General features: G+C 47.8%; 68 protein-coding genes, 1 rRNA gene and 2 other annotated features. All 69 genes read right to left on the reverse strand.

What is annotated here, in order from left to right:
* Window positions 1-367: 367 nt before the first annotated feature.
* Entirely contained in the window at window positions 368-1,015 is a 648-nt protein-coding gene (locus tag KNP00_RS12140) for a KinB-signaling pathway activation protein (RefSeq protein ID WP_215145667.1), read from the reverse strand.
* Window positions 1,016-1,026: 11 nt separating this feature from the next.
* On the reverse strand, window positions 1,027-2,058 hold the full coding sequence (locus KNP00_RS12145) for a P-loop NTPase (RefSeq protein WP_215145668.1): 1,032 nt from the start codon (window positions 2,056-2,058) through the stop codon (window positions 1,027-1,029).
* A 135-nt stretch (window positions 2,059-2,193) separates the two neighbouring features.
* Window positions 2,194-2,586, reverse strand: a complete 393-nt coding sequence (gene rpsI / locus KNP00_RS12150; RefSeq protein ID WP_012727644.1) for a 30S ribosomal protein S9 — start codon at window positions 2,584-2,586, stop codon at window positions 2,194-2,196.
* A 25-nt stretch (window positions 2,587-2,611) separates the two neighbouring features.
* Entirely contained in the window at window positions 2,612-3,049 is a 438-nt protein-coding gene (gene rplM, locus KNP00_RS12155) for a 50S ribosomal protein L13 (protein WP_012727645.1), read from the reverse strand.
* Window positions 3,050-3,192: 143 nt separating this feature from the next.
* Window positions 3,193-3,933 carry a tRNA pseudouridine(38-40) synthase TruA gene (truA, locus tag KNP00_RS12160; RefSeq protein WP_215145670.1) on the reverse strand — a complete coding sequence of 247 codons (741 nt, stop codon included), beginning with the start codon at window positions 3,931-3,933 and terminating at the stop codon, window positions 3,193-3,195.
* Window positions 3,930-4,721, reverse strand: coding sequence for an energy-coupling factor transporter transmembrane component T family protein (locus KNP00_RS12165; RefSeq protein ID WP_215145672.1), 792 nt, complete (start codon window positions 4,719-4,721; stop codon window positions 3,930-3,932). The genes truA and KNP00_RS12165 overlap by 4 nt, the downstream gene beginning before the upstream one ends.
* Window positions 4,718-5,596: an energy-coupling factor transporter ATPase gene (locus KNP00_RS12170; protein ID WP_215145674.1), complete on the reverse strand. Its 879-nt coding sequence runs from the start codon at window positions 5,594-5,596 to the stop codon at window positions 4,718-4,720. The genes KNP00_RS12165 and KNP00_RS12170 overlap by 4 nt, the downstream gene beginning before the upstream one ends.
* Window positions 5,572-6,408, reverse strand: a complete 837-nt coding sequence (locus tag KNP00_RS12175) for an energy-coupling factor transporter ATPase (RefSeq protein WP_215145676.1) — start codon at window positions 6,406-6,408, stop codon at window positions 5,572-5,574. Before KNP00_RS12175 ends, KNP00_RS12170 begins: the two co-directional genes overlap by 25 nt.
* Before the next feature lie 69 nt (window positions 6,409-6,477).
* Window positions 6,478-6,831, reverse strand: a complete 354-nt coding sequence (gene rplQ, locus KNP00_RS12180) for a 50S ribosomal protein L17 (RefSeq protein ID WP_012727650.1) — start codon at window positions 6,829-6,831, stop codon at window positions 6,478-6,480.
* A 24-nt stretch (window positions 6,832-6,855) separates the two neighbouring features.
* The gene (locus KNP00_RS12185) at window positions 6,856-7,800 is read right to left on the reverse strand and encodes a DNA-directed RNA polymerase subunit alpha (protein WP_012727651.1); all 945 of its coding nucleotides are present in this window, start codon (window positions 7,798-7,800) and stop codon (window positions 6,856-6,858) included.
* 92 nt (window positions 7,801-7,892) lie between these two features.
* A complete protein-coding gene (rpsK, locus tag KNP00_RS12190; RefSeq protein WP_012727652.1) occupies window positions 7,893-8,288 on the reverse strand; it encodes a 30S ribosomal protein S11 in 396 nt (131 codons plus the stop codon).
* A 16-nt stretch (window positions 8,289-8,304) separates the two neighbouring features.
* Window positions 8,305-8,670, reverse strand: coding sequence for a 30S ribosomal protein S13 (rpsM, locus tag KNP00_RS12195; RefSeq protein ID WP_012727653.1), 366 nt, complete (start codon window positions 8,668-8,670; stop codon window positions 8,305-8,307).
* Window positions 8,671-8,689: 19 nt separating this feature from the next.
* The gene (gene rpmJ / locus KNP00_RS12200; RefSeq protein WP_003156543.1) at window positions 8,690-8,803 is read right to left on the reverse strand and encodes a 50S ribosomal protein L36; all 114 of its coding nucleotides are present in this window, start codon (window positions 8,801-8,803) and stop codon (window positions 8,690-8,692) included.
* 30 nt (window positions 8,804-8,833) lie between these two features.
* Window positions 8,834-9,052, reverse strand: a complete 219-nt coding sequence (gene infA, locus KNP00_RS12205; RefSeq protein WP_021066622.1) for a translation initiation factor IF-1 — start codon at window positions 9,050-9,052, stop codon at window positions 8,834-8,836.
* Window positions 9,053-9,157: 105 nt separating this feature from the next.
* Window positions 9,158-9,916 (reverse strand): type I methionyl aminopeptidase, encoded by a 759-nt coding sequence (gene map / locus KNP00_RS12210; RefSeq protein ID WP_215145678.1) that lies wholly within the window; start codon window positions 9,914-9,916, stop codon window positions 9,158-9,160.
* Window positions 9,913-10,563, reverse strand: coding sequence for an adenylate kinase (locus tag KNP00_RS12215; protein ID WP_012727656.1), 651 nt, complete (start codon window positions 10,561-10,563; stop codon window positions 9,913-9,915). Before KNP00_RS12215 ends, map begins: the two co-directional genes overlap by 4 nt.
* A 79-nt stretch (window positions 10,564-10,642) precedes the next feature.
* Window positions 10,643-11,932 (reverse strand): preprotein translocase subunit SecY, encoded by a 1,290-nt coding sequence (gene secY / locus KNP00_RS12220; RefSeq protein WP_215145680.1) that lies wholly within the window; start codon window positions 11,930-11,932, stop codon window positions 10,643-10,645.
* Complete coding sequence (gene rplO / locus KNP00_RS12225) at window positions 11,932-12,372, reverse strand: 50S ribosomal protein L15 (protein ID WP_012727658.1); 441 nt, start codon at window positions 12,370-12,372, stop codon at window positions 11,932-11,934. The genes secY and rplO overlap by 1 nt, the downstream gene beginning before the upstream one ends.
* A gap of 31 nt (window positions 12,373-12,403) precedes the next feature.
* Window positions 12,404-12,589 carry a 50S ribosomal protein L30 gene (gene rpmD / locus KNP00_RS12230; protein ID WP_012727659.1) on the reverse strand — a complete coding sequence of 62 codons (186 nt, stop codon included), beginning with the start codon at window positions 12,587-12,589 and terminating at the stop codon, window positions 12,404-12,406.
* A gap of 15 nt (window positions 12,590-12,604) precedes the next feature.
* Complete coding sequence (gene rpsE, locus KNP00_RS12235) at window positions 12,605-13,105, reverse strand: 30S ribosomal protein S5 (RefSeq protein WP_012727660.1); 501 nt, start codon at window positions 13,103-13,105, stop codon at window positions 12,605-12,607.
* Window positions 13,106-13,125: 20 nt separating this feature from the next.
* The gene (rplR, locus tag KNP00_RS12240; protein WP_215145682.1) at window positions 13,126-13,488 is read right to left on the reverse strand and encodes a 50S ribosomal protein L18; all 363 of its coding nucleotides are present in this window, start codon (window positions 13,486-13,488) and stop codon (window positions 13,126-13,128) included.
* Window positions 13,489-13,522: 34 nt separating this feature from the next.
* Complete coding sequence (gene rplF, locus KNP00_RS12245; protein ID WP_026824843.1) at window positions 13,523-14,062, reverse strand: 50S ribosomal protein L6; 540 nt, start codon at window positions 14,060-14,062, stop codon at window positions 13,523-13,525.
* 33 nt (window positions 14,063-14,095) lie between these two features.
* Complete coding sequence (gene rpsH, locus KNP00_RS12250; protein WP_026824842.1) at window positions 14,096-14,494, reverse strand: 30S ribosomal protein S8; 399 nt, start codon at window positions 14,492-14,494, stop codon at window positions 14,096-14,098.
* A gap of 31 nt (window positions 14,495-14,525) precedes the next feature.
* Complete coding sequence (gene rpsN / locus KNP00_RS12255) at window positions 14,526-14,795, reverse strand: 30S ribosomal protein S14 (protein WP_012727664.1); 270 nt, start codon at window positions 14,793-14,795, stop codon at window positions 14,526-14,528.
* Between the two features lie 20 nt (window positions 14,796-14,815).
* The gene (gene rplE, locus KNP00_RS12260) at window positions 14,816-15,355 is read right to left on the reverse strand and encodes a 50S ribosomal protein L5 (protein ID WP_012727665.1); all 540 of its coding nucleotides are present in this window, start codon (window positions 15,353-15,355) and stop codon (window positions 14,816-14,818) included.
* Window positions 15,356-15,387: 32 nt separating this feature from the next.
* Window positions 15,388-15,696 carry a 50S ribosomal protein L24 gene (rplX, locus tag KNP00_RS12265; RefSeq protein ID WP_012727666.1) on the reverse strand — a complete coding sequence of 103 codons (309 nt, stop codon included), beginning with the start codon at window positions 15,694-15,696 and terminating at the stop codon, window positions 15,388-15,390.
* A 36-nt stretch (window positions 15,697-15,732) separates the two neighbouring features.
* Window positions 15,733-16,101, reverse strand: a complete 369-nt coding sequence (gene rplN, locus KNP00_RS12270) for a 50S ribosomal protein L14 (RefSeq protein ID WP_012727667.1) — start codon at window positions 16,099-16,101, stop codon at window positions 15,733-15,735.
* A 44-nt stretch (window positions 16,102-16,145) separates the two neighbouring features.
* On the reverse strand, window positions 16,146-16,406 hold the full coding sequence (rpsQ, locus tag KNP00_RS12275; RefSeq protein WP_012727668.1) for a 30S ribosomal protein S17: 261 nt from the start codon (window positions 16,404-16,406) through the stop codon (window positions 16,146-16,148).
* Window positions 16,407-16,438: 32 nt separating this feature from the next.
* Window positions 16,439-16,642 (reverse strand): 50S ribosomal protein L29, encoded by a 204-nt coding sequence (gene rpmC, locus KNP00_RS12280; protein WP_012727669.1) that lies wholly within the window; start codon window positions 16,640-16,642, stop codon window positions 16,439-16,441.
* Window positions 16,629-17,066 carry a 50S ribosomal protein L16 gene (gene rplP, locus KNP00_RS12285; protein ID WP_012727670.1) on the reverse strand — a complete coding sequence of 146 codons (438 nt, stop codon included), beginning with the start codon at window positions 17,064-17,066 and terminating at the stop codon, window positions 16,629-16,631. Before rplP ends, rpmC begins: the two co-directional genes overlap by 14 nt.
* A 32-nt stretch (window positions 17,067-17,098) precedes the next feature.
* On the reverse strand, window positions 17,099-17,758 hold the full coding sequence (rpsC, locus tag KNP00_RS12290) for a 30S ribosomal protein S3 (protein WP_012727671.1): 660 nt from the start codon (window positions 17,756-17,758) through the stop codon (window positions 17,099-17,101).
* 13 nt (window positions 17,759-17,771) lie between these two features.
* On the reverse strand, window positions 17,772-18,104 hold the full coding sequence (rplV, locus tag KNP00_RS12295; protein ID WP_215145684.1) for a 50S ribosomal protein L22: 333 nt from the start codon (window positions 18,102-18,104) through the stop codon (window positions 17,772-17,774).
* Window positions 18,105-18,124: 20 nt separating this feature from the next.
* Entirely contained in the window at window positions 18,125-18,400 is a 276-nt protein-coding gene (gene rpsS, locus KNP00_RS12300) for a 30S ribosomal protein S19 (RefSeq protein WP_012727673.1), read from the reverse strand.
* A 66-nt stretch (window positions 18,401-18,466) separates the two neighbouring features.
* The gene (gene rplB / locus KNP00_RS12305) at window positions 18,467-19,297 is read right to left on the reverse strand and encodes a 50S ribosomal protein L2 (protein WP_012727674.1); all 831 of its coding nucleotides are present in this window, start codon (window positions 19,295-19,297) and stop codon (window positions 18,467-18,469) included.
* Between the two features lie 34 nt (window positions 19,298-19,331).
* Complete coding sequence (gene rplW, locus KNP00_RS12310) at window positions 19,332-19,613, reverse strand: 50S ribosomal protein L23 (protein WP_012727675.1); 282 nt, start codon at window positions 19,611-19,613, stop codon at window positions 19,332-19,334.
* A complete protein-coding gene (rplD, locus tag KNP00_RS12315; protein WP_012727676.1) occupies window positions 19,613-20,236 on the reverse strand; it encodes a 50S ribosomal protein L4 in 624 nt (207 codons plus the stop codon). The genes rplW and rplD overlap by 1 nt, the downstream gene beginning before the upstream one ends.
* Window positions 20,237-20,264: 28 nt before the next feature.
* Window positions 20,265-20,891, reverse strand: coding sequence for a 50S ribosomal protein L3 (rplC, locus tag KNP00_RS12320; protein WP_012727677.1), 627 nt, complete (start codon window positions 20,889-20,891; stop codon window positions 20,265-20,267).
* A gap of 61 nt (window positions 20,892-20,952) precedes the next feature.
* Window positions 20,953-21,261, reverse strand: a complete 309-nt coding sequence (gene rpsJ / locus KNP00_RS12325; RefSeq protein ID WP_074032438.1) for a 30S ribosomal protein S10 — start codon at window positions 21,259-21,261, stop codon at window positions 20,953-20,955.
* A 378-nt stretch (window positions 21,262-21,639) separates the two neighbouring features.
* A complete protein-coding gene (locus tag KNP00_RS12330; RefSeq protein ID WP_215145686.1) occupies window positions 21,640-22,149 on the reverse strand; it encodes a nucleotidyltransferase family protein in 510 nt (169 codons plus the stop codon).
* 109 nt (window positions 22,150-22,258) lie between these two features.
* A complete protein-coding gene (gene tuf, locus KNP00_RS12335; RefSeq protein ID WP_215145688.1) occupies window positions 22,259-23,446 on the reverse strand; it encodes an elongation factor Tu in 1,188 nt (395 codons plus the stop codon).
* A gap of 113 nt (window positions 23,447-23,559) precedes the next feature.
* Entirely contained in the window at window positions 23,560-25,638 is a 2,079-nt protein-coding gene (fusA, locus tag KNP00_RS12340; RefSeq protein ID WP_215145690.1) for an elongation factor G, read from the reverse strand.
* Window positions 25,639-25,750: 112 nt separating this feature from the next.
* Window positions 25,751-26,218 carry a 30S ribosomal protein S7 gene (gene rpsG, locus KNP00_RS12345; protein WP_215145692.1) on the reverse strand — a complete coding sequence of 156 codons (468 nt, stop codon included), beginning with the start codon at window positions 26,216-26,218 and terminating at the stop codon, window positions 25,751-25,753.
* Between the two features lie 48 nt (window positions 26,219-26,266).
* Entirely contained in the window at window positions 26,267-26,689 is a 423-nt protein-coding gene (rpsL, locus tag KNP00_RS12350; RefSeq protein WP_012727683.1) for a 30S ribosomal protein S12, read from the reverse strand.
* A 290-nt stretch (window positions 26,690-26,979) separates the two neighbouring features.
* On the reverse strand, window positions 26,980-30,579 hold the full coding sequence (gene rpoC / locus KNP00_RS12355; RefSeq protein ID WP_215145694.1) for a DNA-directed RNA polymerase subunit beta': 3,600 nt from the start codon (window positions 30,577-30,579) through the stop codon (window positions 26,980-26,982).
* Window positions 30,580-30,601: 22 nt separating this feature from the next.
* Window positions 30,602-34,150 (reverse strand): DNA-directed RNA polymerase subunit beta, encoded by a 3,549-nt coding sequence (rpoB, locus tag KNP00_RS12360; RefSeq protein WP_215145738.1) that lies wholly within the window; start codon window positions 34,148-34,150, stop codon window positions 30,602-30,604.
* 193 nt (window positions 34,151-34,343) lie between these two features.
* Window positions 34,344-34,940 (reverse strand): class I SAM-dependent methyltransferase, encoded by a 597-nt coding sequence (locus KNP00_RS12365; RefSeq protein WP_215145696.1) that lies wholly within the window; start codon window positions 34,938-34,940, stop codon window positions 34,344-34,346.
* 79 nt (window positions 34,941-35,019) lie between these two features.
* Window positions 35,020-35,388: a 50S ribosomal protein L7/L12 gene (gene rplL / locus KNP00_RS12370; protein ID WP_215145698.1), complete on the reverse strand. Its 369-nt coding sequence runs from the start codon at window positions 35,386-35,388 to the stop codon at window positions 35,020-35,022.
* A 58-nt stretch (window positions 35,389-35,446) separates the two neighbouring features.
* Window positions 35,447-35,953 (reverse strand): 50S ribosomal protein L10, encoded by a 507-nt coding sequence (rplJ, locus tag KNP00_RS12375; protein ID WP_215145700.1) that lies wholly within the window; start codon window positions 35,951-35,953, stop codon window positions 35,447-35,449.
* A gap of 44 nt (window positions 35,954-35,997) precedes the next feature.
* Window positions 35,998-36,151, reverse strand: a sequence feature (ribosomal protein L10 leader region).
* Between the two features lie 59 nt (window positions 36,152-36,210).
* Entirely contained in the window at window positions 36,211-36,897 is a 687-nt protein-coding gene (rplA, locus tag KNP00_RS12380) for a 50S ribosomal protein L1 (protein ID WP_012727689.1), read from the reverse strand.
* Between the two features lie 94 nt (window positions 36,898-36,991).
* Window positions 36,992-37,417 carry a 50S ribosomal protein L11 gene (rplK, locus tag KNP00_RS12385; RefSeq protein WP_012727690.1) on the reverse strand — a complete coding sequence of 142 codons (426 nt, stop codon included), beginning with the start codon at window positions 37,415-37,417 and terminating at the stop codon, window positions 36,992-36,994.
* Window positions 37,418-37,564: 147 nt separating this feature from the next.
* Window positions 37,565-38,116: a transcription termination/antitermination protein NusG gene (gene nusG / locus KNP00_RS12390; protein ID WP_215145708.1), complete on the reverse strand. Its 552-nt coding sequence runs from the start codon at window positions 38,114-38,116 to the stop codon at window positions 37,565-37,567.
* A gap of 16 nt (window positions 38,117-38,132) precedes the next feature.
* Window positions 38,133-38,303 (reverse strand): preprotein translocase subunit SecE, encoded by a 171-nt coding sequence (gene secE / locus KNP00_RS12395; RefSeq protein WP_214743074.1) that lies wholly within the window; start codon window positions 38,301-38,303, stop codon window positions 38,133-38,135.
* 34 nt (window positions 38,304-38,337) lie between these two features.
* Entirely contained in the window at window positions 38,338-38,484 is a 147-nt protein-coding gene (gene rpmG, locus KNP00_RS12400; protein WP_026824819.1) for a 50S ribosomal protein L33, read from the reverse strand.
* 128 nt (window positions 38,485-38,612) lie between these two features.
* On the reverse strand, window positions 38,613-39,254 hold the full coding sequence (gene sigH / locus KNP00_RS12405; RefSeq protein WP_215145710.1) for an RNA polymerase sporulation sigma factor SigH: 642 nt from the start codon (window positions 39,252-39,254) through the stop codon (window positions 38,613-38,615).
* 209 nt (window positions 39,255-39,463) lie between these two features.
* On the reverse strand, window positions 39,464-40,003 hold the full coding sequence (locus KNP00_RS12410) for a YacP-like NYN domain-containing protein (protein WP_215145712.1): 540 nt from the start codon (window positions 40,001-40,003) through the stop codon (window positions 39,464-39,466).
* Complete coding sequence (gene rlmB, locus KNP00_RS12415) at window positions 40,000-40,749, reverse strand: 23S rRNA (guanosine(2251)-2'-O)-methyltransferase RlmB (RefSeq protein WP_215145740.1); 750 nt, start codon at window positions 40,747-40,749, stop codon at window positions 40,000-40,002. The genes KNP00_RS12410 and rlmB overlap by 4 nt, the downstream gene beginning before the upstream one ends.
* A gap of 109 nt (window positions 40,750-40,858) precedes the next feature.
* On the reverse strand, window positions 40,859-41,263 hold the full coding sequence (locus KNP00_RS12420; RefSeq protein WP_215145714.1) for a Mini-ribonuclease 3: 405 nt from the start codon (window positions 41,261-41,263) through the stop codon (window positions 40,859-40,861).
* Window positions 41,260-42,657, reverse strand: coding sequence for a cysteine--tRNA ligase (gene cysS, locus KNP00_RS12425; protein ID WP_215145716.1), 1,398 nt, complete (start codon window positions 42,655-42,657; stop codon window positions 41,260-41,262). The genes KNP00_RS12420 and cysS overlap by 4 nt, the downstream gene beginning before the upstream one ends.
* On the reverse strand, window positions 42,626-43,315 hold the full coding sequence (gene cysE, locus KNP00_RS12430; RefSeq protein ID WP_215145718.1) for a serine O-acetyltransferase: 690 nt from the start codon (window positions 43,313-43,315) through the stop codon (window positions 42,626-42,628). The genes cysS and cysE overlap by 32 nt, the downstream gene beginning before the upstream one ends.
* Before the next feature lie 51 nt (window positions 43,316-43,366).
* Window positions 43,367-43,573: a binding site (T-box leader), on the reverse strand.
* Window positions 43,570-45,024, reverse strand: a complete 1,455-nt coding sequence (gene gltX, locus KNP00_RS12435) for a glutamate--tRNA ligase (protein ID WP_215145720.1) — start codon at window positions 45,022-45,024, stop codon at window positions 43,570-43,572. (Overlaps the previous feature by 4 nt.)
* Window positions 45,025-45,072: 48 nt before the next feature.
* Window positions 45,073-45,546: a 2-C-methyl-D-erythritol 2,4-cyclodiphosphate synthase gene (gene ispF / locus KNP00_RS12440; RefSeq protein ID WP_215145722.1), complete on the reverse strand. Its 474-nt coding sequence runs from the start codon at window positions 45,544-45,546 to the stop codon at window positions 45,073-45,075.
* Entirely contained in the window at window positions 45,543-46,223 is a 681-nt protein-coding gene (ispD, locus tag KNP00_RS12445) for a 2-C-methyl-D-erythritol 4-phosphate cytidylyltransferase (RefSeq protein WP_215145724.1), read from the reverse strand. The genes ispF and ispD overlap by 4 nt, the downstream gene beginning before the upstream one ends.
* A 56-nt stretch (window positions 46,224-46,279) precedes the next feature.
* Entirely contained in the window at window positions 46,280-47,344 is a 1,065-nt protein-coding gene (locus KNP00_RS12450; protein WP_215145726.1) for a PIN/TRAM domain-containing protein, read from the reverse strand.
* Window positions 47,345-47,457: 113 nt separating this feature from the next.
* Window positions 47,458-48,834, reverse strand: coding sequence for a DNA repair protein RadA (gene radA / locus KNP00_RS12455; protein WP_215145728.1), 1,377 nt, complete (start codon window positions 48,832-48,834; stop codon window positions 47,458-47,460).
* 56 nt (window positions 48,835-48,890) lie between these two features.
* Window positions 48,891-51,326 carry an ATP-dependent protease ATP-binding subunit ClpC gene (gene clpC / locus KNP00_RS12460; RefSeq protein WP_215145730.1) on the reverse strand — a complete coding sequence of 812 codons (2,436 nt, stop codon included), beginning with the start codon at window positions 51,324-51,326 and terminating at the stop codon, window positions 48,891-48,893.
* Between the two features lie 24 nt (window positions 51,327-51,350).
* Window positions 51,351-52,394, reverse strand: coding sequence for a protein arginine kinase (locus KNP00_RS12465; protein WP_215145732.1), 1,044 nt, complete (start codon window positions 52,392-52,394; stop codon window positions 51,351-51,353).
* On the reverse strand, window positions 52,394-52,828 hold the full coding sequence (locus KNP00_RS12470) for a UvrB/UvrC motif-containing protein (RefSeq protein WP_215145734.1): 435 nt from the start codon (window positions 52,826-52,828) through the stop codon (window positions 52,394-52,396). The genes KNP00_RS12465 and KNP00_RS12470 overlap by 1 nt, the downstream gene beginning before the upstream one ends.
* Before the next feature lie 6 nt (window positions 52,829-52,834).
* Complete coding sequence (locus KNP00_RS12475; RefSeq protein WP_215145736.1) at window positions 52,835-53,311, reverse strand: CtsR family transcriptional regulator; 477 nt, start codon at window positions 53,309-53,311, stop codon at window positions 52,835-52,837.
* 146 nt (window positions 53,312-53,457) lie between these two features.
* Window positions 53,458-53,543, reverse strand: a 5S ribosomal RNA gene (gene rrf / locus KNP00_RS12480); the annotation flags it as partial.

Below are 53,543 nucleotides of genomic sequence, written 5' to 3' on the forward strand. Positions count from 1 at the left end.
CGTCCTGAGCCAGGATCAAACTCTCCAAAGAATTTGATATAGCTCTTAGATTGACGAAGCTTGCGCTTCATTCAAAAATTGTAAAACTTTTTTTGCCTCATCGTTCAGTTTTCAAAGACCAATCGTTGTCGTGTTAGCGACTTTTTAATAATAGCGATTTGACTTATGAAAGTCAACCACTTTTTATTATTTTTTTCACTTTCTGATTATTGTTTCGTGAACAACATCAGCGACGTTTATTAATATATCAGCATCCTAAAAAACCGTCAACTGTTTTTCTAAAAAAACTTTATTTTTTCTTGGATTAGTACATAAGATCAAAAACCGGCTGTGTGATTCTTTTACGATTCACACAGCCGGTTGCACATTATGATGATTTAGTAGACGACATTTGTTTCTTAGATTTTTTCTGCACCTCTTCGGATGGAGCAGACTCAACGACTCGTCCTGTCTGTTGAAAACGATGGAGCATCAATACTTGGTAGGCATTTGCAAACACGAGCGTTGCAAGGGCCGGCCAAAGTAATGGTACTTCGTCTGTTGTTTGAAGAGCCGGAATCCATTCAATTAACGTAATGACAGTCATTAGAAAAAGTGTCGGGATGAAAGCACTCTTGTTCGTTTGTTTCACCTTACTCGCGGCAACGACCCAAGCGACAATGAGTAACACGAGCATCTCACCGATATAACGCCACATGTGATCATTCCCAAATGCGAGCATCCGTAAATAGACAGCGTCAAAGATCGCAAAGGCGATTAGTAACACTTGGACGCGATTCCATAGGCGTGGCCCTCTGAATAAATCGAGTCCGACCCGATGGACAATCAAATAAGCGAAAAAGCCCATCATACTGATTCCGGTCCATGTGCTCGAGTAACTAAGTGCTGTGACAATGGCCTCCCAGGACTGACTGACCAAATAACCCGGGTTCGCCAATAAATTCATCAGGAACCCGAACAACGTCCCGAACACGAGCGTTGTCCAAAACAAACGTAAAAAACCTTGTACTTTCATCTCTCACCGATTCACCCTTCTATTTGTTGAATGACTGCTTGCGCTAACTCATCATACGTATGCTCGAACGGATGCCCATCCCGATAGACAGAAGGTGCAAAATCTTCTTCATTGTCATACGGTTGGCCAAGCGGGATTTGAGCAAGTAACTTACTCTTCAGTGCTTCTGACAGTTTTTCTCCACCACCATAGCCGAATACGTATTCCTTTTCACCCGTCAGCTTACTTTCGAAATAAGCCATGTTTTCAATGATGCCTAATAGTTTATGGTTCGTTTTGATTGCCATCGCTCCGGCACGGGCGGCAACGAAAGCCGCTGTCGCGTGAGGTGTCGTCACAATCAATTCCTGACATGATGGGAGCATCGAATGGATATCGAGCGCGACATCCCCCGTTCCTGGTGGTAAGTCGAGTAATAGATAGTCCAAGTCTCCCCACTCGACGTCATTGAAGAAATTATTGAGCATCTTCCCAAGCATCGGTCCACGCCAGATGACCGGTGCATTGTCTTCAACGAAGAATCCCATCGAAATGACTTTCACACCAAAACGCTCGACTGGAATGATCTTCTCACCGCGAACAACCGGTCGCTCTTCAATCCCAAGCATATCTGGAACACTGAAGCCGTAAATATCCGCATCGATCAATCCGACCTTCTTGCCCGCTCGCGCAAGCGCAACGGCTAAGTTGACGGATACCGTCGATTTTCCTACGCCGCCTTTCCCAGAAGCAATCGCAATAAACGTCGTCCCTGAATTCTCACGAAGGATCGCCGGCTTTGTCGCTTCCTTTAAACTTTCGTCGTTCAATGCTTCAAAGCGAAGTCCGACCGTCTTAAAACCTTTCCCCTTGAGCAACGTGACGATTTCTTGCTGTAACTGAAGCTGTTCCCCGCTCCCTGTCTGTCCGAGTGCGACTTTCACACTGACATAGTCTTCTTTAATACGGATGTCCTTTACCCCTGCTGTATCTCCAAGCGTTCGGTTGATCGTCGGATCAACGAGCCCCGCCAACTCTTCGCGTACTTGCTCTACTGTAAGCATATCGCTTCCCCCTTCTACCTGTTTCGATATCAGTATATCAAAAAAAGCGTTTTCTTGACGGATTCGGAATCGACTATTTCGAACAAAAAAACTCTCCACCCAAAAGGATGGAGAGTTCGAACCACATCGCGAAGATTAACGCTTCGAGAATTGTGGTGCGCGACGTGCTGCTTTAAGACCGTATTTTTTACGTTCTTTCATACGAGCGTCACGAGTTAAGAAGCCTTTTTCTTTGAGGCTTGGACGGAATTCTGGGTCCGCTTGAAGAAGCGCACGTGATACACCGTGGCGAATCGCTCCAGCTTGTCCAGTATATCCACCACCGTTAACGTTAACGATTACATCGTATTTACCTTCTGTTTCAGTCAATACGAGTGGTGATTTAGCCATCATGATCAAAGTCTCATGACCGAAGTATTCTGAGATATCGCGGCCATTTACAACAACTTTACCGTCACCTGCAACGAGGTGAACGCGAGCCACCGAGTGTTTGCGGCGGCCTGTTCCGTAGTAACGTACATCTGCCATCGTTTAGTTCCTCCCTGTGTCTCGATTAACCGCGAAGTTCGTAAACTTCTGGTTTTTGTGCTTCGTGCTTGTGTTCAGCTCCAGCGTAAACGTGGAGTTTGTTGAATTGTTGACGACCGAGTGATCCTTTTGGAAGCATCCCTTTGATCGCGAGTTCAAGCATACGCTCTGGACGTTTTGCGAGAAGCTCTTTTGCAGTTTGTGATTTCAAGCCGCCTGGGTGACCTGAATGACGGTAGTAGATCTTGTCATTCAATTTGTTACCAGTCAATTTGATTTTCTCAGCGTTGATGATGATGACGTGGTCTCCGCAATCAACGTGTGGTGTGAATGTCGGCTTGTGCTTACCGCGAAGAAGTGAAGCTACTTCACTAGTCAAACGACCAAGTGTTTTGCCTTCTGCGTCGATAAGGAGCCATTTGCGTTCTACTTCAGATGCTTTAGCCATGAATGTTGTGCGCATGTGGAATACCTCCTAGAAATGTCTGTTCACTTAATTTTTTGATGCTTTATCATAATCCTAGTTTACGGGGCTAAGATTGTGGTTCATCTCTAAATTTGAAAATGAAATGCCAATGAATATAATACGATTTTATAGAAGGAATGTCAATCTACTTTTTCATAATTCACATTCCACAAATACAAACCGTGTGGAGGGGCGGTAATCCCCGCCACACGGCGATCCTTCGCCTCCAACATTTGTGTAATATCTGCGGGCTCATATTTCCCTCTTCCGACCTCGATGACCGTCCCTACCATGATGCGGACTTGGTTATATAAAAAGCCCGACCCGACGAACCGGAATATGATCTCATCCCCCAACTCGAACACTTCTGCTTCATAGATGGTACGGACTCGATCTTCGACTTCCGCTTTTGTCACAGAGAACGACGTAAAGTCGTGGGTCCCAATCAATCGCTCCATCGCCTCCCGCATCGCCTCGAGGCTCAGCGTATACGTCACGGTCGCAGCATAGTGCCGACGAAACGGATCCTCTGTCTGCCGGATATGATAGCGATACTCTTTTCGCTTCGCACCGTAACGTGCGTGGAACGTATCATCCGTTTCTTCCGCCTGTTTGACAAGGATGTCATCCGGTAGCATGGCGTTCAGTGCTTTTACGAACCGCTCGGCAGGCATCTCTAGCGAGGTGTCAAAGTGAATCACTTGCCCTAAGGCATGAACACGGGCGTCTGTGCGACCGGAGGCGACGATTTTCACCGGATGACGATGCATACGTGCCAAGACGGATTCAATCTCTGCTTGAACGGTATTGCCATTCGGCTGTACCTGATATCCCGCATAGTGTGTCCCGTCATAGGCGACAATCAGTTTGATTCGTCTCATCCAATCCCTCTCAATCCAAACAAAGTGAGTGTCAACGCAACAAAAATGAGCAATACGGCTGTGTCTCGCGTTTGCCACTCCATCTCACGCAACCTCGTCCGCCCTTCTCCCCCACGGTAACCGCGGGCCTCCATGGCCGTAGCAAGGTCTTCAGCACGCTTAAACGCGGAGATGAACAATGGAATCAAGAGGGGGATGACCCCTTTTAACCGAGATTTCCAAGGCCCGCTCATCAAATCGACGCCTCGAGCCTGCTGGGCTTTCATGATCCGGTCCGTCTCGTCCGCAAGCGTCGGTAGGAAACGAAGTGAAATCGAGAGCATCAACGCAATCTCGTGGGCCGGGACACGAATGCGTTCGAACGGTCGTAGCCCCGCTTCAATCGAATCGGTCAATTCCATCGGTGTCGTCGTCAACGTCACGAGTGTCGTCAACATGACGAGATAAAAGAATCGAAGGGAAACAATCAGTCCCATCCGTACTCCTTCCGAATAAATCGCAATCGGTCCTAATTCAAATAGAAGTGTGCCGTCTCGATTGAATAACAGTTGTAAGACCAGCGTGAAGACAATCAAAAATAAGATCATGCGTAAGCCGTTCCATAAATAACGCCATGACAACTGTGACAGCTTGACCACGAACAGCGTAAACGCTAGTAAAAACAAGTTCGTCCATACGTTATCTGCTAAAAACACGACCGGGATGAATCCTAAAATAAAGAGCGTCTTCGCACGCGCATCGAGCGAGTGGAGCCACGAATGTCCCGGTATATATTGACCGATAATCATGTCGCTCCCCCTTTCAACCGTTCCGCCACCCAATCCGCCAGTTCGCTCTCGGTGCGGACGAGTGGCATTACAGTTTCTCCAAAAGCCGGCGCCAAATCACGGGCGAATCGTAAAACGTGCGGGATGTCGAGCTGGAGACGTCGCACGAGCGTCTCGTCTTGGAACAGGTCAAACGGATCTCCGTCAAACGCCACCTCGCCGCGCTCCATCACGATGACGCGTTCCGCATAGGCGAGTACGTCATCCATGTCGTGCGAGACGAGAATCAAGGTGAGGTGTAACTCTTCCCGTAAGCGTTTGAATAAGGCGAGCATATCCCGTCTTCCGATTGGGTCGAGTCCTGCCGTCGGTTCATCGACGATGAGCACATCAGGTCGGCTCGCTAAGACACCGGCAATCGCAACACGGCGCATTTGCCCACCGGAGAGTTCAAACGGAGAGCGATCCCAAAGCGATTCATCCAATCCGACGAGACGAAGGGCCTCATGGGCGCGCTCTTTCGCTTCGGCATCTGTCGCGCCAAAATTGCGCGGACCGAACATGACGTCGCGTTCGACCGTCTCTTCAAACAACTGGTGCTCAGGATACTGAAAGACGAGCCCAACGCGACGCCGAAGCGGTAAGAGATTCTGTTTTTTATCACGACGCGAACGAATCGGGGTGACGGTGATGTCATCGACCACCACACGCCCGTCAGTCGGACGTAACAAGCCGTTCATGTGTTGAACGAGTGTTGATTTTCCCGAACCAGTATGCCCAAGAAACGCAACAAGCGCTCCCGACGGAATGGTCACATTCACATCGCGCAGCGCGGTTCGTTCAAACGGAGTATTCATTTGATATTGATACGTTACTTCTTCAATGCGTATCGGCATAGATGGTTCACCAACTCCGAATGTTGTAGCATCAGACGATCGAGTGGAATGCCACGCGCCTTCAGTTCGAGTTGCATCCGGACGACAAACGGGACATCTAATTGTATGTCGCGAAGCTGATCTGGATGTTGAAACACGTCCTCAGGTGTACCGGTCATCGCAATCTTGCCTTTCGACATTGCAATGATACGGTCGGCAAACAACACTTCGTCGAGCTCGTGTGTAATGGCGACAACGGTCATCCCTTCTGAGACGAGTTGTTGTACCGTTTGTAATACCTCTTGTCGCCCAATCGGGTCGAGCATCGAGGTCGCTTCATCGAGCACGAGGACACGCGGGCGCATTGCGAGAGCCGCAGCTATCGCAACGCGCTGCTTTTGTCCACCGGATAACTGATGCGGTTCACGGTCCGCAAGTTCCGATAATCCAACGCGCGCTAGACTGTCATCAATTCGACGAACCATTTCTTGACGTGGAAGTCCCATGTTTTCGAGAGAAAATGCCACATCATCGCGCACGGTCGCCCCGACAAATTGATTGTCAGGATTTTGAAAGACGACCCCAATCCGCGTTCGAACATCCCACACGTCTGTGGCGTTCGACGGATCGAGTGTCTCGACGCGGACTTCCCCCTGTTCAGGAATGAGAAGTCCGTTCCACAACTTCGTCAGTGTCGACTTGCCAGAACCATTATGGCCGACAATCGCAAGCCATTCCCCTTTATATACATCGAGCGACAGGCTGTTAAGCGCCGGCTCAGATTGTCCAGGGTAATGAAATACGACATCTCGTACCATAATTTGTGATTCCATGGGTCGACTCCTTTCTGATGTGGAAACAGGGCAATACGTCACCGCATGCCCTGTTGACTGCCTAATGAATTAGACGAGTTCGATGATTACAACTTCTGCACCATCACCGCGGCGTGGGCCGACTTTCATGATGCGCGTGTATCCACCTTGACGTTCAGCGTAGCGTGGTGCCACGTCTTCGAACAATTTTTGGATTGCGTCTTTTTCTCCAGCGTTCTCCTTACGAACGAATGAAGCTACTTGACGACGGGCATGAAGATCGCCACGTTTCCCAAGAGTGATCAATTTTTCAACGACTGGGCGAAGTTCTTTCGCTTTTTGTTCAGTTGTTTGAATGCGCTCGTTGATGATTAGGTCAGTTGCAAGATCACGCAAAAGCGCCTTGCGTTGCGAGCTTGTACGGCCAAGTTTCGAATAAGCCATTACATTTCCCTCCTTCGGTTGAACTTAGTCTTCTTTACGCAAGCCCAAACCGAGTTCGTCCAACTTGTGTTGAACTTCTTCGAGTGATTTACGTCCGAGGTTACGAACCTTCATCATCTCTTCCTCTGATTTGTTTGCGAGTTCTTGAACAGTGTTGATGCCAGCGCGCTTCAAGCAGTTGTACGAACGAACTGAGAGATCGAGTTCTTCAATCGTCATTTCGAGTACTTTTTCTTTTTGGTCTTCTTCTTTCTCGACCATGATTTCTGCATTGAGAGCCTCGTCTGTCAAACCAACGAAGATGTTCAAGTGTTCAGTCAAAATTTTAGCCCCTAACGATACAGCTTCTTCCGGACGAATTGAACCATCTGTCCACACGTCTAACAAAAGCTTATCAAAGCTAGCGTCTTGACCGACACGTGTTTTATCTACTTCGTAGTTCACGCGTTGAATCGGTGTATAGATCGAATCGATTGGAATGACCCCAATCGGCATATCATCACGTTTGTTATCTTCTGCCTGGACGTAACCACGACCACGGCGAGCAGTCAAACGCATGCGAAGCGTCGCATTGTCAGCGAGAGTCGCGATGTGGAGCTCAGGATTCAAGATTTCAACGTCGCTATCATGGGTAATGTCTGCCGCAGTGACAGCACCGGCACTTGAAACGTTAATCTCAAGCGTTTTCTCTTCTTCCGAGTACACTTTGAGCGCTAACTTCTTGAGGTTTAACACGATTTGAGTAACGTCTTCGACGACACCGTCAATCGTAGAGAACTCGTGAAGCACGCCATCGATTTGAACCGCTGTTACCGCTGCACCTGGGAGCGATGACAATAGAATTCGACGTAGTGAGTTACCGAGAGTAGTGCCATATCCACGTTCAAGCGGTTCTACTACGAATTTACCAAACGTAGCGTCCTCGCTGATTTCGACCGTTTCGATCTTTGGTTTTTCAATCTCGATCATCTGAACCCCTCCTTGAGTGTATCCTGCCGTGCAGTTTGAACTGCTAAAGTATAAGCTGTCGTGCTAGGTAAGCCCCTCACACGCTCAAGCGATTATACGCGGCGACGTTTTGGAGGGCGGCAACCGTTGTGCGGAACTGGAGTTACGTCACGGATTGCAGTAACTTCGAGACCAGTTGCTTGAAGTGCACGGATAGCCGCTTCACGTCCAGCACCAGGACCTTTAACGTTAACTTCTACTGTACGCATACCGTTGTCCATTGCAACTTTTGCTGCAGTTTCAGCAGCCATTTGTGCTGCGAACGGAGTCGATTTACGTGATCCTTTAAATCCAAGGTTACCAGAAGTAGCCCATGAGATCGCGTTACCTTGCGTGTCAGTGATTGTGATGATTGTGTTGTTGAATGTAGAACGGATGTGTACCACACCGACTTCAACATGTTTTTTAACTTTACGTTTAGAACGTACGTTTTGCTTACGTTTCGCCATTGTTCAATTCCCTCCTTTACTTCTTCTTGTTCGCTACTGTACGGCGTGGGCCTTTACGAGTACGCGAGTTGTTCTTCGTGTTTTGACCGCGAACAGGGAGACTACGGCGATGACGGATACCGCGGTATGCGCCGATCTCGATCAAACGTTTGATGTTAAGTGAAACTTCACGACGAAGGTCACCTTCAACTTTGATTCCGTCAATTGCCTCACGGATACGGTTGAGTTCATCTTCAGTAAGGTCGCGTGTGCGTGTCTCTTCAGATACGTTAGCAGCCTTCAAAATTTCTTGTGCTTTTGTTTTACCAATACCATAGATGTATGTGAGCGAAATAACGATACGTTTTTCGCGTGGAATATCTACACCAGCAATACGTGCCATGTGTGCACCTCCTCTGAAATTAACCTTGTTTTTGTTTGTGTTTCGGGTTTTCGCAAATTACCATTACTTTACCCTTACGGCGAATAACTTTACATTTTTCGCAAATCGGTTTTACCGACGGTCTTACTTTCATGAGTATACCCTCCTCCTGGAAAAATCGGAGTTACTTATAACGGTACGTAATCCGCCCGCGAGTCAAGTCGTATGGAGACAACTCAACAGTTACGCGGTCACCTGGAAGGATCCGAATGTAGTGCATCCGAATTTTCCCTGAGACGTGCGCGAGCACCGTGTGGCCGTTTTCTAACTCCACTTTAAACATTGCGTTCGGAAGTGGTTCGACAACAGTGCCTTCCACTTCAATGACATCTTGTTTCGCCATCATTTATTCCCCTTTCTATATAAAAATCTTTAGGAGCACAGACGATCTATTGCCATCTACTGTGAGAGAAGGACCCAAAATGGATCAGTATGAAACAATAGAGCCTCATTCACCGGAATCGAGTTTCGTCAGAATCTCGTATCCATCGTCTGTGATGGCGATGGTGTGCTCAAAGTGGGCGCACATGCTACCGTCCACGGTGACAACTGTCCAGTTATCAGCCAGTGTTCGAACATAGCGTTGACCAGCATTAACCATTGGTTCAATGGCTAACGTCATCCCAGTCTTCAGGCGCGGCCCTTTCCCCGGTGGACCATAGTGTGGAATTTGCGGTTCTTCATGCAAATTTTGACCAACACCATGACCGACATATTCGCGGACGACAGAGAAGTCATGTGATTCAACATATGCTTGAATCGCATGCGAAATATCTGTCAATCGCCCTAAAGCCTTGGCGTGCTCCAATCCTTTATACAGACTTTCTTCGGTTACGTCAAGTAGCCGTTTTGTCTCTTCTGAGATTGTTCCCACTGGATAAGTCCAAGCGGAATCTCCATGGTATCCATTGTAATGGGCACCGATGTCGATCGAGATAATATCTCCATCTTTCAATACCCGTTTCCCTGGAATGCCATGAACAAGCTCTTCGTTCACCGAAGCGCAAACACTACCGGTAAAACCGTTATAGCCTTTGAACGATGGCGTCGCACCTTGGCTGCGAATATAATCTTCCGCAATCCGGTCGAGCTCAAGCGTCGTGATTCCTGGTTTAATGTGCTGTTTGAGCACCTGGTGCGTTCGAGCAACAATTTGCCCTGCCTCACGCATAATCGCAATTTCACGAGGCGTCTTCGTGATGATCATTCAGTATCACCGAGTAATGCTTTGACATCGGCATATACGACATCGATTGGACGATCTCCATCCAATGTACGAAGATACCCTTTTTCAGCGTAAAAGTCAATGAGTGGTTTCGATTGCTCGATGTTGACGTCAAGGCGACGGCGAACCGTTTCCTCTTTATCATCTTCACGTTGCATAAGAGCCGACCCATCCACATCACAGATGCCTTCCACTTTTGGTGGGTTGAAGATCACATGATATGTCGCACCACACGTTGGGCAGATCCAACGACCTGTCAAGCGTGGGACGAGAATTTCCGCATCCACATCGATGTTTACGACGTGGTCAATCTGTTTCCCCAAATCTTTAAGCAAACTTTCGAGTGCCTCTGCCTGAGCAACAGTACGCGGGAATCCATCAAGTAAGAAACCTTTTTCTGTATCATCTTGGCTAAGACGTTCACGTACGATTCCGATTGTTACCTCATCCGGTACGAGTTCACCTTTATCCATGAATGACTTGGCTTCTTTCCCGAGTGGCGTTCCGCCTTTGATTGCCGCACGAAACATGTCGCCTGTCGAAATGTGAGGGATTTGGTACTCTTCAACGATTTTAGCCGCTTGAGTCCCTTTCCCAGCACCCGGTAAGCCCATGAGTACTAGATTCATCTCGGTTAGCCTCCAGTTTTGATTTTCACGAAGGGCTTGTAAACACGACAGGAAGGAAGGGTCAACCCTTCCTTCCGCTTTAACGAATAAAGCCTTTGTAGTGTCGTTTTACAAGTTGACTCTCGATTTGTTTCATCGTTTCGAGGGCTACCCCGATGACGATCAATAAACTTGTTCCTCCGATTTGAACGGAAGTTGGAAGACCGGCAAGCTTAATAAAGATTGTCGGCATGATCGCCACGAGCGACAAGAAGATCGCTCCGAAGAAAGTTAATCGATAGAGCAGCTTCGTGATGTACTGTTCTGTTTGCGCCCCAGGACGAATCCCAGGAATATAACCACCTTGCTTCTGCAGGTTTTCTGCCATCTGCTCCGGGTTGACCTGAACAAATGTATAGAAGTAAGAGAACGCAATAATTAACGCGACATAAATCGACATTCCGATCGGTGCCGTTGTGTCAAAGTACGTCTGTAGTTTTTGCGTTGTCTCTGGAGAAGCAATGAAGCTTGCAACAGTTGGTGGTGTTACCATAAAGGAAATCGCAAAGATGACCGGGATAACACCTGCTGCGTTTAGCTTGATTGGCAAATGCGTCGACTGGCCGCCCACTGGAGTACGGTTCGCCGTGCGTTTTGCGTATTGGATTGGAATTTTGCGTGCCGCTTGCTGAACGTAAATGATCCCAACCGTCACAGCTAAAATGACAAGTGCCAATACAACCAAGTAAACGATATTGATGAACAATGCATCTCCAGCGTTTTGGAGTTTTGTTTCATAAATCTGCGTGAAGATTCTTGGGAACCCGGCGATGATACCAGCAAAGATAATGATGGAAATACCATTCCCAACACCTTTTTCTGTCGTCATTTCACCGAGGAACATCAAGAACGCCGTACCCGCAGTGAGTACAATCGCGATCACAAAGTACGTTGCCGTTCCCCACGTCTCGTTGACGAGACCTGGATAAAGGCGGTTAAATCCAAACGACAATGAAGTCGCTTGGACAAAGCCTAAGATGATCGTCCCATAGCGCGTGACCGTCGCTAACTTTTTACGGCCCGCCTCTCCTTGTTTAGCCCATTCGGCAAACTTTGGAACGACGTCCATTTGTAAAAGTTGCACAACGATCGATGCCGTAATGTACGGCATGATCCCCATTGCGAACAAGGAGAAGTTCTGTAAAGCATTTCCTCCAAACAAGTTCAAGAAGTCAAGAAGACCTCCTGAGTCAAAACGCAACACATCCGTATTCACCATCGGCACCGGGATATGAGCCCCGATGCGGAAAATGATGATGATTGCGAGTGTGAAGAGAATACGCTGTCGAATATCTTTCACGCGCCACATATTGGAGATCGTCTGAAACATCAGATCACCTCAACTGTACCGCCAGCTGCTTCGATTGCTTCTTTCGCTGCACCCGAGAACTTGTTGGCTTTTACAGTCAATTTAGTTTCAAGCTTGCCGTTAGCAAGGACCTTGATTCCGTCTTTAGCAGAGCTGACAACACCAGTCTCGATTAAGAGTTCTGGAGTAACTTCAGTACCTGCTTCGAAACGGTTAAGCGTGTCTAGGGAAACAACCGCATACTCTTTACGAGTTGGGTTGTTGAAACCGCGTTTTGGAAGACGACGGTAAAGTGGGTTTTGTCCACCTTCAAATCCTGGACGAACGCCACCGCCCGAACGAGCTTTTTGACCTTTATGTCCACGACCAGAAGTTTTACCGTTACCAGTCGCCATACCGCGACCGACACGGTTACGTTCGTGACGTGAACCTGGAGTTGGCTTCAATTCATGGAGTTTCATAGTGGCACCTCCTTATTTATTAAAATCTTTATTATTCGTTGATTTCTTTTACAGTCACAAGGTGCGACACTTTGTTGATCATACCGCGCATCGCGACGTTGTCTGGGACAACGACCGTTTGATGCATTTTGCGAAGACCGAGTGTACGTACAGTAACACGCTGACCTTCTGGACGACCAATTGTGCTGCGTGTGAGGGTGATTGCGAGTTTCGCCATGTCTAGTTCCCTCCCTTAGTTAAGAAGTTCTTCTACGCTTTTACCACGTAGTTTAGCAACTTCCTCTGCTTTTTTGAGCTCAGTCAAGCCCTGAACCGTCGCACGGACGATGTTGATCGGTGTGTTTGAACCTAACGATTTCGAAAGGATGTCACCTACACCTGCAAGTTCGAGCACCGCACGAACTGGACCACCAGCGATAACCCCAGTACCTTCAGAAGCTGGTTTCATGAATACACGACCTGCTCCGAATACTCCTGTGATTTCGTGTGGAATTGTTGTACCAACCATAGGTACTTGTACCATGTTTTTCTTAGCGGCTTCAATAGCCTTGCGAATCGCTTCTGGCACCTCTTGTGCCTTACCTGTACCGAAACCGACGTGACCATTTTTGTCACCTACGACTACGAGAGCAGCAAAACGGAAGCGGCGGCCACCTTTTACGACTTTCGCGACGCGGTTTACGGTAACAACGCGTTCTTCAAGTTGTTCCATGTTAACGTCTAACTGGCGCATCGAGTGTCCCCTCCTTTTTATTAGAATTTAAGACCTGCTTCACGAGCTGCTTCTGCAACAGCTTTGACGCGGCCATGATAGAGGTATCCACCACGGTCGAACACAACTGTGTCGATACCTTTCTCGAGTGCACGTTCTGCAGCAAGTTTTCCAACAGCTGTCGCTGCTTCAACGTTACCGCCATTTGTAAGATCGAGAGCTTTATCTTTCGAAGATGCAGACACAAGCGTTGTTTGTGCCGCGTCATCGATAAGTTGAACGTAAATGTGCTTGCTCGAACGGAATACGTTCAAACGTGGACGAGCTGCCGTCCCCGTGATCGTACGACGTACGCGAGCATGACGCTTTTTACGAACTGCATTTTTATCTGCCTTTGTGATCATTTATGCCACTCCTTTCCGTTCATTTCGTGACGAATTACTTACCAGTCTTACCTTCTTTACGGCGAATACGTTCATCAGAGTAACGAACACCTTTACCTTTGTAAGGTTCTGGAGCACGGTACGAGCGGATTTGAGCAGCAACGTGACCGACGCGCTCTTTGTTAATCCCTTTTACGATGATTTGCGTGTTTGAAGGAACTTCGATTTCGATTCCTTCCTCAGCAACGTACTCGATTGGGTGCGAGTAACCGAGGTTGAGGACGAGTTTGTTACCTTGCTTTGTAGCACGGTAACCAACCCCCGAAATCTCAAGCGTTTTTTGGAATCCGTTCGACACACCTTGTACCATGTTGGCAATAAGGGCACGTGTCGTACCGTGAATTGTGCGGCTTTCTTTCGATTCGTCTGGACGAACAACCGTCAATTCGTTCTCTTCAATTTTGATTTCCAATGCCGGGTTAGCTGAAAGCGAAAGTTCACCTTTAGCACCTTTTACTGTGACCGTGTTGTCATTAGCAACTGTTACAGTAACGCCAGCAGGAATCGTAACTGGTTTTTTACCAATACGTGACATTGATTACACCTCCGTTCTTGTTAGAAAAGTGACTTACCAGATGTAGGCGAGCACTTCGCCGCCGACTTGTTGTTGGCGAGCTTCTTTATCAGTCATAAGACCTTTAGATGTCGAAAGAACTGCGATCCCGAGTCCTCCGAGTACTTTTGGTACTTCATCAGCTTTTGCGTATACGCGAAGACCTGGTTTCGAAATACGTTTGAGACCAGTGATAACACGTTCGTTGCTTGCTCCATATTTAAGGAAAAGACGAAGTGTACCTTGTTTAGCGTCCTCGATATATTCAACATCGCGAATGAAACCTTCACGCTTAAGGATTTCAGCGATCTCACGTTTAATGTTCGAAGCTGGAAGCTCCATTTTTTCATGGCGAACCATGTTAGCGTTACGGATACGTGTAAGCATATCTGCAATAGGGTCTGTCATTACCATGCGATGTACCTCCTTTCACACTGTTAGTGGATTACCAGCTTGCTTTTTTAACACCAGGGATTTGACCTTTGTATGCAAGATCACGGAACTTGATACGGCTGATCCCGAATTTACCCATGTAACCATGCGGACGACCTGTGATGCTGCAACGGTTGTGCAAGCGTACAGGTGACGAGTTACGTGGCAATTTGCTGAGTCCGATATAATCGCCTTCAGCTTTCAACTTCGCACGCTTTTCAGCGTACTGGGCAACGAGTTTCTCGCGTTTAAGTTCGCGATTCACCATTGACTTTTTAGCCATGTTGTCGACCTCCCTCTAGATTATTTTTGGAATGGCATACCGAGAAGTGTGAGCAATTCACGTGCTTCTTCGTCTGTGTTTGCTGTTGTAACAACAACGATGTCCATACCGCGTACTTTAGATACTTTATCGTAATCGATCTCAGGGAAAATAAGTTGCTCTTTCACGCCAAGCGTGTAGTTACCGCGTCCGTCGAATGCTTTCTTCGATACACCGCGGAAGTCACGTACACGTGGGAGTGAAACAGTTACCAATTTGTCGAGGAAATCGTACATACGCTCGCCACGAAGTGTAACCTTCGCACCGATTGGCATCCCTTCACGAAGCTTGAAACCAGCGATTGATTTCTTCGCTTTCGTTACGAGTGGTTTTTGACCAGAAAGAATTGTTAATTCTTCAACTGCCATGTCAAGTGCTTTCGAGTTCGAAACAGCATCACCTACACCCATGTTGATGACGATCTTTTCGATTTTCGGTACTTGCATGACCGAGTCATAGTTGAATTTATCCATCATCGCTTTCACGATGTCGCTTTTATACTTCTCTTGCAAACGGTTCATAGTCGAATGGACCTCCTTTCGTCACGTTCTTCTTATTTATCGAGTGATTCGCCCGATTTCGCGACACGAACTTTTTTACCATCGACTACTTTGAAACCAACACGAGTTGGTTTGCCAGTTTTAGGGTCGAGTGGCATGACGTTCGAGACGTGAATTGGTGCTTCGATCTCAAGGATACCGCCTTGTGGATTCGCTTGTGATGGTTTCGCGTGCTTTTTCATCACGTTTACACCTTCAACCACTACGCGGTTCTTGCTTGGCATAGCTTTAAGGATAACTCCTTGCTTGCCTTTATCTTTACCAGACATTACCTGGACTGTATCGCCTTTTTTAACATGCATCGTTTGCGCACCTCCTTATAGGATTGAAATTGGAAATTAAAGTACTTCCGGTGCCAACGAAACGATCTTCATGAATTCTTTTTCACGAAGTTCACGTGCAACTGGCCCGAAGATCCGTGTGCCGCGTGGGCTCTTGTCATCTTTAATAATGACTGCTGCGTTCTCATCGAAACGGATGTACGAACCATCTTTACGACGAGCGCCGCGTTTTGTACGAACGACAACTGCTCTGACAACGTCACCTTTTTTAACAACGCCACCTGGTGTTGCTTGTTTTACCGTAGCGACGATGATGTCACCGATGTTTGCAGTCTTACGACCAGAACCACCGAGGACTTTAATTGTCAACAGTTCACGCGCGCCAGAGTTGTCTGCTACTTTCAAGCGAGATTCTTGTTGAATCATGCGAGTGTACCTCCCTCCGGATGTTTAATAAATCCGAACTGTTATTAGATGATTACTGATTCTTCTACTACTGTTACGAGACGGAAACGTTTGTCTTTAGAAAGAGGACGTGTTTCCGCGATGCGAACGATATCGCCCACTTTAGCGACGTTGTTCTCATCGTGTGCTTTATATTTCTTCGTGTAGTTTACACGTTTGCCATAAAGTTTATGACGAACCTTTGTTTCTACTGCGACGACGATCGTTTTGTCCATTTTGTCAGACACGACGCGACCAGTGAACACTTTACGGTTGTTGCGTTCCATGAGTGTTACCTCCTCTCAAGAATCCGATGTAATTAGCCGTTGTTGATGCCGAGTTCGCGTTCACGAAGAATCGTTTTAGCACGCGCAATCGACTTGCGTACTTCACGGATACGAGCAGGATTCTCAAGCTGACCTGTAGCAAGTTGGAAGCGAAGGTTAAAGAGTTCTTCTTTCCACTCGCCCACTTTACCGTTGAGCTCTTCAGTTGTTGATTGACGGAGATCAGTTGCTTTCATTCGTATCACCACCATTTTCTTCACGTTTCACGAACTTACATTTTACTGGAAGTTTGTGCGATGCAAGACGAAGTGCCTCACGTGCCACTTCCTCAGATACACCTGCGATTTCGAACATTACTTTGCCAGGCTTAACTACAGCTACCCAGCCTTCTGGAGCACCTTTACCCGAACCCATTCGGACTTCGAGAGGCTTTTTAGTGTAAGGCTTGTGTGGGAAGATCTTGATCCACACTTTACCACCACGTTTCATATAACGTGTCATTGCAATACGTGCTGATTCGATTTGACGGTTTGTAATCCAGCTCGCTTCGAGAGCTTGGAGACCGAACTCACCGAAGTGTACAGTTGTGCCGCGTTTAGCGTTCCCGCGCATTTTACCACGGTGTACACGACGATATTTCACGCGTTTAGGTAACAACATAGTGTGTTGCCTCCTTCCTGAAAGAGTGTTTATTATTCAGCGTTTTTCGCTGTGTTGTTTTTTGTTGGAAGAACTTCACCGTGGTATAACCAAACTTTTACGCCGATTTTACCGTAAGTTGTGTCAGCTTCAGCTGTTCCGTAGTCGATGTCGGCACGGAGTGTGTGAAGTGGAACTGTTCCTTCCGAGTATTTCTCTGAACGAGCGATATCAGCGCCACCAAGACGACCAGAAACTTCTGTTTTGATCCCTTTGATGCCAGTACGCATCGAACGTTGAATTGATTGTTTCATTGCACGACGGAATGATACACGACCTTCCAATTGACGAGCAATGTTTTCTGCTACAAGCTTCGCAACAGCGTCAGCGTTTTTCACTTCAACAACGTTGATGTGAACGCGTTTTCCGTCAGCGATTTTTGTAATGTGTTTACGGAGTGATTCGATTTCAGAACCACCTTTACCGATTACCATACCTGGCTTCGCAGTGTGAAGCGAAATGTTCACGCGGTTTGCAGCGCGTTCGATTTCTACTTTAGAAACACTAGCATCCTTCATTTTGTTTTCGATGTATTCACGAATAACGAAGTCTTCATGAAGGAGATCAGCGTAGTCTTTCTCAGCGTACCAACGCGAATCCCAGTCTTTGATAACACCAACGCGAAGACCGTGCGGATTTACCTTTTGACCCACTACATATCCCTCCTTATTTCTCAGTTACCACGATGTGGATGTGGCTTGTGCGTTTGTTAATACGGCTTGCGCGACCCATCGCACGTGGGCGGAAGCGTTTGAGTGTTGGACCTTCGTTTACGTAAGCTTCTGTTACGACGAGGTTCTCAATGTTCATATCGTAGTTGTGCTCTGCGTTTGCAATCGCTGATTTCAATACTTTCTCAACGACTGGCGATGCTGCCTTGTTTGTGAAAGCAAGGACAGAGAGCGCTTCTCCGACTTGTTTCCCGCGAATCAAGTCTACAACGAGACGTGCTTTGCGAGGAGCAAGACGGACCATATTAGCTGATGCTTTAGCTTGCATGGATTTAACCTCCCCTCAAATTACCGTTTCGTTTTCTTGTCTGATCCGTGACCTTTGTAAGTGCGTGTTGGAGCGAATTCACCAAGTTTGTGACCGACCATATCTTCTGTCACGAATACTGGTACGTGTTTACGACCATCGTGTACGCCGAACGTGTGACCCATGAATTCTGGGAAGATTGTCGAGCGACGTGACCAAGTTTTGATGACTTGCTTCTCACCAGATTCGTTGAGTTTGTCAACTTTAGCGAGTAAGTGGTGATCTGCGAATGGACCTTTTTTCAAGCTGCGACCCATGTTAGAACCTCCCTTTGGAATGATTCGGGAACGGCCCTTTCGAACCGCCCGAGAATCATGTAGTAATTATTTCTTACGGCGACGAAGGATGTACATGTCGCTCGATTTGTTTTTCTTACGAGTCTTAAGACCAAGAGCTGGTTTACCCCAAGGAGTAAGTGGGCCCGAACGACCGATTGGCGCACGACCTTCACCACCACCGTGTGGGTGATCAACCGGGTTCATAACAGAACCACGTACTGTTGGGCGCTTGCCTAACCAACGTGAACGTCCTGCTTTACCGATGTTTACGAGTTCGTGTTCTTCGTTACCAACTGAACCGATTGTCGCGCGGCAAGTGCCGAGGAACAAGCGTGATTCACCTGATTGAAGACGAACGATGACGTACTTGCCGTCACGTCCTTGGATTTGTGCCGATGCACCAGCCGCACGAACTAGCTGACCGCCTTTACCAGGCTTAAGCTCGATGTTGTGGATTGTTGTACCGACAGGGATGTTTACGAGTGGAAGAGCGTTCCCCACTTTGATATCCGCTTCAGGACCAGACATGATTTCCATGCCTACTTTGATGCCCTTAGGAGCGAGGATGTAACGTTTCTCACCATCTACATAGTTGATGAGTGCGATGTTTGCTGAACGGTTTGGATCGTATTCGATCGTTGCTACGCGTCCTGCAACGCCATCTTTGTTACGTTTGAAATCGATGATACGGTATTTACGCTTGTGACCGCCACCTTGGTGACGAACAGTCAAGCGACCTTGGTTGTTACGTCCGCCTTTTTTCGAAAGCTTTTCAGTTAACGATTTTTCAGGGCGATTCGTTGTGATCTCTGCAAAGTCGAGAGATGTCATGTTACGACGACCGTTAGTGGTCGGCTTAAACTTTTTGATTGCCATCGAGGATTCCCTCCTTTTCTTCTAAGGTAGTTAATTAACCGAGGAAGTCGATTGTGTTGCCTTCAGCAAGAGTTACAATCGCTTTTTTACGGCGAGCTGTGTAACCAGAGTGACGACCGACACGTTTCGCTTTCGGTTTGTAGTTCATTGTGTTTACCGAAGCAACTTTCACGTTGAAGATTGTTTCGATAGCGTGTTTCACTTGCGATTTAGTCGCTTTTACGTCGATTTCGAAAACGTATTTGTTAGCTTCCATGAGGCTAACTGAACGCTCAGTGATGATCGGACGTTTGATGATATCGTATGCTTGAGCCATTATGCAAGCACCTCCTCTACCTTCGCAACCGCATCTTTAGTGAAGATGACTTTGTCGTTAGCAACGAGGTCAAGAACGTTTACGCCTGCTGCGTCGATCACAGTCACTCCTGGGATGTTACGAGCTGCGAGAGCGATAGTCTCATTGTAGTCCGCTGTGACTACGAGAGCCTTACGTTCTACTGATAAGCTGTTGAGTACAGCAGCCATATCTTTTGTTTTTGGTGCATCGAAAGCAAGGCCTTCGAGGACGATGATTTCGTTGTTTTGTACTTTCGACGAAAGAGCCGAGAGAAGTGCTAAACGACGAACCTTCTTAGGAAGTTTGTAAGAGTATGAACGTGGTGTTGGACCGAAGACTGTACCACCACCAACCCATTGTGGTGAGCGGATAGAACCTTGGCGCGCACGACCAGTTCCCTTTTGTTTCCATGGTTTACGGCCGCCACCGCGTACTTCCGAGCGACCTTTCGTATCGTGAGTACCTTGACGGCGTGATGCTTGTTGCATGACGATTGCGTCGTAAAGTACTGATTCGTTTGGCTCGATTCCGAAGATGGCTTCTGCCAATTCGATTTCGCCAACTTGTGAACCTGTTTGGTTAAGCAAAGCTACTTTAGGCATTCGTAATTCCTCCTTTCCGTGCAGTTAATTAGTTACCTTTGACCGCTGATTTGATGATGACGTTCGATTTACGAGCGCCTGGGATAGCACCTTTCACGAGGAGAAGGCCACGTTCCACATCAACTTTAACGACTTCAAGGTTTTGAATTGTTTTACGCTCTCCACCCATTTGACCAGGAAGAAGCTTCCCTTTGAATACGCGGTTAGGAGCAACAGGACCCATCGAACCAGGACGACGGTGGTAGCGCGAACCGTGAGCCATTGGTCCACGTGATTGTCCGTGACGCTTGATCGCACCTTGGAATCCTTTACCTTTCGATGTACCTGTAACGTCTACTAATTCACCTGCAGCGAAAATGTCTGCCTTAATCTCTTGACCGATTTCGTATCCTTCTACTGAAGTACGAACTTCTTTGATGAAGCGCTTAGGTGTCGCGTTTGCTTTCGCAGCGTGACCTTTTGATGGTTTGTTTTGACGTGATTCTTTGATGTCTCCGAAACCAAGTTGAACTGCTTCGTAACCGTCTGTATCAACTGTTTTAAGTTGAAGAACGACGTTTCCTTCTACAGCAACTACTGTTACCGGTACAACTTCGCCTGCTTCGTTGAAGATTTGAGTCATACCAAGTTTTGTTCCTAAGATTCCTTTAGCCATGAGATACACCTCCTGTTAATAATTAATTGTCTCTTCTGGCTAGTATCTACTATATGAAGAATTAAAGTTTGATTTCGATGTCTACACCTGATGGTAACTCAAGACGCATAAGCGAATCGACTGTTTTCGGTGTTGGGTTTACGATGTCGATCAAGCGCTTGTGTGTGCGCATTTCGAACTGCTCACGAGCATCTTTGTACTTGTGAACCGCACGAAGGATCGTGTAAACCGATTTTTCAGTTGGGAGCGGGATTGGACCCGATACCTTTGCACCTGAACGCTTCGCAGTGTCAACGATCTTCTCAGCTGATTGATCGAGAACGCGATGGTCATATGCTTTTAAACGAATACGAATTTTTTCATTTGCCATGTTTGTTTCCCTCCTTTGTCGCCTACTTTTAAAAATAGACAATTCTCCGCGGAAATTTCCACACCGGCCATGGCAATGCTGCCTGGCGTGTCATAACCTCCCGCTTCAACGCAGCGTGCTTGTGTCAGCAGAGGCATCCGATCATTGCAAATCAACGATTGGACCCATTTTCTGCTGTAAAGTCTCTCACCACTCGCACAAACACTTAATCATTATATCTAATCTATACACGGAATGCAAGATTAGATTTTTGAAGTCGCTGGTTGTCTGATGAGTTGCTCAACGTTCCCTAATGTAACAAGATTCGTGAGGATTTGCAAGAAAAAAATCATTCTTTTATTGAACTATTTTTCAAGAGAACTCCCATGTCAACTCGCCCTAGCGTTTCATAACCTCTCCAAACCGCTCTGTGACGCCTTCTATGACCGAATGGGGTGCTCGCTTCAAACAGGCATGCACAATTCCTTCATTAATAGAGTGTGTTTCAAAATATTGTGCTAACGACCTCAGTTTATCCTCCCGCCCAATCACGGTATATAGGACAACCCATTCCTCGAGGTGCATCCAATGAGCGTCCGGCTCGATGTAAGGATGTGTATAAATCCCATCCGTACACTTCATCCGAAAACTAGACATGACATCCACATCTGTCCCTTCGAATACATATTCTCCAAAGTACGTCGTCAAGTATGTTTCATGCGGAGCGGAAACTTGTTTTTCTCCAGCACGACTCAGCATACGGTCGACTTTCTCAAACTGATCGGGCTCGACGAATAGATCGATGTCGTTGGCTGTGTCAACAATTCCGTGATGCTTCAATAGCTGTGAACCACCGAACCGATAGTCAATCCCATTCAAACGACAAATCGTCTCCACTTGCTTCAACATGACACCACCCCTTTCTCGTATTCTTCATCTTACCACGTCATCATGAAAACACAAAAAAGCAGCCCGCATAATTGCGGACTGCTTGAAGTTGTTCAGTTGAATCGATCGATTACTCGATGATTTCTGTTACTGAACCAGCACCTACAGTACGGCCACCCTCACGGATAGAGAAACGTGTACCGTCTTCGATCGCGATTGTAGAAATCAATTCGACCGTCAACTCGATGTTGTCTCCTGGCATTACCATTTCAGTACCTTCTGGAAGGTGAACGATACCTGTTACGTCAGTTGTACGGAAGTAGAACTGCGGGCGGTAGTTCGCGAAGAATGGCGTGTGACGGCCACCTTCTTCTTTAGAAAGAACGTAGATTGATGCTTTGAATTTTGAGTGTGGTGTGATTGAACCTGGCTTAGCAAGTACTTGTCCACGCTCGATGTCGTCACGTGATACACCACGGAGAAGTGCACCGATGTTGTCGCCAGCTTCAGCATAGTCAAGAAGCTTACGGAACATCTCTACACCTGTACATACAGTTTTCTTCGTTTCTTCTGTAAGACCAACGATTTCGATCTCGTCGTTGACGCGGAGAACACCACGCTCAACACGACCAGTCGCTACAGTACCACGACCAGTGATTGAGAATACGTCCTCAACAGGCATCATGAAGTCTTTGTCTGTGTCACGAACTGGTTCTGGGATGTACTCATCAACAGCGTTCATGAGTTCCATAACTTTTTCTTCCCACTGAGCTTCACCGTTAAGTGCGCCAAGTGCAGAACCTTTGATTACAGGGAGGTCATCGCCTGGGAAGTCGTATTCAGAAAGAAGTTCACGGATTTCCATTTCAACGAGTTCGAGGAGCTCTTCGTCGTCTACCATGTCAACTTTGTTCATGAAGACTACGATGTAAGGAACACCTACTTGACGTGAAAGAAGGATGTGCTCACGTGTTTGTGGCATTGGGCCATCTGTTGCAGAAACAACGAGGATTGCGCCGTCCATTTGAGCAGCACCAGTGATCATGTTTTTAACATAGTCAGCGTGTCCTGGGCAGTCAACGTGTGCGTAGTGACGCTTTTCAGTTTCGTACTCGATGTGAGCTGTTGCGATTGTGATACCGCGCTCGCGCTCTTCTGGAGCACCATCGATTTGGTCAAACTTAGTAGCTGTTTTCCCTTGTGCACGTGAAAGTACAGCAGAGATTGCTGCAGTCAAAGTTGTTTTACCGTGGTCAACGTGGCCAATTGTACCAATGTTAACGTGCGGCTTAGAACGGTCGAATTTTTCTTTACCCATTCTAGATTCCTCCTCTATTAAACGATTAGTTTTATTTAACTAGGAAGACGTAGGCTACTTTTAACATACGTCCTCCTTAGCTTACAACAATCAATCTAGCGATACAACCGTTATTAGCCGTTCGCTTTTTTGACGATTTCTTCAGCGATTGATTTCGGTACTTCTTCGTAGTGATCGAAGTGCATCGAGTACGTTCCGCGTCCTTGCGTACGTGAACGAAGTGATGTTGCGTAACCGAACATTTCTGAAAGTGGGATCATCGCTTTAACGACTTGTGCGTTACCGCGAGCTTCCATACCTTCTACGCGTCCACGGCGTGACGTGACGTCACCCATGATGTCACCCATGTATTCTTCAGGGATAACAACTTCAACACGCATCATCGGCTCAAGGATGACAGCTTTCGCTTGGTCCTTAAGTTGTTTAACCGCCATCGAAGCAGCAACTTTAAACGCCATCTCGTTCGAGTCGACATCGTGGTACGATCCGAATACGAGACGAGCTTTAACGTCTACTACTGGGTAACCAGCAAGGATACCGTTTTCGAGAGCTTCTTCAATCCCGTTTTGAACAGCTGGGACGTATTCACGTGGTACAACACCACCGACGATCTTGTTCTCGAACTCAAATCCAGCGCCTTCTTCGTTCGGCTCGAATTCTACGACAACGTGACCGTACTGACCGCGTCCACCCGACTGACGAACGAATTTCGAATCGATCTTCGCAGCGCCACGGATTGTTTCACGGTAAGCAACTTGTGGTGCACCAACGTTTGCTTCTACTTTGAATTCGCGACGCATACGGTCAACGAGGATATCAAGGTGAAGCTCACCCATACCAGAGATGATCGTTTGACCAGTCTCAGGGTTTGTTTCAGTGCGGAATGTTGGATCTTCTTCTGCGAGTTTCGCAAGAGCTTGACCCATCTTATCTTGGTCTGCTTTCGATTTAGGCTCGATTGCAACCGAGATAACTGGTTCTGGGAACGTCATTGATTCGAGAACGATATTATCTTTCTCTGTACAGAGCGTGTCACCAGTAGTCGTGTCTTTGAAACCAACAGCTGCGGCGATGTCACCAGCATATACCATTGGAATCTCTTCACGGCTGTTTGCGTGCATTTGAAGGATACGACCGAGACGCTCGCGCTTCCCTTTAGTCGAGTTCTTCACGTATGATCCTGCTTCAGCTGTACCAGAGTACACGCGGAAGAACGTCAATTTACCGACGTAAGGGTCAGTCATAACTTTGAACGCAAGAGCAGAGAATGGAGCTTCATCAGAAGGCTCACGTGTGATTTCTTCTTCTGTATCGAGGTTGATCCCTTTGATTGACTCAACATCAACTGGTGATGGGAGGTAATCGACAACGGCGTTAAGCATGAGCTGAACACCTTTGTTCTTGAAGGCAGAACCGACGAGTACAGGGTAGAATTCAACGCTAAGTGTCGCTTGACGGATCGCAGCTTTCAATTCTTCGATTGAAATCTCTTCCCCTTCAAGGTACTTCATCATCAATTCTTCGTTGAAGTCAGCAACACCCTCGATCAATTGACCGCGAAGCTCTTCAGCTTGGTCAGCCATGTCAGCTGGGAAGCCGTCGATGATCTCGATGTCTGTACCGAGGTCGTTGTTGTACATGTAAGTCTTCATCTCGACGAGGTCGATGATTCCTTTGAATTCGTCCTCTGCTCCGATTGGGAGTTGGATCGCGTAAGCGTTCGCTTGGAGGCGCTCATGAAGCGTCTTCACAGAGTACAAGAAGTCTGCACCGATCTTATCCATCTTGTTGACGAATACGACACGTGGTACACCATATGTCGTCGCTTGACGCCATACAGTTTCTGTTTGTGGTTCTACACCTGACTGAGCGTCAAGTACAGCAACAGCACCATCAAGTACGCGAAGTGAACGTTCAACTTCTACTGTGAAGTCTACGTGTCCAGGTGTATCGATGATGTTTACACGGTGGTTGTTCCACTGTGCAGTTGTCGCAGCTGAAGTGATCGTGATTCCACGCTCTTGCTCCTGCTCCATCCAGTCCATTTGTGAAGCACCTTCGTGCGTTTCACCAATTTTATGGATACGACCTGTGTAATAAAGAATACGTTCAGTTGTTGTCGTTTTACCGGCATCGATGTGAGCCATGATCCCGATGTTACGAGTATTCTTTAGGGAGAATTCTCTTGCCATACTGGGTATTCTCCTTCCGCATGTTTGATTTTCGTGTGCTGGCACACGATATGATTATACCCGAAAGCCACTCCGTTAAGCCATGCTTGGCGGAGTGGACTTTACGATTAAATTACCAACGATAGTGAGCAAACGCTTTGTTTGCTTCTGCCATCTTATGCATGTCTTCGCGTCTCTTAACAGATGCACCAGTGTTGTTGGCTGCATCCATGATTTCGTTCGCGATACGTTGCTCCATCGTCTTTTCGTTGCGGAGACGAGCGTAGTTTACGAGGTAACGAAGGCCAAGTGTTGTACGGCGCTCAGGGCGAACTTCAACAGGAACTTGGTAGTTAGCTCCACCTACACGGCGTGCCTTAACTTCAAGAACAGGCATGATGTTGTTCATTGCTTCTTCGAATACTTCCATAGGCTCTTTACCTGAACGTTCAGCAATGATGCCAAATGCGTTGTAAATGATTGTTTGGGCTGTACCTTTTTTACCGTCTAACATGACACGGTTGATGAGGCGAGTTACCAATTTCGAGTTGTAGATCGGATCTGCGATAACGTCACGACGTTCTGCACGATTTTTACGCATCCGAGTACCCTCCTTTCAAAGTTTCAATTGTATTTTAGATAGCGAGAATTACTTCTTCGCAGCTTTCGGACGTTTCGTACCGTATTTAGAACGGCCTTGCATACGTCCATCAACACCTGCAGTGTCAAGCGCACCACGAACGATGTGGTAACGTACCCCTGGTAAGTCTTTTACACGTCCTCCACGGATAAGAACAACGCTGTGCTCTTGAAGGTTGTGGCCAATACCTGGGATGTACGCAGTCACTTCGATTTGGTTAGTCAAACGAACACGAGCATACTTACGAAGCGCCGAGTTCGGTTTCTTCGGAGTCATTGTACCAACACGTGTACAAACACCACGTTTTTGTGGTGAGCTCACGTTTGTTTGTGACTTGATGAAACTGTTGTAACCTTTGTTAAGTGCTGGAGAGTCAGATTTCACGACTTTCGATTTACGTCCTTTACGGACTAACTGGTTAATAGTAGGCATCTTTGAAGATCCTCCCTTCCTGAATGTTGCTATTTTCTAGTCCCACCGACCCGGGTGGTTCATTTAAGGTCATAACGAAACGTTTTTACGAGGCGTAGGCATTCCATGACCTCGCAAAAACGTGAGTTATACCTTGAAAGTGGCAATTGTAGCAGCCAAACCTTCCCGTAGAAAGTTCGGATGGACGTCCAAGTAGCTTGCCGACTGCTGGACATCGTTGTCGTCGACAACAACCGATTGGCGGCACTAAATCATAGTAGCACCGCCAAACTGTGCTGTCAAGACGTATTTTATTCGACGGTAGTATCTTCGAGCGCAACCGGTGCCTCATCTTCTTCGAGTTCCACATCACGGTACACGGCCATTCCAGTACCAGCCGGAACGAGCTTACCGATGATGACGTTCTCTTTGAGTCCGAGGAGATAGTCGCGTTTCCCTTTGATTGCCGCATCTGTCAAGACGCGAGTCGTTTCCTGGAACGAAGCCGCTGAGAGGAACGAATCTGTCTCAAGTGAGGCTTTCGTGATCCCGAGAAGGACTGGTTTCGCAGTCGCAGGATGCTTCCCATCACGAATCGCATCTTTGCACGCCTCTTTGAAGACGCTGATGTCAACGAGTGATCCAGGGAGAAGCGGAGTGTCTCCTGATTCGATGACTTTGACACGACGAAGCATTTGGCGAACCATGACCTCAACGTGTTTATCACCGATTTCTACCCCTTGCATCCGGTATACTTTTTGAACTTCTTGGAGAAGATAGTTCTGAACACCAGACACACCACGGACGGCGAGCAATTCTTTCGGATCGATCGAACCTTCCGTGAAGACTTCACCGGCTTCTACTGTGTCACCGATTTGAACGCGGAGACGCGCTCCGAATGGAATCGTGTATGAACGAGTCTCACTGAATCCTTCGACCGTGAGTTCACGCTTGTCACGCGATTCTGTGAAGTCGATGACCGTACCAGAGATTTCCGAGATGACCGCTTGACCTTTCGGGTTACGGGCTTCGAATACCTCTTGGATACGTGGAAGACCTTGTGTGATATCGTCTCCGGCAACCCCACCTGTGTGGAAGGTACGCATCGTAAGCTGCGTTCCTGGCTCACCGATTGATTGTGCGGCGATGATACCGACGGCTTCTCCGACTTCAACGTTCGACCCAGTCGCCAAGTTGCGGCCGTAACATTTCTTACATACGCCGTGTGACGTGTTACATGTAAAGGCTGTACGGATTTCAACTTGCTCGACACCCGCATCGACGATGATGCGTGCGATGTCTTCTGTGATCAATTCGTTCTTATCGATCAACACTTCGCCCGTTTCAGGGTGTGTGACCGTTTCAAACGATGTACGCCCGACGAGACGGTCGTACAAGCTTTCGATTTCTTCCGTACCTTCGCGGAGTGCAGAAACGCGGATTCCGCGGTCCGTTCCACAATCTTCCTCACGAATGATGACATCTTGCGCGACGTCGACGAGACGACGTGTCAAGTAACCTGAATCGGCTGTCTTCAAGGCTGTATCGGCAAGACCTTTACGCGCCCCGTGAGTCGAGATGAAGTACTCTTGAACCGTCAGACCTTCACGGAACGACGATTTGATTGGAAGTTCGATGATGCGACCAGATGGAGCGGCCATCAAACCACGCATACCCGCGAGCTGCGTAAAGTTCGATGCGTTACCACGGGCACCAGAGTCAGACATCATGAAAATCGGGTTCAAGCGGTTGAGGGATCTCATCAATCGAGATTGAATTTCATCCTTCGCTTCGTTCCAAGCACGAACAACGCGCTCATAACGTTCATCTTCTGTGATGAGACCACGACGGAACGACTTCATGATTTGGTCGACTTGTTTTTGCGCCTCATCAAGAATCTCTTGTTTGTCCGGAAGTACGATGATATCAGCAATACCAACCGTCACACCGGCCTTCGTCGAATGCTTGAAGCCGAGGTCTTTCATTCGGTCAAGCATGCGGCTTGTTTCAGTCGTTTCAAACTTCTGGAACACTTCCGCGATGACTTTTCCAAGGAATCCTTTTTTGAACGGGTCGATGATTGAGCGTGATGCGATTTCTTCCGCAACGTTCGCTCCTTTATCGATGAAGTACTTGTCAGGTGTTGCCTCTTGCAAGTTTTCCATCGTCGGCTCGTTCAAGTATGGGAACGTGTTTGGCAAGATTTCGTTGAAGATCATCTTACCAACAGTCGTAATGAGCAATTTCTCGTTTTGTTCGTCTGTGAACGTCGGGTTGTTGAGTGTGCGTGCCGGAAGTGCCACACGCGAGTGCAAGTGGACATAACCGTTTTGGTACGCAATCAACGCTTCGTTTACGTTCGAGAACACTTTTCCTTGACCGATTGCATCTTCACGTTCGAGTGAGATGTAGTAGTTACCGAGGACCATATCCTGCGATGGCGTAACGACTGGTTTTCCGTCTTTCGGGTTCAAGATGTTCTGTGCAGCGAGCATGAGAAGGCGTGCTTCCGCTTGTGCTTCTGCAGAGAGCGGAACGTGGACGGCCATTTGGTCACCATCGAAGTCGGCGTTATAAGCCGTACATACGAGTGGGTGCAGACGAATCGCACGACCTTCAACAAGAATCGGTTCGAATGCTTGAATACCAAGGCGGTGAAGCGTCGGGGCACGGTTCAAGAGAACCGGATGCTCACGAATGACTTCTTCAAGGACGCCCCAGATTTCAGGTTGCATCTTCTCGATTTTGCGTTTAGCGTTCTTGATGTTTGAAGCGATGCCACGACCGACAAGCTCTTTCATCACGAACGGTTTGAAGAGTTCAAGTGCCATCTCTTTTGGAAGACCACACTGATACATCTTCAAGTTCGGACCTACGACGATAACCGAACGTCCTGAATAGTCGACCCGTTTACCGAGAAGGTTTTGACGGAAACGACCTTGTTTCCCTTTCAACATGTGTGAAAGCGATTTGAGCGGACGGTTACCAGGACCTGTTACCGGACGACCACGACGACCGTTGTCGATGAGGGCGTCAACCGCTTCTTGAAGCATACGCTTCTCGTTTTGCACGATGATGTTCGGCGCGCCGAGGTCGAGCAAACGTTTGAGGCGGTTGTTCCGGTTGATGACTCGACGATACAAGTCGTTCAAGTCAGATGTCGCAAAGCGTCCACCGTCGAGCTGTACCATCGGGCGAAGCTCTGGTGGGATGACAGGAAGTACTTCAAGGATCATCCAGTCAGGATTGTTTCCTGAAGTGAAGAATGCATCGAGAACTTCCAGGCGCTTGATCGCACGTGTACGACGTTGACCTTGGACTGTTTTCAACTCTTCACGAAGCTCGCTCACTTCTTTTTCAAGATTGACGTCTTGGAGAAGTGTGCGGATGGCTTCAGCACCCATGTCTGCTTTGAAGTCGCTACCGTATTTCTCACGATAGAGACGGAATTCTTTTTCCGAGAGAAGTTGTTTCTTCTCAAGCGGAGTATCACCTGGCTCCGTTACCACGTAAGATGCGAAGTAAATGACTTCTTCAAGTGCACGTGGTGACATGTCGAGAACAAGCCCCATGCGGCTTGGAATCCCTTTGAAGTACCAGATGTGCGAAACTGGTGCCGCGAGCTCGATATGGCCCATTCGCTCGCGACGCACTTTCGCTTTCGTCACTTCAACGCCACAGCGGTCACAAATGACTCCTTTATAACGGATTCGTTTGTATTTCCCACAGTAACATTCCCAGTCTTTCGTAGGACCGAAGATTCGTTCACAGAACAATCCGTCCTTCTCTGGTTTAAGTGTACGATAGTTGATCGTTTCCGGCTTTTTAACTTCACCGTAAGACCACGAACGGATCTTCTCTGATGAAGCCAAGCCGATTTTCATATATTCAAATCGATTAACATCTACCAAGGGGCCGACCTCCCTTTTCGCCTTATTCCTCTTCCGTAACAGTCGGTTGAACGACTTGTTCTAACGCCGATGTTGCGTTCGGGATGTTGTCGTCATCTTCATCTTTCATTTCGACTTCTTCATCATCCGCTGACATCATCTTGACTTCCATACCGAGCGCTTGAAGCTCTTTGATCAAGACGCGGAATGATTCAGGAACGCCCGCTTTCGGAACGCTCTCGCCTTTCACGATGGCCTCATATGCTTTCACACGACCAACCGTGTCATCCGACTTGATTGTCAAGATTTCTTGGAGCGTGTAGGCTGCACCATACGCTTCAAGAGCCCAAACTTCCATTTCCCCGAAGCGCTGACCACCGAACTGTGCTTTACCACCGAGCGGTTGTTGCGTAACGAGTGAGTATGGTCCTGTCGAACGAGCGTGAAGTTTGTCATCAACCATGTGCGCGAGTTTGATCATATACATGACACCGACAGAGACACGGTTATCGAACGGTTCACCCGTACGACCGTCATAGAGACGCGTTTTCGCATCTTTATCCATACCAGCCTCTTCAATCGTTGCCCATACGTCTTCCTCACGCGCTCCATCGAATACAGGTGTTGCCACTTTGACGCCGAGTTTCTTCGCCGCCATACCGAGGTGGAGTTCAAGTACCTGACCGATGTTCATACGAGATGGTACCCCAAGCGGGTTGAGCATGATGTCAACCGGTGTACCGTCTGGCATGTATGGCATGTCTTCTTCAGGGAGGATCCGCGAGATAACACCTTTGTTACCGTGACGTCCCGCCATCTTGTCCCCTTCGTGAATCTTACGTTTTTGAACGATATAGACACGTACCATTTGGTTGACGCCTGGAGACAACTCGTCGCCGTTTTCACGGTCGAACACTTTGACGTCCAAGATAATTCCATCTCCACCGTTTGGTACACGAAGTGACGTATCACGTACTTCACGTGCCTTCTCACCGAAGATTGCGTGCAAGAGACGCTCTTCCGCCGTCAATTCTGTAACGCCCTTAGGTGTTACTTTACCGACGAGGATATCGCCATCCTTGACTTCAGCTCCGATGCGGATGATCCCACGATCGTCCAAGTTGCGAAGTGCGTCATCTCCGACGTTCGGAATATCACGTGTGATTTCCTCTGGTCCGAGCTTCGTGTCACGTGACTCCGACTCGTACTCTTCGATATGAATCGACGTGTACACATCATCTTTCACGAGACGCTCACTCATAATGATTGCATCCTCATAGTTGTAACCATCCCATGTCATGAAGGCAACGACGACGTTACGGCCGAGCGCAAGCTCACCCATATCCATCGACGGACCGTCTGCAAGGATTTCTCCTTTTTCGACACGGTCACCAGCTGCGATGATTGGTTTTTGGTTGTAGCATGTCCCTTGGTTTGAGCGGACATATTTTTGAAGTTTGTAACGGTCTAAATCACCTGAAACCTCTGACCCGTTCACGTCAGACGTACGACGGACTAGGATTTCACGTGCTGTGACGCGTTCGACGACACCTGGGTATTTCGCAACGATTGCTGCTCCAGAGTCTTTTGCAGATACATACTCCATTCCAGTACCGACAATCGGTGAGTCCGGTTGAAGAAGCGGTACTGCTTGACGTTGCATGTTCGCTCCCATGAGGGCACGGTTCGAGTCATCGTTCTCTAAGAACGGGATACACGCCGTTGCGGCAGAAACAACCTGTTTCGGCGAAACGTCCATGTAATCGACTCGGTTTGGCTCGACTGACAAGTTTTGTCCGCGGAAGCGGCAAAGGACTTGCTCGTCTGCAAAGTGACCATCTTCTGTAAGCGGCATGTTCGCCTGTGCGACAACATAGAGGTCTTCCTCGTCAGCCGTCATATATTGAATATCGCCCGTGACAAGACCTGTTTCCGGGTCCACACGACGATATGGTGCTTCGATGAAACCGTACTCGTTTACTTTCGCGTAAGACGAGAGCGAGTTGATGAGTCCGATGTTCGGTCCCTCCGGTGTTTCGATTGGACACATCCGACCGTAGTGCGAATAGTGAACGTCTCGAACTTCGAAACCGGCACGCTCACGTGTCAAACCACCCGGTCCAAGTGCAGAGAGACGACGCTTATGCGTGAGCTCTGCGAGCGGGTTCGTTTGGTCCATGAACTGTGACAATTGCGAGCTACCGAAGAACTCTTTAAGCGATGCGATAACCGGGCGGATGTTGATGAGCGCCTGTGGTGTAATCGCGTTTTGATCTTGAATCGACATACGTTCTTTTACGACACGTTCCATACGAGAAAGCCCGATCCGGAATTGGTTTTGGAGAAGTTCTCCGACTGAACGAAGACGACGGTTTCCTAAATGGTCGATGTCATCTGTTGTTCCGACTTCGTGAAGTAAGTTAAAGAAGTAGTTGATTGAAGCGATAATATCAGCCGGCGTAACATGTTTCACGCTACGGTCGATATTGCCATTTCCGATGATGTTCAAGATACGCTCTCCATCTGGGTCATCCGGTGAGATGACTTTGATTGATTGGAGACCGAACGGCTCACCCTCTGCGACACCACCAGTTGGTTCCGCATCGACATAACCGAGGCCACTCTCCAAGTGTGGGAGAATACGATCTAAGTTACGACGGTCAAGAACGGTCCCAGCTTCAGCGAGTACTTCGCCTGTTTCTGGATCCACGAGCGTTTCCGCCAATTTTTGACCGAATAGACGGTTCTTAAGATGAAGCTTCTTGTTCATCTTATAGCGACCGACGTTCGCTAAGTCATAACGTTTCGGGTCGAAGAAACGTGATACGAGAAGTGATTTCGCATTTTCTACCGTTGGTGGTTCACCAGGACGGAGACGCTCGTAAATTTCGATCAACGCTTTTTCTGTAGACTCAGTGTTATCTTTTTCAAGGGTGTTACGAAGATATTCATCATCCCCGAGAAGGTCGATAATTTCTTGGTCCGTACCGAATCCGAGGGCACGCAACAACACCGTTACCGGAATTTTACGGGTACGGTCGATACGAACATAAACGATATCTTTGGCGTCTGTCTCGAGTTCGAGCCAAGCACCACGGTTCGGGATGACGGTTGCGCCAAATCCACGTTTACCGTTTTTATCGAGTTTAGCGTTATAATACACGCTCGGTGAACGGACAAGCTGGGAAACGATGACGCGTTCAGCACCATTAATGATAAACGTTCCCGATTCTGTCATGAGCGGGAAATCCCCCATGAACACTTCTTGTTCTTTGAGCTCACCTGTCTCTTTGTTTTGGAGACGTACTTTTACGCGAAGTGGCGCAGAATAAGTAACGTCGCGCTCCTTCGATTCATCGATTGAATACTTCGGCTCGCTGAGCGAGTAATCGATGAACTCCAATACGAGGTTTCCTGTGAAGTCGGAAATCGGTGAAATGTCCGTGAACATTTCCTTTAATCCTTCACGCAAGAACCACTCATAAGAAGCAGTTTGAATTTCAATCAAATTCGGAAGCTCTAGAACCTCACTGATACGGGCATAGCTTCTTCTCTGACGGTGACGACCGTACTGAACAAGTTGACCAGTCAACTGATTCACCTCTCAGACCCCCAATTCTTTAGCGAATTTTTCGGGCGTAATAATCGAACATTGTCATTGAATGTCGCTCGTTTTCCGTCTCTAAAAAGCAGCAGACACGGCAGTTCCAAGCGAATTCCATTCCAATGGCATTTTATAATGTTAGCATATACGTTATAGCGAGTCAATAAGACTTCGCCGTTTGTCAAGACCGAATTGCCCGAAAAATAAAGTAACCTTTGTCTTTCGCGATTGTTTCGACTTGACCAAACACCTCTTCTAACAATTTCTTAGCAGAAGGTGCTCCTTGTTTCTTTTGAATGACGACATAGATTGCTCCTCCAACGACCAAATGCGCATGAGCTTCACGCAAGATCGTATGGACGACTTGTTTCCCCGCACGAATCGGCGGATTGGTGACAATGGCGGCAAACCGTTCTCCCCCCACCGCGTCATACGCGTGAGAAAGCCGTGTTTCGACCGTCACTCCATTACGGGCGGCGTTTTGCTCAGAGAGCGCCAGCGCACGCTCATTCACATCAATGAGCAAGGCCTCACGCCCAGAGGCATCGGCAAGCGAGATCCCCATCGGACCATAGCCACAGCCTACATCTAAAATACGTCCTGAGACATCAGGCACTTCAAACGACTCAATTAAAAGACGTGACCCAAAATCGACCGATCCTTTCGAGAACACACCGCGGTCCGAAGTGAAATGATACTCTTTCCCTCGCAACTCATACGTCCATGTCTCCGGGGCACTTTCCGAACGTGGATCGTTCGTATAGTAATGATCTCCCATGCGTTGAACCTCCTAACCCATTCTTCAAGGAAATAAAAGAAGCTCGCCGTGGCGAGCTTCTATAGATTGTGAAGTTGAATTACTTAACTTCAACAGATGCGCCAGCTTCTTCAAGCTTAGCTTTGATTGACTCAGCGTCTTCTTTAGAAACGCCTTCTTTGACTGGAGCCGGAGTTCCGTCAACGAGTGCTTTTGCTTCTTTGAGGCCAAGACCTGTGATTTCACGAACCGCTTTGATGACGTTGATTTTACCAGCGCCTGCGTTTGTGAGGACTACGTCGAATTCAGTTTGCTCTTCAGCTGCTGCGCCTGCGCCAGCACCTGCAACTGCTACTGGAGCTGCTGCTGATACGCCGAATTCTTCTTCGATTGTTTTTACGAGTTCGTTAAGTTCGAGAACCGTCATTGATTTGAGGTCTTCGATGAATTGCTCTTTGTTGAAAGCCATTATGGTTTTCCTCCTTTGATGTTGTGAAAAAGTTTTTTGTTACGCTACGCGACAAAAATTAAGCAGACTGCTCTTCTTTTTGTTCTGCGATTGCATTTGTTGCGACTGCGAGCCCACGGATTGGAGCTTGAAGTACGCTGAGAAGCATCGAGAGAAGACCATCGCGTGATGGAAGTTCTGCAAGGGCTTTGATTTCTTCGAGTGAAGTCACTTTGCCTTCGATGATTCCGCCTTTAAGTTCGAGCGCTTTGTGCTCTTTCGAGAAGTCGTTCAAGATCTTCGCTGGAGCAACAACTTCTTCGTTAGAGAAGGCGATTGCTGTAGGACCAGTGAAGACTTCGTCAAGACCTTCGAAGTTCGACTGAGTAGCCGCGCGGCGAAGAAGACCGTTCTTGTAAACTTTGAACTCGATTCCAGCTTCACGGAGTGATTTACGGAGTGTAGTCACTTCTTCAACTGTAAGTCCACGGTAGTCAACAACAACTGTTCCAACGCTCGCTTGCATTTTCTCAGCGATTTCATCGACGAGTGCCGATTTCTGAGCTACGATTTTTTCGTTTGCCATGTGTTTGCACCTCCTAGTCAATTCTTATACCGGACGAGAGGCTGCTCTCCAAAAGAAATCCCTCGTATGAAGACATACGAGGGCGTAATTGTTTGAAAGTAAACCTGTGACAACAGGCTCAAGTTCGAGCAAAGACACCTCGGAAGGGTTTACGGACCGATGTCCACCTTCTGTCTACGGTAATCCAACATATTCGGTTGAACGTGTATTACTTTATCAGCGGTGTCACACGTTGTCAACAATTTATTTCAACAAGATTACTTAAGGAAATCTGCAGTCGCTACACGGATCCCAGGACCCATTGTAGATGAAAGCGAGATGTTTTTAAGGTAAGTTCCTTTTGCAGTAGCAGGCTTCACTTTCATGAGTGTTTCGAGAATTGTCTCGATGTTCTCAGAGAGTTTAGATGCTTCAAATGATTTCTTACCAACTGGAACGTGGATGTTACCAGCTTTATCAACACGGTATTCAACTTTACCAGCTTTGATGTCCGCGATTGCTTTTTCTACGTCGAAAGTAACTGTTCCTGTTTTCGGGTTAGGCATGAGGCCTTTAGGTCCGAGAACACGACCGAGTTTACCAACTTCACCCATCATGTCAGGTGTCGCAACGATTACATCGAAGTCGAACCATCCTTGTTGGATTTTGTTGATGTACTCAGCGTCACCAACGTAATCTGCTCCAGCAGCTTCCGCTTCTTTCACTTTCTCACCTTTAGCGAAGACGAGAACTTTTTGTGTTTTACCAGTACCGTGTGGAAGTACAACGGCACCACGGATTTGTTGGTCTGCTTTCTTCGGATCTACGCCGAGACGTACAGCAACTTCGATTGTTTCATCGAATTTAGCAGTAGCTGTTTTTTGAACGAGCTCGACAGCTTCAGCGAGGTCGTATGACTTCGTGCGGTCAACAAGCTTAGCTGCTTCTTGGTGTTTTTTACCCATGATCTTTTCCTCCTTGTGGTTAGCGGAATTTCCTCCCACATAATGAAGGGATTGAAGGTGAGCAGTATTCACCGACAACCCCAGAGACTAACAATTAGTCTTCGATTACAATACCCATACTACGTGCAGTACCTTCAACCATAAGCATCGCTGTTTCTACAGATGATGCGTTAAGGTCAGGCATTTTAAGTTCAGCGATTTCGCGAACTTTGTCACGCTTAACCGTTGCTACTTTCTTACGGTTTGGTTCACCAGAACCACTCTCGATACCAGCAGCTTTCTTCAAGAGAACTGCAGCTGGTGGAGTTTTCGTAATGAATGTAAACGAACGATCTTCGTATACCGTGATGACTACAGGAATAATCAATCCGGCTTGGTCTTGTGTACGAGCGTTGAACTCTTTACAGAATCCCATGATGTTTACACCTGCTTGACCAAGTGCTGGTCCTACTGGTGGTGCTGGGTTAGCTTTACCAGCTGGGATTTGAAGTTTAACGAGTTTAGAAACTTTTTTCGCCACGAGACACACCTCCTTAAGTCTAAAATGTGGTTTCTTGGACGTTGTGCGCCCTCCCACTCAATCTATTAGGTCGAGTTTGTACCGAAATAAAGCACAACATCAAACATTTTCGATTGTACCATCCGTTTTACGGATTAGCAAGTGGGTTTAGTTAATTTTCTGAACTTGTTCGAAATCAAGCTCAATTTTTGTTTCACGACCGAACATGTCGACCACAACTTTGAGCTTCTCTTTATCGGCTTCAATCTCGTCGATTGTCCCCTCAAAGTTCTCGAACGCGCCTTCTTTCACGCGGACAAGATCACCAATTTCGTAGTTGTAACGATCTTTCTTCTCGATGAGTCCCATCTGCGACAAGACGTTCGTCACTTCGTCCGGTTGAAGCGGGATTGGTTTTGCCCCGCCCCCTGTTGAACCGAGGAACCCTGTAACGTTTGGCGTGTTGCGGACAACATACCATGAATCGTCGGTCATGACCATCTCTACGAATACATAGCCTGGGAAGCTTTTGACTTCACGCTCTTTAATTTTCTTCTCGCCACTTTTTAATGTGACTTCTTCTTGCGTCGTTTCAGTCGGGACGAGGACGCGGAAAATCTTATCTTCCATGTTCATCGAACCGATTCGACGTTCTAGGTTTTCTTTGACGTTGTTCTCAAAACCTGAGTACGTCTGAACAACAAACCATTGCTTCTCCACGGCTTTCACCTCTTCCTTAGTTAATCAATAAATTGACGAGATAGCTGACTCCACTATCTACGCCGAACACGAACAGGCCAATCACGACAACGGTCGCGATGACGGTAATGGTATATTTTGTGAGTTCTTTACGAGTCGGCCAACTCGTTTTCTTCAACTCTTTCCATACGTCGCGCAAAAAGTTCATGGTAGCTTCCTCCTACATTGAATGCCAATATACGTTACTTTGATTCTCGATGCATCGTGTGTGCGTTACAGCGGCGACAAAACTTTTTCATTTCAAGTCGTGTCGACACACCGTCTTTTTTAGTCGTCGAGTATTCTCGAGACCCACATTCCGAGCAAGCGAGACTGACTTTCTTTGCCATTCATAAGCGCCCCTTTCGGCTACTCTTCTTGAAAAAAGAGCGAAAAAAAAACGCCTCCTGTAAATGGCGTCTACGGACAAGGCGCTGTTTTAAAAGTATCATATAGGAGGCATATGGTCAATGATTGGTTAGCTCGTGAGCATTCGGACGTCAACGTGACGTTCAAATTTCTTCTTCACACGTTGTAGCGCATTGTCAATCGATTTAACGTGACGATCGAGGTCATCTGAAATCTCCTGATACGAACGTCCATCTAAATACAAACGCAATACTTTCCGTTCGAGGTCACTTAAAATTTCATCCATCTTCGCTTCCATAAACGTCTGTTCTTCTTGCGTCACAATCAATTCTTGCGGATCCGTCGGATGCGGCGGCAAGATGACATCGAGCAACGTCCGATCAGACTCTTCGTCAAAGATCGGCTTGTCGAGTGACACATATGAATTGAGCGGAATATGCTTTTGACGGGTCGCCGTCTTGATGGCTGTGATCATCTGACGGGTGATACACATTTCTGCAAAGCTTTTGAATGACGCGAGTCGTTCGTCCCTATAGTCACGAACGCCTTTGTATAGACCAATCATTCCTTCTTGGACGATATCCTCATGATCTGCGCCAATCAAAAAATATGAGCGCGCCTTCGCTCGCACGAAATACCGGTATCGTTCAATCAAAAACTCGAGCGCGTCGCTATCCCCTTCGTTGCGCGCTAGTAAGACCAACTCTTCGTCTGACATTTTTTCAAACTGTTCGTACGGCCATCCGTTCATGCTCGTTACCCCCCGGCGATTGATCCTGAACTATGTAAGGTTGTGTCCCATTATAGGACTCCCTACTTCCACGCGTCAAACAAATTTCTAAAAATTCCGTCAATTAGATGCTGTGTAACTCATATATGTAATAGTATACAACATTCCTTTGCAAAAAAATGTCAAAATCGAAACAAAGACGAGTCCATTTCATGAACTCGCCCGTGATTTCAATCACCTTTTGATTTACGACGTCGCATTTCTTCGAATCTCGCTTGAATGTGAGGTGGAATGTCGATCGTCTTACGGTTCGACTGTTCCTTCTCTAACGACAATCGTTGCTGCTCAATCAGTGTTTTCGCATGCTTCCAGTCTTTCAACAGTTCGGTCGCAGGAACGCGTAACGCCCCTTGTCCAAAAATGACCCATTGCTCCGTGAAATCGTTCGTCGCGACAAATAATGTGATGAGGCGATCATCCACTAAATCGTGGGCGCGTCGCTCAATCCATTCGTCCGCTGTCTCATTTTCTTTCGTATAGACAACCTCGACCCGACTTCGCTTCTCTTTTGATTCACGACCATACCGCATATGGGCGTCAAACACGATGGTGACCTCTTTGCCGGACACGGCCTGATATTCTGCCATCGCCTCAATCAACAGATTGCGCGCCTGTTCAAAATCCACGTCGCGTAGACTTCTTAAGTGGGGCCACGCCCCGATGATATTATATCCGTCGACAAGAAGGAGCTCACGCTTCAAGATACTCATGCCAATGGATGACGGGAGCGGTGTACTTCATATAGAAGAAGCGCTGCTGCAACGGATGCATTGAGTGACGTGACGTGACCGACCATTGGTAAGTGGACGAGGAAGTCGCACGATTCACGTACAAGCCGGCTCATTCCTTTTCCTTCGCTTCCAATCACCACAACGAGTGGCATATTGCCATCTAATCGACGATAGTCCTGACTTTCTTTCGCATCGGTCCCGACGACCCATAATCCCTTTTCTTTCAACCCTTCAAGTGTACGCGTCAAATTCGTCACGCGTGCAACCGGAATATGTTCGATCGCCCCGGTCGAAGCTTTGGCAACGGTTTGGGTCAAACCGACCGAACGGCGTTTTGGAATAATGACACCATGTGCGCCAACGGCATCGGCAGTCCGTAAAATCGAACCGAGGTTATGTGGGTCTTCGAGCTCGTCTAGCAAAATAAAGAGCGGTGTCTCCTCTTTTGAAGCCGCAAGAGCAAACATCTCTTCAATCGTTTTATATTCATATGCCGCTACTGCTGCCACGACACCTTGGTGATGCTCACTGCCAGCCATCTTCTCGAGTTTCGTTTTCGGTACGAACGACACTTGGACCGAGGCTTCATTCGCCATCGCGATGATTTGAGCGAGCGGGCCTTTTTGTTGCCCTTCCATAATGAATACTTTATTCATGTCACGCCCACTTCGAAGTGCCTCGAGTACCGGGTTTCGACCGTAAAGGAAGTCAATTCCCTCCTCCATCACATCGACTTCCTTATAGTCCGGGCGTTCTGCCTTTTGGCGACGCGCGCGTTCTGGTCGTTCCCCACGAGGGCGGTCAAACGTTCGTTTCTCCGTCCCCCGTTTTCCGTCATGTCGTTTCGGTCGACTCGGCTTCGAGTCGTTCGAACGCTTGTTTGATGAGTTCTTCAAGACGATCCCTTCTTTCTGTCAAATAAATGTATCCAATCAGTGCCTCGAACGCCGTCGAATAACGATACGTATGCACATCGACCCGCTTCGGAATCGATCCTGATTTCGCATTCTTGCCACGTCTGACCACGGCTTGTTCTTCTTCCGTCAAGGCATCCGTCTCTAACCAGAATGTCACGACGCTCGCCTGTGCCCGAGCATTGACGTAATGGACGGCGCCCCGATGCAAATCGTTCGGACGCGTCAAACCTCGTTCGAGTAGCCGTTTACGTACGGCCATCTCATATACCACGTCTCCCATATAGGCGAGCGCAAGGGCATTCATTTGTTTCGGTTGCATCATAACCGCTTCCACCGAACCCCTTGGGCCGTGTCTTCGAGTTGAATGTTTTGTTCTTTTAGTAAATCACGAATCTCGTCAGCCCGGGCGAAATTTCGTGCCGCCCGTGCGTCGTTTCGCTCTTGAATCAATTGATCGATTTCGGCGTCCAATAGTTCTTTTTCTTCAGACAACGTCAATCCGAGCACACTTGTCAATTCATCGAATAACGACAGGATTTGTTCGAGCGTCGCTTTTGCCACGTGATCTGCTTTTGCGTAAATATTCGCCTCACGCGCCAAGTCAAAGAGAACGGTCACGGCGTTTGCCGTATTGATGTCATCATCCATCGATTTGATGAACGACGTGTTGATCGCTTCCAATTTCCGCTCTAACGACTCGCTCGGTTCCTCGAGTCCGGCCGTTACCGATAAACGGTACTCAATGTTTTGATACGCTTCCTTGATTCGACTCCATCCGTTCGCCGCTTGTTCAATGAGTTCACGGCTGTAGTTGATCGGATGACGGTAGTGGACTGACAACATGAAGAAACGGAGTACCATCGGGTCAACTTCCTTCAATGCCTCGTGAACGAGGAGAAAATTTCCGAGCGATTTGGACATCTTCTCGTTTTCAATATTGATGAATCCGTTATGCAACCAGTAGTTGGCGAACTTCGCATGATTACATGCCTCCGATTGGGCAATCTCGTTCTCGTGGTGCGGGAATTTTAAATCGTGCCCGCCCGCATGAATATCAATCGTTGTACCGAGGTGTTTTTTCGCCATCGCCGAACATTCGATATGCCACCCCGGACGACCCTTGCCCCATGGACTATCCCAAGCTGGTTCATCCGGCTTCGCCGCTTTCCATAATACGAAGTCAAGCGGATCTTCTTTCTTTTCACCGACATCGACGCGTGATCCGGCCCGCAAATCTTCGATGGATTGTTGACTCAGCTTCCCGTACGTCTCAAACTTTTTCGTTCGGAAATATACGTCACCCTCTGCTTCATAAGCGAATCCTTCCGTCTCTAACTGCCGAATGAACTCGATGATTTCTTCCATCGTATCGGTAACCCGTGGGTGAACGTCCGCAGGTTGTACGTTGAGGGCTCCCGTATCCGCTAAATACGCTTCAATATAACGGTTCGTCAACGTCTCGGTATCTTCCCCTAGTTCGTTCGCCGTGCGAATGATTTTGTCGTCCACGTCCGTGAAGTTCAAGACGTATTTCACTTCGTACCCACGATACGTCAAATAGCGACGGACCGTATCGAAGACGATCGCCGGACGGGCGTTTCCGACATGGATATAGTTATAAACGGTCGGTCCACACACGTACATCGATACTTTCCCTGGGACAATCGGGACAAACGGTTCTTTTTTATTCGTGAGACTGTTGTACAGCTGAATCATGTGCTTTCTCCTCCATCCGCTTTTCAAGCGTCGCTAATTTTTGTTGTAGTTCGTCCACTGCCGCTTCTAAGCGTTCTTGGCACTCGCGGTCCGGGTCCGGGAAACGATGATCTAAATCATGTTGCTTCACACGCTTCCCATTTCGAATGACGACACGCCCTGGAATGCCGACCACGGTTGAATCAGACGGCACATCGTTTAATACGACAGAGCTCGCCCCGATTTTGACGCAATCGCCAACCGTAATATTTCCAAGTACTTTTGCCCCAGCTGAAATGAGTACGTCACTCCCGATCGTCGGGTGACGCTTCCCTTTTTCTTTCCCGGTTCCGCCGAGGGTGACGCCTTGATAAATCGTCACATCATTACCGATAATCGCCGTCTCTCCGATGACGACACCGAAGCCATGATCGATAAATACACGATCGCCAAGAACTGCTCCGGGATGAATTTCAATCCCGGTCAACCAGCGACTGAACTGGGCTAATAGTTTGGCCACAAGTTTCACATTACGCTTCCATAATCCGTGCGCGATGCGATGTGCCCATATGGCATGTAAGCCTGGATAAGTCAGCGCCACTTCCACTTTTGAGCGAGCGGCAGGGTCAAGTTCCAGGATTGTCCGCAAATCTTCGCGTACACTGCTCCAAAATCCCATAATCGATATCTCCTTTACCTATACAAAAACAAAGACGCCCCTGTGCCAAGGCACAGAGACGCCATAAGCGCGGTTCCACTCTGTTTGGGAAAATTGCTCCCCACTCAATCCTCGTTAACGCCGAGTCACGGCCTCGACTACGTATCGCCGAGACGGCTCCGAGGTGCACTTCTTCGGGGGACACATCTAGAACTCCCAGCCTAGGTTCTAGTCTCTGCAACGTGCCATACCGCTTACTTTCCTCATCGATGCCTTTACGCTAATAAAGTTGTCAGACGCTTCAATACACGCTCTTTTCCGATTAATGAAATGGCGTTCGGGAGCTCTGGTCCATGTGTTTGTCCTGTCGTGGCGACACGGATTGGCATGAACAAGTTCTTCCCTTTTTGACCAGTTGCTTTTTGCGTCGCTTTCGTCGCCGCTTTAATCGCCTCTGGTGTGAAATCTTCAATTCCTTCGAGTTGCTGTTTGAACTCTGCGAGTACGACCGGTACGGTCTCACCTGAGAGGACAGCATTTGCTTCCTCGTCATACTCGATTTCATCTTTAAAGAACAAGTCTGTCAACGCAACAATTTCTGCTCCGTGCGTCATTTGTTCTTTATACAATGCGATCAAGTTCGTCGCCCAATCCGCTTCCTCGACAGATACCGCCTCGGGTAATCGTCCTGCTTCTTGTAAGAATGGTAAACTGAGTGCCACCACTTCGTCAAGCGTGGCCTTCTTCATGTATACGCTGTTAATCCAAGAAAGCTTTTGTTGATCAAAGACAGCCGGACTCTTCGACAAACGGTTCGCATCAAACATTTGAATGAACTCTTCTTTCGAGAAGATTTCCTCTTCCCCGACTGGTGACCAACCAAGAAGAGAAATGAAGTTGAAGAGCGCTGCCGGCAAGTAGCCAAGATCCGCATATTGCTCGATGAACTGAATGATGGATTCGTCACGTTTTGACAACTTCTTATGTTGATCGTTATAAATGAGCGTCATGTGACCGAACTCCGGATATGCCCAACCTAATGCGTCATATACCATCATCTGTTTTGGTGTGTTCGCAATATGGTCGTCTCCGCGCAACACGTGACTGATTTTCATCAAATGGTCGTCCACGACGACAGCGAAGTTGTATGTTGGGATTCCGTCCTGTTTGACGATCACCCAATCCCCGAAGTCTTTCGACTCGAATGAGACATCGCCTTTGACGACATCTGCCCACTTATACGTCACGCCTTCTGGTACACGGATTCGAATGGAAGGCTTGCGGCCTTCTGCTTCGAACGCTTCACGCTCTTCGACAGTCAAGTTGCGGTGCGCTCCAGAATAACGTGGTGCCTCTCCGCGTGCAATCTGCGCTTCACGCTCTGCTTCAAGCTCTTCTGATGTCATGTAGCACTTGTAAGCGAGACCTTTCGTCATCAATTCGTTGACGTATTTCTCATAAAGGGAAAGACGCTCCATCTGATAATATGGACCGTAATCTCCGTCACGACCCGGGCCCTCGTCCCAATCAATGCCGAGCCACTCTAAATATTTCATCTGACTTTCGACACCGTTCAACACATTCCGCTTCTGGTCCGTGTCTTCGATTCGGAGAATCATCTTTCCGCCCGCGTGGCGAGCAAATAAGTAGTTAAACAACGCAGTCCGCGCATTCCCGATGTGGAGATGCCCCGTCGGACTAGGCGCATAGCGTACACGCACTTCACTCATATTAGTTCCACCTTTCTTCTCTTCTGCCCAAATAGTATACCATTTCTGTCAAGCTCGGTTCAGTAAGATGACCGCCTGTGCCGCGATTCCTTCTTCACGTCCCGTGAAGCCCAGTTTCTCCGTCGTCGTCGCCTTCACATTCACCTGCTCGATGTCCGCTTCGAGAAGGTCGGCAATGACTGCTCGCATCTCATCAATATAAGGACGGAGTTTTGGACGTTGAGCCATCACAGTCGCATCCACATTGCCAAGGACGTATCCTTGATTTTTCACAAGTTGCCATACGTGACGAAGCAGTACTTTCGAATCCGCATCTTTAAATTCAGGATCCGTATCTGGGAAATGCTTCCCGATGTCACCTGCCGCAATCGCCCCAAGTGCTGCATCGGCAATCGTATGGAGCAACACGTCCGCATCAGAATGACCGAGTAAACCACGTTCGTGTGGGATTTCGATCCCCCCTAGTATTAATGGACGTCCCTCTGCAAATGCATGTACATCAAACCCTTGACCAATTCTCACTGTAAGTCCTCCTTCGCCAAAATCGCATCACCGAATAATAAATCTTCCGGTGTCGTCATCTTGATATTATGATAGTCTCCGAGAACGACTTGTACCGACTCACCGAGCCATTCAAACAAACTCGCATCGTCCGTTCCCATGATCTTTTGTTCGGCCGCTCGTTCGTGCGCGTTCAATATCGCTTGCGCCTGAAAAGCTTGTGGTGTTTGAGCTAGCCACAACTTTTCACGGGGGACGGTCCGTTCAATGTGGTGATGTTCGACTTGTTTGACCGTGTCTTTGACAGGAACCGCTAAGATGGCACCACCATGTAACGCCGCTTCTGCCACTCGATGAAGTTGTTCGTGAGTGACGAACGGTCGGGCCCCATCATGAATCATTACAATCGTGTCATGCGCTACGACTTTCAACCCTTCATATACACTTTGTTGCCGTTCTTCCCCTCCTGACACATATGTAACCGACGTCTTCATATGCGCAGTCATCGCTTCAAACCAGTCTCGTTCCTCTGGACGAATCGAAAGGATCATCCGCTCACACCACGGGTCGGTATCGAACACCTCTAGCGTCCATGTGACAATCGGCTTACCTCGTAACGACAACATGAGTTTATTCTCATCCGCCCCCATTCGCTTTCCTCTTCCCGCAGCAGGGATGACGACTGTATAAGATACCATCCAAAACACCTCTTTTCGTGAAAAAAGAGAGCGCTCGCGCGTCTCTTTTTTACACGTTATTCTGGACGAGCAAAAATCATTCGGCCTGCAGACGTCTGTAAGACACTCGTCACGACGACAGGTAGTGTCTTCGAGATCAACTTACGACCACCTTCAACGACGACCATCGTCCCATCTTCGAGATAGGCGACGCCTTGATTTTGCTCTTTTCCTTCTTTAATAACGGTCACGACCATCTCTTCACCGGGAATGACGATCTGTTTGACGGCATTCGCCAAATCATTGATGTTCAATACCGGCACATTCCGAACTTCACAAACTTTATTTAAGTTATAATCGTTCGTTACGACAATCCCATTTTTCAGTTCAGCCAACTTAATCAATTTGATGTCGACTTCCGGTACGTCTTCAAAGTCTCCGTCATAAATTTCAACTTGGATCCGCTTGTTCTCTTGAAGTTCTTTTAAAATATCGAGTCCACGGCGACCGCGATTTCGCTTCAACGTATCCGAGGAATCTGCGATATATTGTAGTTCTCCGATGACGAACTGGGGAACGATCAAGGTGCCTTCGACAAATCCGGTCGTTGCAATATCTGAAATCCGGCCGTCGATGATCACGCTCGTATCCAAGATTTTGTCATTCGAACGTTGAACCGGCTCAGCCGACGGTTTCTCCCGTTCGCTCTTCACAAATAGTTTAATCCATTCGTTTCGCTTCCGATAACCGACCGCGAAACCGAAGTAACCAAACAGCGCCGTAACAAAAATCGGGACGATTTTACTCAACAAGAAAATATTCGTGACTTCAAGCGATACGCTAATCAAAAAGGCGATCAAGAGCCCGATAATGAGTCCGATTGAACCGAATAAAATATCCCCTACCGGCAAACGAACGAGCCGTTCTTCGACAAAACGAATAAATGCAACCACACCATCTGTTAAGAATAAACTAAGAATGAAGAAGATAAGTCCACCAATCAAACTTGCAACGTATGGAATCGTCAACCACTCCGGCACATTCATGCCTAGGTCTCCTAATAAAAGTGTCGCCTCGATGATTCCGAACCACCCTACGACGAGTCCAATTAAAATAAAACCAATTCGTACAGCAATCTTCACTCATTCCACCTCCTTCTATATGAAATAAAATTTCAAAAATAACACTTACATTGTAACACGATTTTTTTAAACACGTTCGTTACAAAGCGTTAAAAATCACCAGTGGCGACCCGTCAAAACGGAATCGCCAACTGGAGTGCCTCATCTACCGTTCCGACACCGACTACTTCAATGCCTGTCGGGGCAGTCCATCCCCCCATATTGTTTTTAGGGATAATCGCTCGTGTAAAGCCTAACTTCGCCGCCTCGGCGACGCGCTGTTCGATGCGTGATACCCGCCGTACTTCCCCGGTCAACCCAACTTCGCCGATGCACACATCCGTCGGGCGGGTTGGACGGTCGCGGAAACTCGAGGCGATTGAAACACAAATCGCCAGGTCGATCGCCGGTTCATCCAGTTTGACTCCACCGGCTGCCTTCAAGTAAGCATCCTGTGTTTGTAGCAAGAGACCGGAACGTTTCTCGAGAACGGCCATGAGAAGTGCGACCCGGTTTTGGTCAATTCCTGTCGCCATGCGTCTCGGGTTCCCGAACGATGTCGGGGAGATGAGTGCTTGCAGTTCGACGAGCACCGTCCGTGTCCCTTCCATCGAAGCGACGACGGTTGAACCGGATACGCCTGCGGTCCGTTCCTCCAAAAATATTTCAGACGGATTGAGCACTTCCTCTAGCCCGCTCTCTTTCATCTCAAAGATCCCAATTTCATTCGTCGAACCGAAGCGGTTTTTCACCGCTCGTAAAATACGGAACGTATGATGACGTTCCCCTTCAAAATAAAGAACCGCATCCACCATGTGTTCGAGTAAGCGCGGACCGGCAATCGAACCTTGTTTCGTCACGTGTCCGACGATAAAGACCGCAATCCCTCGCGTCTTTGCGATTTTCATGAGGGCGGCCGTACATTCACGAACTTGTGACACGCTGCCTGGTGCCGATTGAATCTCATCCATGTATACGGTTTGAATCGAGTCAATGATGACGAATCCCGGCTTCTCTTCATCAATGACCCGTTCGATCATCAACATGTCCGTCTCAGCGAGTACAAACAAGTCATCGGTCGGTAAGCCGAGTCGTTCCGCCCGAAGTTTCGTCTGTTTGAGGGATTCCTCACCTGAAATATACAATACCTTTTTGCCGCTATGGGCTAAGTGGGCACTGACCTGTAACAGAATCGTCGACTTCCCGATGCCCGGGTCCCCCCCGACTAAGACGAGTGAACCCGGGACGATTCCACCACCGAGAACACGGTCAAATTCACGACTATTCGTATGCACGCGCGTCTCTTCTTGTGAGACGACGTTCGCTAAACGTTCCGGCTTTAATTGTCGCGACGAGCTATGCACAAAGGCCGCACCACGTTTTGCTTTTTTCTCTTCTACAAATTCTTCGACGAGTGTGTTCCATTCATTACAACCTGGACAACGCCCCATCCATTTAGCTGATTCATATCCGCACGATTGGCAGACATATTTCGTTTTAATTTTGGCCATAAGCTTCCTTCCTGTCTAAAAAAAGCTCCCTCTAAACGACGAGGGAGCTGAACGATTTACTGAACTACACCTTCATTACGAACGATGAACTCTCCATCCTGGACATCAAGCGCAACTTTACTACCTTTGGCAATCGTGCCGCCGAGCATCGCTTCTGAGAGGCGGTCTTCCACTTCCCGTTGGAGGGCACGACGGAGAGGACGGGCCCCGTATTCCGGGTCGTAGCCAACGTCGGCAATCTTGTCGAGCGCTGCATCCGTCAAGCTGAAATCAACACCTTGTTCGGCGAGACGTTTCTTAAGAGTCTCTGCCATAAGTTTAATGATTTCTTGAATGTGCTCTTTTTGAAGAGAATGGAAGACTGTGATTTCGTCGATTCGGTTCAAGAACTCAGGTCGGAACGCTTTCTTCAGTTCTTCGAGTACTTTGTCCTTCATTTCCGTATACTCACGTTTCACGTCATCTTCCACCGTGAAACCGACATATTTGTTCCGTTGAAGCGCTGCGGCCCCGACGTTTGACGTCATGATGATAACTGTATTTCGGAAATCGACCGTGCGACCTTTTGAATCCGTCAAACGACCATCGTCTAGCACTTGAAGCAAGATGTTGAATACTTCTGGATGCGCCTTTTCGATTTCATCGAGTAGGATGACCGAATACGGTTTCCGGCGCACTTTTTCCGTCAACTGACCACCTTCTTCATAGCCGACATAACCAGGAGGCGATCCAACGAGACGGCTCGTCGCATGCTTTTCCATGTATTCGGACATGTCAATCCGGATGATCGCATCTTCATCACCAAACATTGCTTCTGCGACGGCGCGGGCAAGCTCGGTTTTCCCGACTCCGGTCGGTCCAAGGAAAACAAATGAACCGATTGGACGTTTCGGATCTTTCAATCCGGCACGGGCACGACGAATCGCGCGGGAAATCGATTTCACTGCCTCGTCTTGTCCGATGACGCGGTTATGAAGAATCGATTCGAGTTTGAGGAGACGGTCCGTCTCTTCTTCTGCAATCTTCGTGACCGGTACACCTGTCCAGTTCGCGACAACTTGAGCGATATCTTCTTTCGTCACCTCAAGTTTTTCGTTCCCTTGTTTGTTCTGCCACTCCGCTTTCAATTCTTCCAATTCATCACGTAACTTCTGTTCTGTATCGCGAAGGGAAGCCGCTTTTTCAAACTCTTGGCTTTGAACGGCAGAGTCTTTTTCTTTACGAATCGACTCTAAGCGCGATTCCAACTCCTTCAAGTTCGGTGGCGCCGTGAACGAACGAAGTCGTACTTTTGATGCCGCCTCGTCGACAAGGTCAATCGCCTTATCTGGCAAGAAACGATCAGAGATGTAACGGTCAGAAAGGACGACCGCCTCATGAATCGCCGTATCGGTAATCGTCACACGGTGATGCGCCTCGTACCGATCACGTAAGCCGAGAAGGATTTGCTCGGCCTCTTCTGTTGTCGGTTCGTTCACTTGAATCGGTTGGAAACGTCGCTCAAGCGCCGCATCTTTCTCGATATACTTGCGGTATTCGTCGAGCGTTGTCGCTCCGATACATTGTAGTTCTCCACGGGCCAATGATGGTTTGAGGATGTTAGAGGCGTCAATCGCACCTTCTGCACCACCCGCACCAATCAATGTGTGCAACTCATCGATGAAGAGGATGACGTTACCGGCTTGACGAATTTCGTCCATCACTTTTTTCAAGCGATCTTCGAATTCACCACGATATTTCGTACCTGCAACGAGCGTCCCCATATCGAGCACCATGACGCGTTTGTTGCGAAGCGTCTCAGGTACCTCATTGTTGATGATTTGCTGGGCGAGACCTTCAACGACCGCCGTTTTCCCGACGCCCGGTTCACCGATAAGAACCGGGTTGTTTTTCGTCCGACGAGACAGCACTTCAATGACACGTTGAATCTCACCCGAGCGTCCGATGACCGGGTCTAAGCGTGATTCCCGCGCTTGCTGTGTCAAGTCGCGTGCCAACCCGTCAAGCGTTGGTGTTGCGGCACTCGAACCCGGCTGAGAAGCGTTTGAAGAAGATTCGGTATTCCCGAGAAGTTGCAACACTTGTTGACGTGCTTTCGTCAAACTGATTCCAAGGTTATTGAGGACACGTGCCGCGACTCCTTCTCCTTCACGAATCAATCCAAGAAGGATGTGTTCCGTTCCAACATATGAATGTCCTAGCTTTCTTGCTTCATCCATCGAGAGTTCGATTACTTTTTTCGCCCGCGGTGTGTAATGAATTGTCGACCCATTTTCTGAACCACGTCCAATCAACGACTCCACTTCTTGTTGAATTTTTTCAGAAGTCAGTCCAAGTGCAAAAAGGGCTTTTGCCGCAATCCCTTCTCCCTCACGAACCAATCCTAATAAAATATGTTCTGTACCAATATTATGATGGCCAAGACGTACCGCTTCCTCTTGTGCTAAAGCTAATACGCGCTGTGCTCGTTCTGTAAATCGTCCAAACATCATTGACAAAACCTCCTTATAGTTGGATCAAACTAAGCCTTGATCTAACGTTCGACGAACGAGTGTCGCTCGTTCTCGATCCCGTTCTTGCGTAGATAATGTTTTCCCGAAATGTTTTTGTAGAAAACCTGATTGTAATCGAACGATGAGTTCATGGAACTTCGGCGGGCTCCAATCAGACAAAATCCCTAGGTCACTCGCTAAATGTAAATCAGATAGTCGCTCGATGGCTTCGGTAGAAGAAAGGAGTTTGGCATATCGTAAAATACCATATGACCGATAAAATCGATCCTCTAACTCTTCTTGTCGATTGGCGATGAGCTCTTCACGCGCATGACGTTCTGCTTGAATCACTTGTTCTGTCACTTCCATAAAGTCAGCTAACAGTTGTGACTCATGACTGCCCAGTGTCCGTTGATTGGACAGCTGAAACAACCGTCCTGCCGCATCGCTCCCTTCTCCGTAGCGACCTCGAATCGTGTAGCCAAGTTTTCGAAGTTCTCGCAAAATGGGACTGATTCGACCCGTCAACGTGAGTCCCGGTAAGTGTAACATGACCGAGGCCCGGAGTCCGGTTCCGATATTACTTGGACATGTCGTCAAGTAGCCTAACTGTTCGTCAAAGGCGTATGAGAGTGATTCCGCGCACAATGCGTCTACTTGATTCGCCAAATCAAATGCCTCTTTCACTTGATAACCTGGAAGTAAGGTCTGAATTCGTAAATGATCCTCTTCGTTAATCAACACGCTGATCGTTTCATCTTCACTTAAAAAGACTGCACTTTCTTCATTGGCCGCAACGGCCGGACTAATCAAGTGTTTCTCCATGAGCGCCTGTCGCGTGACCTCATCATAGTCACGCATATGAAGATATTCAAATCCTTTTAACCCACGTAACCGTCCTTCGAGACGATCACACAGTTGACGCTCTCCTTCCTTAGAGAGGACTGGAGAGAACACGGTGTCTTTGACGTTACGCGCCAGTCGAATTCTTGTCGAAACGACCAAGTCATCCAGTTTGGCACGCTCTTTCATTTTTGGACCAAGTGGATGTGCTAGAAATGTTTCCATTAGACATCACCTTGCCCTTCTAATTGCTTCATTTCTTTTTGAATGCGCGCTGCTCGTTCATAATCTTCTTGTTCGACAGCACGGGCCAACTCCCCTGCCAACTTTTCAAGCCTCTCTTCAATTCGTTCATGTGGCGTACGCAACTGGTCAGGGACCGAACCGATATGATCATCGTGCCCTTGTTGATATTGACGCGTGATTTTCATCAATTCATCTCGAAATACGGTATAACATGTAGCACAACCCGCTTTTCGTACGCGTAGTAAATCTTGGCGTGTCATTTGGCAAGTTGGGCAACGCTTCACGGCCGGGACATGTCCTGTCATGAGTTCTACCGTACATTGTCGGCATAGTCGCTTTGTTGCGGGCACGTCCTGTTCCATGATCACGACTTCATTGACAGCCGGTCGCTGTTTACAACGTTCGCATAGCATATGACTTTATCCTCCATTACGATAACGAAGTACTCTCATCAGCGCGAGAAGCTGGTGACGTCGGATATAAGTGCGATCGTCCACTTGTAAATTCAACGCTTCATCTGATAAGAGATGATTAATCAATTGTGCCTCTTGTTCATTCATCATCTGTTCTTCGACTAATCGAATCAGCACATTTTCAACGAGCTGTTCATTCAGACGTGGGTGTTCATGAATGACATCCATCAAACTAGACAGGACATCTTGTTTTTCGTGTAAGACTACGCGTCGAATACGTATATATCCGCCACCACCGCGTTTACTCTCCACTAAATATCCTTTCTCGACGGTAAAACGTGTGTTGATGACATAATTGATTTGGGATGGGACACATTCGAACCGTTGCGCGATATCTTGACGTTTGATTTCAATCGCATTTACCTGACTTTCTTTCAACACTTGCTTCAAATATTGTTCAATGACATCCGAAATATTTCTCATCTCCACCACCCTCTGACCATCTTTGACTTTTGACTATATTTTATCATTGATTCAAAAAAAGGCAAATGAAAAGCGATGCTCGTCACGGAGAGCATCGCTAAAACAAAAAGACGACCGAGCGCTGTGCTCGGTCGTCCTCTCTCGTTGCCTGGCAACGTCCTATCCTCACAGGGGGAGATCCCCCAACTACTTTCGGCGCTGAGACGCTTAACTTCCGTGTTCGGCATGGGAA

Origin of the sequence: Exiguobacterium qingdaonense (assembly GCF_018617855.1) — a bacterium.
In the GTDB taxonomy this organism is placed as follows: Bacteria; Bacillota; Bacilli; order Exiguobacteriales; family Exiguobacteriaceae; genus Exiguobacterium; species Exiguobacterium qingdaonense.

Bases quoted from the DNA above. Each gene is read 5' to 3' on its own strand.
- rpsQ (WP_012727668.1), bottom strand. From the start codon at position 16,406: ATGGAACGCAACAACCGTAAAGTGTTCACTGGTCGCGTCGTGTCTGAC.
- secY (WP_215145680.1), bottom strand. From the start codon at position 11,932: ATGTTTCAGACGATCTCCAATATGTGGCGCGTGAAAGATATTCGACAG.
- rplO (WP_012727658.1), bottom strand. From the start codon at position 12,372: ATGAAACTCCATGAATTGAAGCCAACTCCAGGTTCACGTCACGAACGT.
- KNP00_RS12365 (WP_215145696.1), bottom strand. From the start codon at position 34,940: ATGGGAGATCATTACTATACGAACGATCCACGTTCGGAAAGTGCCCCG.
- KNP00_RS12215 (WP_012727656.1), bottom strand. From the start codon at position 10,563: ATGAATCTAGTACTCATGGGCTTACCGGGTGCTGGGAAAGGGACTCAA.
- rplP (WP_012727670.1), bottom strand. From the start codon at position 17,066: ATGTTGTTACCTAAACGCGTGAAATATCGTCGTGTACACCGTGGTAAA.
- rplL (WP_215145698.1), bottom strand. From the start codon at position 35,388: ATGGCTTTCAACAAAGAGCAATTCATCGAAGACCTCAAATCAATGACG.
- KNP00_RS12175 (WP_215145676.1), bottom strand. From the start codon at position 6,408: ATGGAATCACAAATTATGGTACGAGATGTCGTATTTCATTACCCTGGA.
- rplF (WP_026824843.1), bottom strand. From the start codon at position 14,062: ATGTCACGTATTGGTAAAAAACCAGTTACGATTCCTGCTGGCGTTACT.
- KNP00_RS12140 (WP_215145667.1), bottom strand. From the start codon at position 1,015: ATGAAAGTACAAGGTTTTTTACGTTTGTTTTGGACAACGCTCGTGTTC.
- rplN (WP_012727667.1), bottom strand. From the start codon at position 16,101: ATGATTCAACAAGAATCTCGCTTGAAAGTAGCAGACAACTCTGGCGCG.
- KNP00_RS12145 (WP_215145668.1), bottom strand. From the start codon at position 2,058: ATGCTTACAGTAGAGCAAGTACGCGAAGAGTTGGCGGGGCTCGTTGAT.
- truA (WP_215145670.1), bottom strand. From the start codon at position 3,933: ATGAGACGAATCAAACTGATTGTCGCCTATGACGGGACACACTATGCG.
- cysS (WP_215145716.1), bottom strand. From the start codon at position 42,657: ATGATTCAGCTGTACAACAGTCTCACGAATAAAAAAGAACCGTTTGTC.
- rplW (WP_012727675.1), bottom strand. From the start codon at position 19,613: ATGGCTCAAGCATACGATATCATCAAACGTCCGATCATCACTGAGCGT.
- rplC (WP_012727677.1), bottom strand. From the start codon at position 20,891: ATGGCTAAAGGAATCTTAGGAACAAAACTTGGTATGACTCAAATCTTC.
- radA (WP_215145728.1), bottom strand. From the start codon at position 48,834: ATGGCCAAAATTAAAACGAAATATGTCTGCCAATCGTGCGGATATGAA.
- rplA (WP_012727689.1), bottom strand. From the start codon at position 36,897: ATGGGTAAAAAACACCAAGAAGCAGCTAAGCTTGTTGACCGCACGAAG.
- KNP00_RS12185 (WP_012727651.1), bottom strand. From the start codon at position 7,800: ATGATCGAGATTGAAAAACCAAAGATCGAAACGGTCGAAATCAGCGAG.
- KNP00_RS12470 (WP_215145734.1), bottom strand. From the start codon at position 52,828: ATGCTATGCGAACGTTGTAAACAGCGACCGGCTGTCAATGAAGTCGTG.
- tuf (WP_215145688.1), bottom strand. From the start codon at position 23,446: ATGGGTAAAGAAAAATTCGACCGTTCTAAGCCGCACGTTAACATTGGT.
- ispD (WP_215145724.1), bottom strand. From the start codon at position 46,223: ATGGTATCTTATACAGTCGTCATCCCTGCTGCGGGAAGAGGAAAGCGA.
- gltX (WP_215145720.1), bottom strand. From the start codon at position 45,024: ATGAGTGAAGTGCGTGTACGCTATGCGCCTAGTCCGACGGGGCATCTC.
- rplD (WP_012727676.1), bottom strand. From the start codon at position 20,236: ATGCCTAAAGTAGCTTTGCTTAACCAAACAGGTTCACAAGTTGGCGAA.
- rplB (WP_012727674.1), bottom strand. From the start codon at position 19,297: ATGGCAATCAAAAAGTTTAAGCCGACCACTAACGGTCGTCGTAACATG.
- rplJ (WP_215145700.1), bottom strand. From the start codon at position 35,953: ATGGCAAACGAAAAAATCGTAGCTCAGAAATCGGCACTCGTCGATGAA.
- rplE (WP_012727665.1), bottom strand. From the start codon at position 15,355: ATGAACCGTTTGCAAGAGAAGTATAAAAGCGACATCGTGAAAGCGATG.
- rplX (WP_012727666.1), bottom strand. From the start codon at position 15,696: ATGCATGTTAAAAAAGGCGATACAGTCCAGGTAATGTCTGGTAAAGAT.
- KNP00_RS12475 (WP_215145736.1), bottom strand. From the start codon at position 53,311: ATGAGAAATATTTCGGATGTCATTGAACAATATTTGAAGCAAGTGTTG.
- rpsJ (WP_074032438.1), bottom strand. From the start codon at position 21,261: ATGGCAAATGAAAAAATTCGTATTCGTTTAAAAGCATATGACCATCGC.
- cysE (WP_215145718.1), bottom strand. From the start codon at position 43,315: ATGGGATTTTGGAGCAGTGTACGCGAAGATTTGCGGACAATCCTGGAA.
- rpsS (WP_012727673.1), bottom strand. From the start codon at position 18,400: ATGGGTCGCAGCTTGAAAAAAGGTCCATTCGCAGATCACCACTTACTC.
- KNP00_RS12410 (WP_215145712.1), bottom strand. From the start codon at position 40,003: ATGAGTATCTTGAAGCGTGAGCTCCTTCTTGTCGACGGATATAATATC.
- rplQ (WP_012727650.1), bottom strand. From the start codon at position 6,831: ATGGCTTATTCGAAACTTGGCCGTACAAGCTCGCAACGCAAGGCGCTT.
- rlmB (WP_215145740.1), bottom strand. From the start codon at position 40,749: ATGGAGGAGGGAATTGACTTCCTTTACGGTCGAAACCCGGTACTCGAG.
- rplV (WP_215145684.1), bottom strand. From the start codon at position 18,104: ATGCAAGCTAAAGCATCAGCTAATATGGTCCGTCTTGCTCCTCGCAAA.
- rplR (WP_215145682.1), bottom strand. From the start codon at position 13,488: ATGATCACAAAGGCAGATAAAAATGCAGTTCGTAAAAAGCGTCATGCT.
- KNP00_RS12465 (WP_215145732.1), bottom strand. From the start codon at position 52,394: ATGGAAACATTTCTAGCACATCCACTTGGTCCAAAAATGAAAGAGCGT.
- rpsE (WP_012727660.1), bottom strand. From the start codon at position 13,105: ATGCGCCAGTTAGACGTTAACATGGAACAACTTGAAGAACGCGTTGTT.
- rpsM (WP_012727653.1), bottom strand. From the start codon at position 8,670: ATGGCACGTATTGCTGGTGTAGATATTCCACGCGAAAAACGTATCGTT.
- rpmC (WP_012727669.1), bottom strand. From the start codon at position 16,642: ATGAAAGCAACTGATCTCCGTCAATCAACAACTGAAGAGCTCAACGGT.
- rpsK (WP_012727652.1), bottom strand. From the start codon at position 8,288: ATGGCGAAACGTAAGCAAAACGTACGTTCTAAACGTAAAGTTAAAAAA.
- rpsG (WP_215145692.1), bottom strand. From the start codon at position 26,218: ATGCGTAAAAATCGTGCAGAACGTCGTGACGTTATCGCAGATCCGATC.
- infA (WP_021066622.1), bottom strand. From the start codon at position 9,052: ATGGCGAAACAAGATGTCATTGAAGTGGAAGGCACTGTTGTCGAACCA.
- KNP00_RS12170 (WP_215145674.1), bottom strand. From the start codon at position 5,596: ATGCCGATACGCATTGAAGAAGTAACGTATCAATATCAAATGAATACT.
- rplM (WP_012727645.1), bottom strand. From the start codon at position 3,049: ATGCGCACAACATTCATGGCTAAAGCATCTGAAGTAGAACGCAAATGG.
- rpsL (WP_012727683.1), bottom strand. From the start codon at position 26,689: ATGCCTACTATTAACCAGTTAGTCCGTAAAGGACGTAAATCGAAAGTC.
- sigH (WP_215145710.1), bottom strand. From the start codon at position 39,254: ATGAACGGATGGCCGTACGAACAGTTTGAAAAAATGTCAGACGAAGAG.
- rpmJ (WP_003156543.1), bottom strand. From the start codon at position 8,803: ATGAAAGTAAGACCGTCGGTAAAACCGATTTGCGAAAAATGTAAAGTT.
- secE (WP_214743074.1), bottom strand. From the start codon at position 38,303: ATGAACTTTTTGCGCGACGTATGGAAAGAGTTGAAGAAAACGAGTTGG.
- rpsI (WP_012727644.1), bottom strand. From the start codon at position 2,586: ATGGCAGATGTACGTTACTACGGAACAGGCCGCCGCAAACACTCGGTG.
- KNP00_RS12330 (WP_215145686.1), bottom strand. From the start codon at position 22,149: ATGTTGAAGCAAGTGGAGACGATTTGTCGTTTGAATGGGATTGACTAT.
- fusA (WP_215145690.1), bottom strand. From the start codon at position 25,638: ATGGCAAGAGAATTCTCCCTAAAGAATACTCGTAACATCGGGATCATG.
- KNP00_RS12165 (WP_215145672.1), bottom strand. From the start codon at position 4,721: ATGATTATCGGTCAATATATACCGGGACATTCGTGGCTCCACTCGCTC.
- KNP00_RS12420 (WP_215145714.1), bottom strand. From the start codon at position 41,263: ATGATGCAACCGAAACAAATGAATGCCCTTGCGCTCGCCTATATGGGA.
- rpsH (WP_026824842.1), bottom strand. From the start codon at position 14,494: ATGGTAATGACAGACCCTATTGCAGATATGCTTACACGTATCCGTAAC.
- rpsN (WP_012727664.1), bottom strand. From the start codon at position 14,795: ATGGCTAAAAAGTCAATGGTGAATCGCGAACTTAAACGCGAGAAACTC.
- rpmG (WP_026824819.1), bottom strand. From the start codon at position 38,484: ATGGCAAAGAAAGTCAGTCTCGCTTGCTCGGAATGTGGGTCTCGAGAA.
- rpmD (WP_012727659.1), bottom strand. From the start codon at position 12,589: ATGGCGAAACTCGCAATCACCCTCACACGCAGCACAATTGGTCGTCCA.
- map (WP_215145678.1), bottom strand. From the start codon at position 9,916: ATGATCATCACGAAGACGCCTCGTGAAATTGCGATTATGCGTGAGGCA.
- clpC (WP_215145730.1), bottom strand. From the start codon at position 51,326: ATGATGTTTGGACGATTTACAGAACGAGCACAGCGCGTATTAGCTTTA.